This is a genomic window from Geobacillus sp. BK01, assembly GCF_052220245.1.
Taxonomy (GTDB): domain Bacteria; phylum Bacillota; class Bacilli; order Bacillales; family Anoxybacillaceae; genus Geobacillus.
This window is the reverse complement of sequence record NZ_JBQPTH010000016.1, coordinates 1-57,262: the sequence shown is the minus strand read 5'-3', so window position 1 is coordinate 57,262 and position 57,262 is coordinate 1. Positions and strand designations below refer to the sequence as shown.

Here is a 57,262-nt window from a genome sequence, read left to right as displayed (position 1 = left end):
GTCATATGGAACGACTAGCGATGGTAAAAAAAGGATTGCCATCGCTAGTCGTGTTGGTCGAAACGTTATTCTGAAAAACGAAATAAAAAATCCTTTCTTTCTACCCTGCTAGGGTGCGAAATGTGAGGATTTACGTATCGATGGGGGCGATGGCAGCATCAGGCGGCTATTACATCGCAACAGCCGGCGATAAAATTTTTGCCAGCCCGGAGACGATCACTGGCTCGATCGGCGTCATTATGCAAAGCTTGAACTACGAACAGCTGGCCAAAAAATACGGCGTCGAGCTCGTCACGATCAAAAGCGGCCCGTACAAAGACATCATGAATCCGGCGCGCAAAATGACCGATGCGGAGCGGGACATTTTGCAGCGGCTGATCAACCAGTCGTACGAGGCGTTTGTCGATGTCATTGCCGAAGGGAGAAAGCTGCCGGAAGAGACGGTGCGCAAGCTGGCGGACGGCCGCATTTACGACGGCCGGCAGGCGAAAGCGCTCCGGTTGATTGATGAGCTTGGCTATTTGGACGATGCGATTGCCGCGCTGAAAAAAGAGCATCGGCTCGCAGACGCCCAAGTGGTGAAATATGTAAGCGGTGCCCCATGGAGTTCGTTGTTTGCGCTCGCTTCCAGCAAGGCCAAGCCGGACAGCGAAGCGGCCGAACTGCTCCGGTTGTTGTCGCAGCCGTCCTCGCCGCGGCTTATGTATTTATACGCCGAGTAAGGGGGATGAAAACATGGAGGACATGCAAACGGCGGCGTCGACGGCGTCCATCCCCGATGCGGCGGTGGACTCCGCCCCCCGCTACGGCGGATTTTGGCTCCGCTTTTGGGCGTATTTGCTTGACGTCGTCGTCGTTTCAAGTGTAAACCGGCTCATTGTTTGGCCGTTGTTTCGTTGGCTCGATCTGCCGCTTGAGCGGGAAGACATGTTCGCCCCAGCCTCAGTGGCGGCGGCAGTCGTCTTTTACGCCTACTTTGTATTGATGACAAAAGCGTTCGGACAGACGCTTGGCAAAATGGTGTTCGGCTTAAAAGTTGTCGACGAGCGGGGCGTGCCGCTCACGTGGCTGACCGTGCTGTTTCGGGAAGTGATCGGAAAGTTCATCAGCAAAACATTGCTGTTTGTCGGTTTTTTATTTGTCGCTTTTTCGGAAAAGAAAAAAGGGATGCACGACCAGTTTGCCGATACGATCGTCATTCGCGATTGACTCGCTTTTGTTCGGATCGGCCTCTCATCCATCATATCCACCTGCCGCAATGGCAGGTTTATTTTTTTTCCATATGGTGACAATATGATATGGTGAAAGGAAGTGCGGACATTGAGAGTCGTGATCATAGCTGTCGTGGCGGGTATCCTGTTTCTCCTTCTGATCGCATGGATGAAAATCTCGGTGACGATTGTGTTTCGCCATGCCCGAGATGATGATGAGTATAAAATCGTTGTGCGCACGCTATTTGGCCTCATTCGTTATACGGTTCGCGTGCCGCTCATCAAGCTCGAAACCGAACCGGAGTCGCCCGGTGTGGCATTCGTTCATAAAGAAGGAGTCGGGGGGACGCGGGCCAAAAAGGAAAAGAAACGCAAATGGACGCCGGGAGACATAGTGGATTTCTTTCGACAAGTAAAACGATTTCTAAAACAAGTCGTTGACTTGCATGAAATTATGAAACGATTTTACCGCCATATCACGATTACAACATGGGAATGGAAAACGAACATCGGCACCGGTGATGCGGCGTCGACCGGGCTGGTCGCCGGGCTTGGCTGGTCGCTGAAATATACGATCACCGGCGCGGTGAGCCGCTACACGAAGATGAACACGATCCCGGTGATCGTGATCGTTCCCGCGTATGACCGGATTGTCTCGGAAACGTCGTTTTTATGTATGTTTCATTTCCGAATCGGGCATGCTATGGTAGCAGGATTGCGGATCATCAAACATTGGCGCGGACGGCGGCGCCTGCCGAAGCGAAAATCGCTTGCGGCAAGGCAGGCAAATGAAGGCTATTAGGAGGAATGATGATGACGAACCATCCGATCCAAGGGCTAATGACAACCGCGATGGAAAACTTAAAACAAATGATTGACGTCAACACGATTATTGGCGACCCGGTCGAGACGCCGGATGGCAGCGTCATTTTAACGGTGTCGAAGGTCGGGTTCGGGTTTGCAGCCGGCGGCAGCGAGTTTACGCTTGACAGCCAGCAAAACGGCCAAGGGGCGCAAACCGGCGGCAATGGGCAAAACGGGCAAGCCCAGGCAAACGGACATCCGTTTGGCGGCGGCAGCGGCGGCGGTGTGTCGATCACCCCGATCGCGTTTCTCGTCGTCAACTCATCGGGCGTCAAACTTCTCCATCTGGATGAAAGCACGCATTTATACGAAAAAATTCTTGATGTCGCCCCGCAGGCGTTTGAGAAAATTCAAGCAATGCTGAAGAAAAACAAGCAAGACGGTGCAGCTTCTGCCACGGCAAACGACTTTGACATTTAACATCTTTCCGAAAGAAGTCTCCCACTTCGAAGCGAAGGGAAAGTGGGAGATGAATTTCGGTTGGCGTTAACCAACGAATATGATAGAATATGGCTAGAACGGACACCTTTGGAACGAAGGGAAGCGTAAACGGTTCTTGTGTGTGGCTTACCGTTCGGCGAACACACACAAGTCGCTTGAAGCCCCCACCTCTAAGCGAAGTGTAGGGGGTGGGTAGTTCACTATGGAAATAGTACATATTTTTTCTTAAGGGGGAGAGAGAGCCCATGGCCAATGTGACGTTTAAAGGCAATCCGGTCACGCTCGTCGGCAATGAAGTGAAAGTCGGCGACAAGGCGCCGGACTTTACCGTGTTGAACCAAAATTTGCAAGAAGTGACGCTCGCCGATACGAAAGGGCATGTCCGTTTAATCAGCGTCGTGCCGTCGCTTGACACCGGCGTTTGCGACGCACAGACCCGCCGGTTTAACGAAGAAGCGGCGAAGCTTGACAATGTGAAAGTGCTGACAATCAGCGTCGATTTGCCGTTTGCCCAAAAACGGTGGTGCGGCGCCGCCGGCATCGAAAACGTCGAAGTGTTGTCCGACCATCGCGATGTGTCATTCGGACAAGCGTATGGCGTCTTGATCAAAGAATTGCGCCTGCTTGCCCGCGCGGTGTTTGTCATCGACAGCAACGACACGGTCACATACGTCGAATACGTGCCGGAAGTGACGAACCATCCGAACTACGAAGCGGCCATTGAAGCGGCAAAAGCGGCGAAATAAGGAAAAGACCCCGGCTTGTTCGGGGTCTTTTCTTGCTGCACGGGGCCGGATCGGCGTACAATGGCAGAAGAGACATGGGCCGAAAGGGGGATATACGGAATGATGACGCCCGTTGAGCGGCTGTTCACCGTATTGGATGAAACAGCTTCTATTTTGCAGGAAGAACTGCAATGCACGTACTTGGAAGCGGTCGCTGAAACAGGAGAAAATTTGTTTCATGGCGATGTGTTGCAAGACGAAGTGAGCGAGCTGAACACGAAACGGCTGAAAAAACAGTATTGCGAACTAGTGCTGAGCCGGTTTCAAAACGAGGACATCCGCAAGGCGTTTCAGCTTGCCGTTTTAAAAGGGATGCGCCAGCACGTTCAGCCGAACCATCAAATGACGCCGGATGCGGTCAGTTTGTTTTTGGCGTATTTAGTCCGGCGGTTTACGCGCCCGCATTTGGCGCTCACCGTCCTCGATCCAGCTGTCGGCACGGCGAACTTATTGACAGCGGTGCTAAACGGTCTTGCCGGCAAACAGGCGAAAAGTTATGGCGTCGATGTCGACGACCTGCTCGTCAAACTGGCGTATGTAAACGCCAACTTGCAACAACACGCGGTGCAGCTGTTTAACCAAGACAGCTTGCGTCCGCTCTTTGTCGAACCGGCCGATGTCATCGTCTGCGATTTGCCGGTCGGCTATTATCCGGACGATGACAATGCCGCCCGCTTTGCGTTAAAAGCGAAGGAAGGGCGGTCGTATGCGCACCATTTGCTGATCGAGCAAAGCTTGCGGTATACAAAAGACGGCGGCTATTTGTTTTTCTTGATCCCGAACACGCTGTTTTCAAGCCCGCAGGCCGGCCAGCTGAATGAATTTTTAAAAGAGGCGGCCATCGTTCAAGGAGTGCTGCAGCTGCCGCTGTCGATGTTTAAGCACGAACAGGCGGCGAAAAGCATATTCATTTTGCAAAAGAAAGGATCGACAGCGAAAGCGCCGAAACACGTGCTGCTCGCCGAACTGCCGCGCTTTTCCAACAAGACGGCGATGCAGGCGATGATGGCGAAAATCGATGCGTGGATTGCCGATGAAAAAGGGAGTTGACAGCCTCCAACACGCTTGGGGGCTGTTTTTATTTTCGCAACATAAAAACATTTCCTTGCAACCGATTACCAAAAGGGCAAGCGCTTGAAAGGAAGAAAGGGAAGGCATACAATGAAAAAGGCATGGTGAAACGGCGCCCAATCGCGCACAATAACGGTAGGTGCGATTGGATTTCGGAAAAAGGAGCTGTGAACTATATGGCGAAAGTGCTAGCCATTAATGCGGGAAGTTCGTCGTTGAAATTCCAATTGTTTGACATGCCGGCGGAAACGGTGTTGACGAAAGGGGTCGTCGAACGCATCGGCTTTGATGACGCCATTTTTACGATGGTTGTGAACGGGGAGAAGCAGCAGGAAGTGACTTCCATACCCAACCATGCGGTTGCGGTGAAAATGTTGCTTGACAAACTGATTCGCTACGGCATCATCCGGTCGTTTGACGAAATTGACGGCATCGGCCACCGCGTCGTCCACGGCGGGGAGAAATTCAGCGATTCGGTGTTGATCACGGATGAAGTGATGGAACAAATCGAAGAAGTGTCCGAGCTCGCCCCGCTTCATAACCCGGCCAACCTTGTCGGCATCCGGGCGTTTCAGGAAGTGCTGCCGAACGTGCCGGCCGTCGCCGTTTTTGATACGGCGTTCCACCAAACGATGCCCGAGCAGTCGTTTTTGTACAGCTTGCCATACGAGTATTACACGAAATTCGGCATTCGCAAATACGGCTTTCACGGCACGTCGCACAAATACGTCACCTTGCGCGCTGCCGAGCTGCTTGGACGGCCGATCGAGCAGCTGCGCCTCATCTCGTGCCATTTAGGAAACGGCGCGAGCATCGCGGCGGTTGAAGGCGGCAAATCGATCGACACGTCGATGGGCTTTACGCCATTAGCCGGCGTGGCGATGGGGACGCGCTCTGGCAACATCGATCCGGCGCTCATTCCGTACATTATGGAAAAAACGGGAATGACGGCGGACGAAGTCATTAACGTCTTGAATAAGAAAAGCGGCATGCTCGGCCTGTCCGGTATTTCCAGTGATTTGCGCGACTTGGAAAAAGCGGCGGCGGAAGGAAACGAACGGGCCGAGCTGGCGCTTGAAGTGTTTGCGAACCGCATTCATAAATACATCGGTTCGTATGCGGCGCGCATGTGCGGCGTCGACGCCATCATCTTCACCGCCGGCATCGGCGAAAACAGCGACGTCGTGCGCGCCAAAGTGCTGCGCGGCCTTGAATTCATGGGCGTTTACTGGGACCCGGCGTTAAACAAAGTGCGCGGCAAAGAAGCGTTCATCAGCTACCCGCACTCGCCGGTCAAAGTGCTCGTCATCCCGACGAACGAAGAGGTCATGATCGCCCGCGACGTCATGCGGCTGGCGCATTTGTAAACCATTCGCCAAGCAAAATGGATGTTGTCCCAAAACGGCAGCCCGAACGGAAAAGGGCGGCCGTTTTTTTCTGCTTTTCGGCGCCGGCCCCGGCCGGCCTTGCTTTTGGCTGTTTGTGAAGAAGCGCGCCGCCTCATGCCGGTTTTTTTCACGGCGTCCGGTGCTTTGTTTCGTGATGACGCGCGTCCCATGCCGGTTTTTTCGCGGCGTCCGGTGCGTTTCTTCCGCAATTGTGCGCCGCTCTTTGCGCCGGCCATGCCCCCTTCCCCCCCCGGTAATTGTCGGAATTGCCGCCGGCGCTGTTTCGCGCCAAAATGGGAGTAGCGAACCGGCAAAGGGGGGATGATCTGTGGGGCTGTTTCGCGATGACAGGCACGTATACCGGGTGATCGGCGAATTCATGCAAATCCCGGCGCGGCCGCGGACGGCGGAGGAGCTGCGGGCATGGTGGGGGCATCATCCGGCGTATCGCGAATACGGCGGGGAAGTGGAGCAAATCAACCGCATCGGCGAGCAAATCCGGCGGTCGCGCGCTGCGTTCGCCTTTTGTTTGACCGATCCGGAGGCGGTCATCGGCATCGATGCGAGGCGGCTGAACGAAGGCGAAAACTACGCCGTGTTTTTCGGGAGGTCGCCCACTGCCCCGGATGTCGCCATCCGGACGACCGGGGATGTCGCCCATCAGTTTTGGGGCGGCAACGTCAACGTTCCGCTGGCGCTCATGACCGGGAAAATGAAGGCGAAAGGGTCAAGGGCGAAAGCGCTGCAGCTCCTGCCGCGCATCGTGCCGGCGTTTCCGCTGTATCGCCGCTATTTGGAGCTGATCGACGAGCGCGCGCTGCTTGCGGCTTTGCGAGCGTAAAAACATCGGGGAGCGGCACGCCGGCGGGAAGAAAGTTCCGACGATTTTCGGGATAGGACAGGAACGGAAAACGCGTTATAGTAAAAGCACAAACAAAAATTTCAGATAGTTCAAAATTTTAAGGAGGCTGTGAAGATGACGACGGTAAGAGACATTTTCCAACTGATCGATTCACAATTGAGGGAGGATCCATCCCGCGCCGACGGAATCGTCGCGGTGTACCAATTCAACTTAAGCGGGGCCGATGCCGGAGTGTACCAAGTCGTTCTTCGCCCCGACGCCGGCTTTGTCATTGAAGGGGAGCAAGAAACGCCGGACTGCACGCTCAGCATGGACGGCGACGATTTTAAACAAATGGTCGACGGCGAGCTCAACGGAACGGAAGCGTTTATGAGCGGGCGTCTTCGCATCGACGGGGACATGGGATTGGCGCTCCGCCTTCAGGAAGTGTTGTCCGCCTACAACAGCGCCAAGCAAAACCAATAAGCGCGCTGACCGAACGGCGGCGCCGTCCGCCGGAAGGAAAGAAACGAAAGGCGGCGGGCCCGGCCTGCCTCGCCGGTCGGCCGCCTTTTCGGGTAAAGGAGACGGGGGAATGGACTTACGAACGGTATGGGCGAAAAATATCGAGCAGTTCGGTCCGTATCCGGCGCTCATTTTTGAAGGAAACGAATATACGAACGTGGAGTGCGACGCCCGTTCGTCCCAGCTGGCTCACGTGTTGATCGGGCTCGGAGTCAAGCCCGGCGACCGCGTCGTCGTCACGATGCCGAACAGCCCGGAAGTGATCATCGCTTTCAGCGCCGTCGCCAAAGCCGGGGCGGTTGTCGTGCCGGTGCTGCCGCTGTTGCAGGCGCAGGAGCTTCGTTACATTTTCCAAGATTGCGAACCGAACATCGTGCTGACCGCCGAGATGTTATGGGCGAAAGTGAACGAAGCGGCCCAAGGGCTGCCGTCGCCGCCGGCCATTTTTACGCTCGACAGCTCCGGCTCGCCGCGTTCGTTGCGAACGGCGATGGAGCAGGCTCCGTCCCATCTGCCGCCATTGGCGGTCGCCGATGGCGATGCGGCGGCCTTGCTTTATACGTCAGGAACGACCGGCCGGCCGAAAGGGGTCGTATTGACGCACCGCAACTTGTACACAAACGCCGAGGCGGCGGCCGAGATGGCGAAGCGGCTGCCCGTTGAATACGAACGCACGGGGCTCGGCGTGCTGCCGATCTCCCATGCATTCGGTTTCACGATGATGAATGTGGCGCTCCTTTTGGGCGACAAAATCGTCCTGCTGCCGTATTTCGAGCCAAAAAAAGTGCTCGAGGCGATCGAACGGCATCGGGTGACGCATACGGCGATGGTGCCGGCGATGTTTCACGCTTTATGCCATTACGCGGACGCCGACCGATACGACACCTCAAGCCTCGCCGCCTGCGTGTCCGGTTCGGCTTCGCTGCCGCCGTTGCTCGCCTGGCAGTTCCAGCGCAAGTTCAACTGCCTCATTTTAGAAGGATACGGATTGTCGGAAGCCGCCCCGATCGTGACGGCGACCGATCCGACGAAGCCGATCAAGCCGGGGTCGGTCGGACTTCCGCTGCCTGGCGTGCAAGTGGCGGTCGTCGACGAAAACGGCAACCGCCTGCCGCCGAATGAAGTCGGAGAGCTGATCGTCTCCGGGCCGAACGTGTTTCAAGGCTACTACAGAAAGGATGAAGAAACCCGCCAGGCGCTGCGCGACGGGTGGCTGTATACAGGCGACATGGCGCGCATCGATGAAGACGGGTATGTGTTTATCGTCGACCGGAAAAAAGACGTGATCATTCGCGGCGGATTCAACATTTATCCGCGCGATTTGGAAGAGCTGCTTCTCTCCCATCCCGCGGTCGTCGACGCCGGGGTGGTCGGCGTCCCATCGCCGAAAATGGGCGAGGAAGTCGCCGCTTATGTCGTCGTCCGGCGGGGAGCGAATGTGACGGAAGAGGAGCTCATCCGTTTTTGCCAGGAAAAGGTGGCGAAATACAAAAGCCCACGATTTGTCAAAATCGTCGGCTACTTGCCGAAAAACTTGCTTGGGAAGACGGACAAGAAAAAGCTGCGCGAATGGGCGGGCGAGTTTGTGGCGTCCGCCGAACGGTGACAGGCGCGCCGGGAAGGCTGGTGCGGAAGCAAAAACGGCTTTCTGGGCGGATGCAGGGAACGGTTGAACAGCGGCTTCCTTGCAGCGCAAAAACGGCCGGGGCAGATCAGGCGGCTGTTTTCACCGCGCCGTAGGCGGTGCGTCAAGGCGCCGCCATAGGAAAAGGGGGGAAGAAAACGATGATTTCATTTCGTCCGACGGAGGAGGAACAGGCGTTTTGCGAAGTGGCGAAAACGATCGCCTGCGACGAGCTGCGCCCACTTGCCCGCGAATGCGAACAGCGCCGCTCTGTAAGCGCATCCATAGCGAAGCGCCTTCACGAGCTGGGATTTTTGGCGCTTGAACTGCCGGAACAGTGGGGCGGACTCGAACTTCCGCTCATTTCGCAGGCGCAAATTTGGCAGGCGCTCAGCTTCGGGGATTTGGGCATCGTCCAAGGGCTTCCCGGGCCCGGGGAAGCGGCTTCGTTCATGCGCCTGACGCCGGGCCATCCGGTTTGGCGGCGGTATCGCGAAGCCGGGCAGGGGAGGATATGGTCGACGGCGGCGTTCGTTGACGGCGAGGAAACGATCGAGGTCCGCCGCCAAGGCGACGGGTATGTGCTGAATGGAACGTCGGCGCCGGTCCGATTGGCCGCGTCGGCCGAATGGGCGGTCATTGCCGCCAAAGACAGCGAAGGAGAACCGGTCATCGTCGTCCTTGATGATCAAGGATGGGAAACAGTGGAAGGTGATTTCCGGCTTGGATTGCTTGCGGCAAGGCTCGGCCGGCTCCGGTTTTCCGACCGGGTTGTCCGCGCTGATGGCGTGCTCGCCCGCGGCAGCGAGGCGGCGGCGTTATGGGCGCACGCCCGCGCCCGGCAGTGCGTGCTTGAGGCGGCCAAGGAAGTCGGCCTGATGGAGGCGGCGCTTGAGTATGCGATTCAATATACGGCCGGACGAAAAGCGTTCGGCCAGGAAATCGCCAAGTTTCAAGGCGTGTCGTTTACGATCGCCGAAATGGCGTTTGCATGCCGCGGGGCGAGAAACATCGTCTGGGCGGCGGCCTGCCGCGTCGACGAGCAAGGCGGGGCGGCGGAAGGCCATGCATGGCGGGCGCTCGCCCGCGCCCACCGGTCGGTGCGCTTCGTCACCGATCAAGCGGTGCAACTGCTCGGCGGGCACGGATATGTGCAAGAATACCCGGCCGAAAAATGGATGCGCGACGCTCAAGCGCAAGTGATGCTGTATGCGCGGGAAACGGATTGGCTCATCCGCCGCGGCGAACAGCTGCTGCGAGAACGGAAAGAGAGGGTGGCACGATGATTTCATTTGCCTTGTCGCCGCAGCAAAAGCAAATCAAAGAGCTCGTCCACTGGTTCGCCAAACATGAAGTGCGGCCGATCGCGCTCGAAGCCGACCGGCTCGGGCGGGTGCCGGACGAATGGCTCAAGAAAGTGAACAAAATGGGCATCCAGCTCAATGCGTCCTCATTCGGCGGCGGACGCGCGGCGGCCGATTCGGAGAAGAAACAGGAAAAAAGGGAGCGTGAAGGGAACCGCGTGGCCGTCATCGCTGCCGAAGAGCTCGCGTGGGGATGCCCGGCCGTCGCCTTGTCCCTTCCCGGCCCCGGCTTGGGCGGGCCGCCGGTTCAATCGAGCGGCACCCCGGAACAAAAGCAGCGGTTTTTGTCGATTTTCACGAAAGAGGAGCCGCGCTGGGGAGCCTATGCGTTGACCGAGCCGGAAGCCGGTTCGGACGTGTCCGGCATCCGCACGGCGGCAAGAAAAGTCGACGGCGGCTATATTTTAAACGGCCAAAAAATTTTCATCACAAACGGCGCCCGCGCTTCGTGGGTCGTCGTGTTCGCCACGGTCGACCCGACGCTCGGGCGCGCCGGGCACCGGGCGTTTGTCGTCGAAAAAGGGACGCCGGGCTTTACGGCCACCCGCACGGTCCACAAGATGGGGCTGCGCGCCAACGAAACGGCGGAACTCTTGTTTGAAGACTGTTTCGTCCCCGATGACAACCTGCTGGGCGGCGAAGCGTTGTACAGCGCGAGCGCCAACCGACCGTCCGGCTTCCAGGTGGCGATGAAAACGTTTGACAGCACGCGGCCGATCGTCGCCGCCATGGCGGTCGGCATCGCCCGCGCCGCCTATGAGTATACGCTTGACATCGTCCGGAGCGGCTATCCGAAACAAGGGCGGCTGTATTACGAAGCGGCCGAGCGGCTCGCCGAAGCCGAACAAGAGATCGAGGCGGCGCGCCTGCTTACGTGGGAGGCGGCGTGGAAGGCGGACATCGGCGAACCGAACGCCATGGAAGCAGCCATCTGCAAGGCCGTCGCCGGGAAAATGGCGCTTCATGTGTGCGCCATGTGCCTGGAACTGCTCGGTCCCGTCGGCCTTGACGGGCATTTGGTGGAGAAGTTGTACCGCGACGTGAAAGTGTTTGATATTTTCGAAGGCACGCAGCAAATCCAGCGCCTCGTCACCGCAAGGCGGCTGTATGCGCCATACGGCGTGCACGTCTAGAGGACCGTCCGCCCCAAACGCCCTTTTCGCAAGTGGAACACCAGCTCTTCTCTCACAATAGAAAACACCAATTGAGCGAAAACCGTGGTTGTTCACCAACTTTCCGGACGGACGGTGAACCGGAACGAATGAAAGGGGGAATTCCGATGGCTTACGAAACGCTTCGCCTGGAGCGGCGGGCGAAAGGAGTGGCATGGATCGTCATCGACCATCCGCCGGCGAACGCCATTAGCGAACGGCTGATGCACGAGCTGGAACAAGCGGCCGATGAGCTCGAAGCCGACCGCGGCGTGCGCGTCGTCGTCATCGCGTCGGCGCACCCGAAAACGTTTCTCGCCGGCGCCGACCTGAAAGACATGATCCAGCGCGGGAGCCAGTTTGCCGGCAATGAAGCCGGCATCGCCGAGCAAAGCGCCCGCATGCAGCGCTGCTTTGACCGGTTCGCGACGATGCCGAAGCCGGTCATTGCGGCCATCAACGGCTATGCGCTCGGCGGCGGCTGCGAGCTCGCCTTGGCGTGCGATTTCCGCATCATGGGCGGCGGCAAAATCGGCCTGACGGAAGTGTCGCTCGGCCTCATCCCGGGGGCGGGCGGCACGCAGCGGCTGACGCGACTTGTTGGGCGGGCGAAGGCGACGGAGCTCATTTTTCTCGCCAGACGGCTCGACCCGCAAGAGGCGCTCGAACTCGGCCTCGTTCATCGCATCGCGCCCCCGGAGCGGCTCGAAGAAGAAGCGGCGGCGTTTGCCGAGCAGCTGTCAGAAGGCGCGGTGCGGGCGATGGGGCTCGCCAAGCGGGCCATCCACGCCGCCGACGCGCTTTCGGAGGACGGATTTGGCATCGAAGCGGCGTCATTTGCGGCCACGTTTAAAACCGGGGAGCCGGCGATCGGGCTGGCGGCGTTTTTCCAAAAGAAACAACCGCAATTTTTGCGATAAACGGAGGGATCGGGATGTCATCATGGGCGGAGTTGTTGAAAGGGAAAGTGGCGGTCGTCACCGGCGCTTCACGGGGGCTTGGGCGCGCCGACGCTCTGGCGCTCGCCGAGGCGGGGGCGGATGTCGTCATCACCGATATTTTGCTTGAATCGGATGAAGAAAGCAAACAGACGGCGCAAAAGTATGGGCCGCTCTCGCAAGTCATGCAAAGCACGAAAGTCATCTATGCCGAAAAAACGGCGGACGAAATCCGCGCCATGGGGCGGCGGGCGATGGCCATCAAAATGGACGTCACCGACCGCGAGCAGGTGAAGGAGGTGTTCGCCCGCGTCAAAGAAGAGTTCGGCTCGATCGACATTTTGGTCAACAACGCCGGCACGCTCGACCACGTGTCGCAAATCGAAAAGCAAAACGACGAGTTTTGGGAGCGCGATTTGCGGGTGAACTTGACCGGCACGTACAACTGCACGAAAGCGGTGTGGCCGTACATGAAAGAGCAAGGGTGGGGGCGGATCATCAACATGTCGTCCGTCGCCGGCACGCTCGGCGGCTTTGGCCAGGCGAGCTATTCGGCGACGAAAGGAGCGGTGTTGAGCTTTACGAAAAGCATGGCGCTCGAAGGGGCGCGCTACGGCATTACGGTGAACGCCATCGTGCCGGGCATCATCAACACGGAAGCGTTTCGCATGGGCAACCCGAAAATGAACGAGCGCATGATCCAGCGCACCGCGTTCCGCCGTCCGGGCGAGCCGGAAGATGTGGCCAACGCCATTGTGTTTCTTTGCTCCGATAAGGCGAAATACATTACAGGCATCGGGTTGAATGTGTCCGGCGGCATCGAACTGTTTACGTTTTGAAGAATCCGGAGAAGAAGGCTGCCGCGGCTTTGGCCGCGCAAGGAATCCATACGGAACAGGGGGAGCGGCATGAGGGAAGTGGTGATCGTCGACGCCGTGCGCACGGCGATCGGCAAGAAAAAAGGGGCGCTCTCAAGCGTCCACCCGGTCGATTTGCTCGCTCCGGTGCTGCGGGCGCTTGTTGACCGGAACGGGCTGGACGCCAGCCTAGTCGACGATGTTGTTGTCGGCTGCGTGACGATGACCGGGGAGCAAGGCGGCAATATCGGCCGCCAGGCGGTGCTCGCCGCCGGGTTCCCGGTCAGCGTGCCGGCGTTTTCCTTAAACCGGATGTGCGGCTCGAGCCAGCAGGCGATCCATAACGCCGCGCAAGCCATTTTGGCCGGCGACATCGACATTGCCATCGCCGCCGGGGTTGAAAGCATGACGCGCGTGCCGATGGGAAGCGACATGGGGCGGTTCAGCCGCCGGCTGACGAGCCGGCACAACATCGTGCCGCAAGGGATTTCCGCGGAGATGATCGCCAAAAAATGGGGATTGTCGCGGGAAGAGCTGGATGAATTTTCGCTCGCCAGCCATGAAAAAGCGGCGGCCGCCGCCGATCATGGGATGTTTGAGCGGGAAATCCTTCCGCTTGATGTCCCGGGCGAGGAAGGGCCGGTTGTATTCGCCCGCGATGAAGGCATTCGCCGCGACACGTCGAAGGAAAAGCTGGCGGCGCTCATGCCATCGTTCCAACCGAAAGGCGGCGTCATCACAGCGGGCAACTCGAGCCAAGTGAGCGACGGGGCGGCCGGCGTGCTGCTTATGTCGGCGGAGAAAGCCCGGCAGCTTGGCCTGCGTCCTAGAGCGCGCATCATCGCCCGCACCGTGGTCGGTGAAGATCCGGTCATAATGCTCACCGGCATTATTCCCGCCACGAGGAGCGTCCTGCAAAAAGCGGGGCTGCGCCTTGACGAGATCGATGTGATCGAAGTGAACGAAGCGTTCGCTTCCGTCGTAAAAGCGTGGGAGCGGGAACTCGAGCCGGATATGGCGAAAGTGAACCCGCGCGGCGGCGCGATCGCCCTCGGCCACCCGCTCGGTGCGAGCGGGGCCCGGTTGATGACGACGCTTCTTCATGAGCTCGAGGACATGGGCGGGACATACGGGCTGCAAGTGATGTGCATCGGCTTTGGCATGGCGACCGCCACCATTATTGAACGGCTGTAAAGCGGAGAGGAGGGAAGCCGTTTGCACGCGTCGATCGAAACGGCCAAACCAAAACCGGCCCGCGACTGGGCGGCGATGGGCGCGGCCATCGAAGAGGAACTGGCCGCCATTACGGCGGGAAAACGGCGGCGGAAAATCATGGCCGTGCTCGTTAAAAACGGGCTCGGCATGGTGCTGGGCGACGCCATTGCCCACAGGATGCGGGGAAAGGGAGGGGACAATGACTATTGGCGCCACATCGGCCGCCGGCTGCGCCTGGCGTTTGAGGAGCTTGGCCCGACGTTCATCAAGCTCGGGCAAGTGCTCGTCACAAGGCAAGATTTATTGCCGGAGCCGGTGACGGTCGAACTTGAGAAGCTGCTCGACCGGGTGCCGCCGATCGAGTTTGCCAAAATTCAATACATTCTCGAACGCGAGCTGCCTGACGGTCTTGAGACGTTTGAGTGGATCGACGAAACGCCGCTCGGTTCAGCGTCGCTCGCGCAAGTATACAAGGCGAAGCTGAAAGACGGGCCCGTTGTGGCTGTGAAAGTCGTGCGCCCGACGGTCGAAAAGCTGTTTCAAACCGATATCGCCATCATCAAAAAAATGGCCGCCCGCCTGCAGAAGCGGCTGCCGCCTGAACTGCAGGCCGCCCTTGATCTCGGGGGGCTTGTGCAAGATTACTACAGCAGCGCGATGGATGAACTGGACATGACGGAAGAAGCGCGAAAAATGAAAGAAATGAAGCAAAAGTATGAGAGGAGGGCCGAACATGTCACGGTTCCGCACGTGTACGACGCGACGAAAAGCGTTTTGATCATGGAGTACGTTGACGGCTGGCTTATGAAAGATTTCCCCGTTGATTTTCTCACCTTCGAAGAGCGGGTCAGCATCATGATCGACCTCGTCCACCATTACGTGCAGACGATGCTCGACGGCCATTACCACGCCGATGCCCATGGCTCCAACATTATGATCGACAAACGGACGAAAAAGGCGGTCATCATCGACTGGGGAATGACGGGCAGGATGGACAGCGTGATGGCGCAAATTTTAATGCGCGTCATTTTGCACATCCAGCTCAATCAGGCGGAAGACGCCGCCGAAGTGTTTATGGAGCTCATGTCGCCGACCGTCTACACCGACGTCGTCAAGCTGAAAGATGAACTGCGGACGTTGACGCTGAATTACGTCAACGCCCACCAGGGAAGCAGCCGCTACAACTACGGCCGCCTCGTGCTCGAAGCGACGGCGATCGGGCTTCGCAACTACTGCAAAGTGCCAAGCGGCCTGGCGCTATGGGCGAAAGGGTTTTCCGCCACCGAAGGGACGGCGCGCTGGATTTGCCCGGAGATTTCGTACGGCGAAGTCGTCGAAGCGTATGAAATTCCGATTTTGAAAAGCATTCTTGGAAAGCGCTTTAATTTCCGCGCCAACGCGAGTCTTGTCGCGGAAGCCGCGGAGATGATCGCCACCTTCCCGCGCCGGTTCAACAAAGTGCTCGAGACGATGGCCGAAAACAAATGGCGCATGACCGTGCAAGTGCAAACCGATCCGGTGACGCGCAACACGCTCAACCAAATCGCCAACCGGCTGGCGCTTTCCTTGATCGCGTTTGCCATCATGATGGCGACCGGATTCATCATTGCCAGCATCCCGGGCGGAACGTTTCTCGGCATGGACAAAACGACCGTCGCCAACATCGGCCTGGCTGCGTCCATCGTGTTGATCGCGTTTCTTGGCTGGCGGCTGTTCCGCACGCGCAAGCAAAGGCCGCGGTTTTAACGGGGGGTGAGAACTGTGTGCGATGAACAAGAACAGCTGACGATGTCCAAACGCATCGAAGCGTTTTACCGGCAAAGCGGCGGACCGGGAAGCCCGATAATCCGCCGCCTGCTTGACCGGCATTTGCTGTATGGCAAAGACCACGGCCTTCCCGGAAAGCGGGAGGAGTTCGAAGATGCGTTTCGCGAAGTGTTTTTGCAAGACCATTCGACCCGCTCGCTCGTTCTCGGCCTCTTCAAGCTGAAATCAACGCTCAAGCACGAATGGGACGCCTATTTGGAGGCGCTAAAGGGCCGCTCGGCTTCCGCCGGGGAAGCGGACCTCGCGCGCAAACGGGGGTAAGCGGGCGGGCGCGCAGCGTGAAAGACTCCACCCGGGCTTGTCCCCTTGGGCATTGGCGGGTGTTGTCAGAGCGGGCTTCGCCTTTGAACAACGGGAGGGAACAAGGAGGGAACGGTATATGGCGAAAGCTGCCATTTTGCACCGCTACGGGGAGCCGCTGGCGGTTGAAGACGTGGAAGTGGCGGGCCCTAAGCGCGGAGAAGTGAAGGTGAAACTGAAAGCGGCGGGCCTTTGCCATAGCGACTGGCATGTCATTCAAGGGCAACTGCCTCTTCCGCTGCCGATCGTGCTTGGGCACGAAGGAGCGGGCATTGTGGAAGAAGTCGGGGAAGGAGTCACGAGCGTGCAAGTCGGCGACCATGTCGTCTTGAACTGGGTGCCGTCATGCGGCCGCTGCCGCTGGTGCCGCACCGGGCGGCCCGACCTTTGCGAAGAGGCGGCGCGGCTGACGGCGACCGGCACGCTTCTTGACGGGACGACGCGTTTTTGGTGGAAAGGAAAGACGGTGTACCAATTTTTAACCGCCGGGGCGTTCAGCGAATATACCGTCGTGCCGGAACAGGCGGCCATCCCGATCCGCCGCGACGTGCCGTTTGAGGTGGCCGCCTTGGTCGGCTGCAGCGTCATCACCGGCGTGGGCGCTGCCATCCACACCGCGCAAGTGCGCCCCGGCAGCACGGTGGCGGTCGTTGGCGCCGGCGGCGTCGGGTTCAACATTATTCAAGGCGCCGCCTTGGCCGGGGCGAAACAAGTGATTGCCGTTGATGTCGTCGACGAGAAACTGGCGGCGACGAAAACGTTCGGGGCGACGCACACCGTCAACGCCCGCGAGGAGGACGCCGTCAGCGCCGTGCTCGACTTGACCGACGGCCTCGGCGTCGACTACGCGTTTGAAGCGATCGGCCGTCCGGAAACGATGGCCGATGCGTACAACATGGCGAGAAAAGGGGGAATGACGGTCATCGTCGGCATCGCCGCCCCGCATGAGACGGTGGGGATCAACGCGTTTTCCTTGCCGTCGCAGGCGAAAACGCTGACCGGCTCCTGGCTCGGCCAAGGCAACCCGCCGGTGGACTACCCGAAGCTGCTTGACTTGTATGCGGCCGGCAAGCTGAAGCTTGAGCCGCTCATCAGCGCGGTCTATTCCCTCGAGCAAATCAACGACGGGTTTGCCGCCCTAAAAAGCGGGCAAAACATTCGCGGCATCATCCGTTTTGCGGAATGAACGATTCGGTTGGCGCGGATGGCGCCATCGCCGTGGACGAAGCGCCCGGCAGCCGCCGTCCGCCGGCTGAATGGAAGAACGAACGGAAAAAAAGGAGGATCGATATGCCCGTCTTTCAAAGCGAACAAGAATTGTACGATGTGCTCGGCCGCTTTTTTGAGCGGGTGGCCGAAACGGAAGAGTCGAAAGAACTGATCGCCTCGACGGAGCTCGGGCTCGGTTATGACGCGTTTGTCCAATACGTTTTCCATAAGCCGGAAGCGAAAATAACATGGACCGTCGAAAACGGGGCGTTGAAAATCGTCTGTGGCGAAACAGGCTTGCGTCCGGAGCTCGTGTTTGAGCAGACGGCCGATGTCGGGCATAAGTTTTGGCTCGGCAAGCTCGACTTGCAGCAGGCGCTCGCCCGCCAGCAGATCAAAGTGCAAGGGCCGCTTGTCAACGCCTTGAAAGTATTGCCGCAGCTGGACGCCATTTACCCGGCGTACCGCGAATATTTGCAAGAAATCGGGCGGGACGATTTGCTGCAGCGGTGAACAAACGGGAAACGGAAATGAGAACATCGGCCGCCGCATTGCCCGGCCGCTATGGCCGCCGAGCGGACGAAACGGTGCGCTGCATGGCGTCTTCGGGCATGGCGCCGGGTTCATCGGACGAAGGACACGCGGGTTCCTCCTTGCCAGCAGGAAGGAGGGGCATTGGAAAGGAGAGATAATGGTGATTTCTGCCAAAACAACCGAAGCGTATTTATGGATCGGCGGCGAGTGGCAGCCGGCGGCGGACGGGGCGATGTTTGACGTCATCGATCCGGCGGCAGGGCGGGTGACGGCCCGCGTCGCCAACGCCGGGGAAGCGGATGTCGACAAAGCGGTCGCCATCGCTCAAGAGGCGTTTGACGATCAGCGCTGGCTGTCGATGCCGCCGCTTGAGCGCGGGCGCATCTTGCGGCGCATCGCCGAGCTGATCCGCCAGCACCACCATGAACTCGCACAGCTCATGACGCGGGAAAACGGCATGCCGGTCAATCAGGCGCTGTTTATTGAAATTCCGCTCGCCGCCGACTGCTTCGACTTTTTCGCCTCGCTCGTTGTCAAGCCGCACGGGGAGGTGCTGCCGTTTTCCGTCGCCGGCGCGGCCTCTGATTACATGACGTGGACGGTCAAAGAGCCGATCGGGGTGGCGGGGCTCATCACCCCGTGGAATTTCCCGCTTTTGATGCCGACATGGAAAATCGCCCCGGCGCTCGCCGCCGGCTGCACGATCGTGTTGAAACCGGCGCCGGAAACGCCGCTGACCGCGCTCAAACTCGCCGAACTTTGCCATGAGGCCGGCGTGCCGGAAGGGGTTGTCAACGTCCTGCCCGGGCTCGATGAAGCCGGCAAAGCGCTCGTCCGCCATCCGGGCGTGCCGAAAATCGCCTTCACCGGCGAGACGGCGACCGGCCGCCATATTTTGCAGGCTGCCGCGCCCTACATCAAGCGGGTGACGCTTGAACTCGGCGGGAAGTCGCCGAACATCATCTTCGCCGACGCCGATCTTGAACAGGCGGCGAAAAGCGCCCTGTTTGGCGTATTTTACAACTCCGGGCAAGTGTGCCAGGCCGGAAGCCGCATTTTGGTTGAACGTGCGGTGTACGAACCGTTTGTCGAGCGGCTGGCCGAGCGGGCGAAAAAGCTGAAAGTCGGTCCCGGTGCGGATGCGCGCAACGACTTGGGCCCTGTCATCAGCCGGGAGCAATACGAAAAAGTATTGCGCTACATCGACATCGGCAAGCGGGAAGGAGCGAGGCTCGCCGCCGGCGGGAGCGCTTTGGATGAGCGGGGCGGCTATTTCATCGAACCGACCGTTTTTGCTGACGTCACGCCGTCGATGCGCATCGCCTGTGAAGAAATTTTCGGACCGGTGGCGGCGGTCATTCCGTTTGAAGGGGAGGAGGAAGCGGTCCGCATCGCCAACGGGACGATGTACGGCTTGGCCGCCGCGGTGTGGACGAACGACATCAAGCGGGCGCTCCGCCTCTCGCGGCGGGTGAAAAGCGGAACCGTTTGGATCAACACGTACCAAGTGCTGTCGCCGACCGCGCCGTTTGGCGGCTGCAAGCAAAGCGGACTCGGCCGCGAGCTCGGGATGCAGGCGCTTGACGCGTATCTCGAGACGAAAACGGTCATTTGCGACCTCAATGAACGGCCGATGACGTTGTTTTAAAAGGACGAACAGCGGCGCATCACGATCGATTTTTCATAAGGGGAGGGAGATCACGATGGTCCATCATGACGGCTTTCAAACGGTGAAAGGAACGATCGATTGGGAGCATCCAATGTACAAACTGTATGAAAAAGCGAAGCGAAACGGGAAGTGGAATCCGGCGGACATCGATTTCAGCCAAGACCAGAAGGATTTTGCCAGTTTGACGAGCGAAGAAAAAATTTCCGCGCTGCCGCTTATCGCCGGCTTCTCGGCCGGGGAAGAGGCGGTGACGCTCGACATTTTGCCGATGGCCCACGCCCTCGCGCGCCAAGGGCGGCTTGAAGATGTGTTGTTTTTGACGACATTTATGCACGATGAAGCGAAGCATGTCGAGATGTTTTCCCGCTGGCAGCAGGCGGTCGGCATCGGGCAAATGGATTTATCCGTCTTCCATAACGACGATTACAAGCGCATCTTTTACGAGGCGCTGCCGGACGCGATGAACCGGCTGTACACCGACGACTCGCCGGAAGCGGTCATCCGCGCCGCCACCGTCTACAACATGATCGTCGAAGGGACGCTGGCCGAGTCAGGCTATTACACGTTCCGGCAAATTTACAAAAAAGCCGGGCTGTTCCCGGGCCTTCTGCAAGGGATCGATTACTTGAACATGGACGAAGGCCGCCATATTCAGTTCGGCCTGTACACGATCCAGCGGCTTGTCAACGAAGACGAGCGGTATTACGAGTTGTTCATCAAGTATATGGATGAATTATGGCCGCATGTCACCGGCTATGTCGCCTATTTGACCGAGCTCGGCAAGCGCCAGCAGCAGCTCGCCCGCACGTATGCGTTGGAAATCGACTATGACCTGCTCAACCGCTATGTCGTCAAGCAGTTCAACATCCGTAAACAGCAAATCAGCCGGGCGAAGCGGGTTGACAGCGTCGAGGAGCTCGAAAAAACGCTGAGCGAGGCGGAACGGTGAAAACCGGCGCAGGGCGGCTGACAGGAGGATGAAGATGGCAAAACGATTGCAGCGAATCGCGGTCCTTTCCGTGCTGGCCGTTTTGGCGGCGGCGGCCGGCTGGCTGTTGGGCGCCGGCCGGGCGGCGGCGGAAGGGCAGGAGCCTTCGGGCTTTGTCATTCATGCCGATAAAGTAGTGGGAACGCTTGATTTGGGCGGAATCGTGCTAAAAATGCCGGTCCTGTTCACGGGAGACATGCCGATCGCCTTTATGCAAGCGAAAATATACGGGATGACGTTGACAAAACAGCAAACGATGGCCGGGCATACGGTGTCGTTTACGTTTCATACCGATCAAGCGGCGCAGACGAAATGGTTGAAAATGAGAGTGAAAAAACTGAAAATCGGCGGGCTGTGCACAGACGGCGTGCCGCTTGTCGAGCAATGTTTGAAAGATGTAACGGTCGTGGCGACGGAACTGACAGCCGACGAACTGGCGATCCCGCAGCTGTCAGCTTCCGTTGCCTTCGGCGCTGCTCCGGCGGACAGCGGTGGCTCGCCTGAGACGGCCAGCGGGCAGCAGCCGGAAGCGCCATCGGGAGCAGATGAACCGCCTGTGAAGGAGCCGGACGAGCCGGCGCTGCAGGGAGAGAAACCGCCCGCTTCGGCGCCTGATGACCAGTCGGGGTCTGCACCGCCCGCTTCGGCGCCTGATGACCAATCGGGATCCGCACCGCCCGCTTCCGCGCCTGACGGCCAGTCGGGGTCCGGGCCGGGCAGCCAGCCGGGGGCGGCACCGCCCCTTCCAACGTCGGACGGTGAATCAGCAGGCGGCGGCAACGGCAGCGGTTCTTCTCCGGAAGAAGGGGACTCTCCGGCAGCTGAGCCAGAACCGCCGCCGTCATCCTCCCCTGGAACGAATCCCGTTGGCGGGCTGATTGAGAGCATAACCGAGAAACAGGAAGAAACGAGCCGGCTCATCGAGGAGATCAAAGAAGCTGTGCAGGACGGCTTGAACGGGGAGGCGGCAGAAGGGGTGGAGAAAGCCGTCAACGATGGACAGGAGCTGCTGGATGAGCAGCTGAAACAAATCAACGCCGCCCTCGAGCAAACAAAAGCGCAGCTCGAAAACGCGCAGCGGGAGCTGGCCGATAAGAAGGAGGCGGCTGAGGAACGGATGGGTCCGCTGCCGTTTTTGGACGCCAATGAAGCGAAAAAGGCGATCGAACAGACGGCTGAGAGCATCCGGCAGCACGAAGCGCAGCTTGAACAGCTGCAAAAACTCAAGCAGCAGCTCGAGAAACAAGCAAAAGAGCTGAGCGGCTGGCTGGGGGCGCTGCCATAGGCCGGAGGGCGCCGCCGGCGGAAAGAGAAAAAGGGGCGTGCCGCCCCTTTTTTCTCGGTGCCCTGTGAACTACCCACCACCTATACTTCGCTTAGAGGTGGAGGCTTCAAGCGACTTGTGTGTGTTCGCCGAACGGTAAGCCGCACACAAGAACCCTTTACGCTTCCCTTCGTTCCGAAGGTGTCCGTTCTAGACATATTCGATCCTATTCGTTGGCTGACGCCAACCGAAATTCATCTCCCACTTTCGCTTCGCTTAGAAGTGGGAGACTTCTTTCGGGAAGATGTTAAATGATTCCGTCGCGAATCGCTTTCACAATCGCCTCGGTCCGGTTTTTGGCGTTCATTTTTTGCAAGATGGCCGATACATAGTCGCGCACCGTGTATTCGCTTAAATGGAGACGCTTTGCCGCCTCATACGTCGAGGCTCCTTCGGCGACGAGCTTCAACACTTCCATTTCCCGCGGCGACAAGTGCGGGGCGGGATGGGACCATTCGGGGCGGCCGCCGCTGAATTTCGCCAGCATTTCCCCGGCGCTTTGGCCGAATTTCATGACGGCGGTGAAAATATCGCTCGAGAGCGTAAACGGCCGGCCAGGCCCTTGATCCAAAATGGCTGCGCCGATGAGCCGGCTTTCCGACGGGGCATACACTGGGGCGATGACGATCGACTCGAGCTGAAACTGCTTGACATATTTCACCGGCAGCCCTTCCGCCGCATCTGCCATGTAGATAGGCGGCACGTTCGCCATATGGCTGCCGAGCAGCTCGAGCTGTTGCATGTACTGTTTAATGAGCGGCAAGCCGTTCAGGCTTTCGTGAATGCTTTTGATTTTGTCATTGTCGAGCTTATAGCCGTAAAGGCCGAATCCGCTTTCATTGGCGCTCGAGTAGGCGAACAGCGCGCACCGTTCAAACGGCAAATAGGTGACAAAACCGGAGGCGATGTATTCGACCGCCTGCTGCAGCGATTTGGCACGCATAATCCAACGGTCGAACAAAATGACGGCATCTTTCCAAAGCTGGTCCTGCTTTGTTTGTTCGAGCGCCATGCCCCCGGCGTGGAACAGCTCGAGCGCATGCAGGAGAAACGGAAGCACTTGCTGCTCCGTTTCACCGGTGCAAAACAGGAAAACGGTTTCTTCCCACGGAAGCGGAATGACGCGCCGCTTCTTTCCCGTCTTTGGCATGCGGGAAAGCAGCTGCTCGGACAGAGAAAAAATCGTGTCCGCTTCGAGCGTCGGAACGTCGTCCGGAAGCCAGTCCGTTTCTCCGTATAGTTTTTGAATCGAAAAACGGCCGTCCGTCTTGTCCAGTTGGGCGATCCACTCAATCGGAAGCTGCCTGGAAGCGGCGAGCTGCTCCAAAAAACGGCCGATGTCCGGCTCGCCGTCGGTCGTTTGGGAAAAGGCGGCTTCATACATTTTGGAAAACAAATATTGGACCGCCTGCCGGTCGTAAAACGTGCTGCCAGGCGCGGACTGCACCACCTCATGAACAGCGTTTTCCAGCAGCGTGAACACAAACGTCACTTTGTTTGAAGGCGCAAAATGAGGATCGGTCCGCCAAGCTTCGCCGACAGCTTTCAGCCATTCGCGGACTTCGCCGCCCGTTTTGGAAAAATAGCAGGAAAGCAGGCGAATGGCTGTTTCCACTAAAGGAGCCGCTAAATGCCCTTTTTCTTGCAAGTCGCGCCATTTTTCATGCCAGCGGGCGACGATGGGCCCGTGATGCTGCCCGATGACCGTCATCCCATCTTGCAAAACGGACTGCAGCTTTTCGTTTAACGTGCGATGCAACGCTCTTCCCTCCTTCCCCTACACCGATCCCCTCCGCATAAATGGATAGACGCGTTTCCCCTATGTGTTAATATTATAACAATTCTGTCTATTATATAACAAATATTTTTGTCCAAAAGTGTACAAGATTTGCGCTCATGGGCGTTCCGCTTCGCGCCGGCGGGAAGGATGTTTTTGCTATACTATAGGTAACCGAATGCAAAGGAGATGAAACCGATGAGCACAAGCGAACATAAACAAGAAGCCCCCAAAACCGTCCGCTGCAAAGTCATCACCGTCAGCGACACAAGAACCGAGGAAACCGACCGGAGCGGCCGGCTGATGATCGAGCTGCTCACGGAATCCGGACATGAGGTCGCCGGCTATGAAATCGTGAAAGATGAAGCGGACGCCATTCGCGCGGCGGTGCTCGACGGCTGCCGCCGCCTTGACGTCGACGTCGTGCTCACGAACGGCGGCACCGGCATCGCCAAGCGCGACGTCACGATCGAAACGGTCGGCGCGCTGCTCGAGAAAGAGCTCGTCGGCTTTGGCGAGCTGTTCCGTTTCTTAAGCTATACGGAAGACATCGGCCCGGCCGCCATGCTGTCGCGCGCCGTCGCCGGCGTGGCGATGGACACCGCCGTCTTTTGCACCCCCGGCTCGACCGGCGCCGTGCGCCTCGCGATGACGAAGCTTATTTTGCCTGAGCTTGGGCATGTCGTGCGGGAGATTCGGAAGGATAGGGCGCCGCGTTGACGAAAAGAGAACATAAGCGAAAAAGAGGATGCCCGCTGCGGGCATCCTCTTTCATTCATCAAGCCTTGATGCATTTTTCCCGTTCTTGATTGCGCAGGATGAAGCGCTTAGCATCAACGTCTCCGACAAGCCATAATGGTCGTGGATCGTGACGCCCACATGTTCTTGGAAAAAAGCGGATGACTTCCGGATTGAGCGGTTCGCCGGCCGAGCTCATGGCGTGCACGTTCAGCTGATAGCGGCGAATGACGTCCGCGCCGGCTGCCGCCATCGCCCGGTACGCGGTCGGGGCGTACGCGAAGTTGGTCATCCCGTCCCTTCCTTTTCAAAGGAAACATGGGGACTGACCCGATACCAAATCCATAAATCATTGATGATGGAAGCGAGTTCCGCTACTTCCGCATTCAGTTGGCACGAGCGTTCGAAGTCGGTTTCGCGGCCGAGTTCGTCTTGCTTTTCATCGATTTTTCGCTCCAGGGCGGCGATGCGGTCGGGGATCAAGCCGCGGATCGCCTCCCACTCAAGCAAAATCGCCTCTTGCTCATCTGCGCTGTAGTCGTCCCAAGGCTTGTCCAAATGCGGCAGGCGGATGCCGAGCCGCTTGTCGTCGATGAAGATGCCGTTCATTTTCTTTGCCTCCTTTTCTTTTATTATACAAAACGTCCCCTTAGAGCGCGGTGGAATTTTTATGCTTTTTTATGAATATGTATTGAAAAATGATCCGAAAGCTGATAAAGTGATAATGTGCTCAATTTGAATATTTATTTATGATTAAGTATATTTATGTGACAGGAGAGGGGAACGACCATGGCAAATCCAAAATTGGTGTTGGCCTATTCTGGCGGTTTAGATACATCGGTGGCAATCAAATGGCTCCAGGAGCGCGGCTATGATGTGATCGCGTGCTGCTTGGACCTTGGGGAAGGAAAAGACCTTGATTTCGTGAAAGAAAAAGCGCTCAAAGTCGGCGCGATCAAATCGTACGTGATCGACGTCAAAGACGAGTTTGCGAACGAGTATGCGCTCATCGCTCTGCAGGCAAACGCCTTGTATGAAGGGAAATATCCGCTCGTCTCGGCGCTGTCGCGTCCGCTCATCGCGAAAAAACTCGTTGAAATCGCCGAGCTCGAAGGCGCGGTGGCGGTCGCTCACGGCTGCACGGGGAAAGGGAACGACCAAGTGCGCTTTGAAGTGTCGATCAAAGCGCTCAATCCGGATTTGGACGTCATCGCCCCGGTGCGCGAATGGAGCTGGTCGCGCGAGGAAGAAATCGAATATGCGAAACAGCACGGCATTCCGATTCCGGTCGATCTGGACAGCCCGTTTTCGATTGACCAAAACTTATGGGGCCGCAGCAACGAGTGCGGCATTTTGGAAGATCCGTGGGCCGCGCCGCCGGAAGAAGCGTACGAGCTCACCGCTTCGCTTGAAAATGCCCCGGATGTGCCGGATGTGATTGAAATCGGCTTTGAACAAGGTGTGCCGGTGACGTTAAACGGGAAGGCATACCCGCTCGCGCAGCTCATTTTGGAGTTGAACGCGTTGGCCGGCAAGCACGGCGTCGGGCGCATCGACCATGTCGAAAACCGCCTTGTCGGCATCAAATCGCGCGAAGTGTACGAATGCCCGGGCGCCATGACCTTGATCAAAGCGCATAAAGAGCTCGAAGATTTGACATTGGTGCGGGAAGTCGCCCATTTCAAACCGCTCATCGAGCAAAAAATCGCCGAAGTCATCTACAACGGCCTTTGGTTTTCGCCGCTTAAAGACGCGCTCGTCGCGTTTTTGAAGGAAACGCAGAAAAACGTCACCGGCGTCGTGCGCGTGAAGTTGTTTAAAGGCCATGCGATCGTCGAAGGGCGCAAATCGCCGTTCTCGCTCTATGATGAAAAATTGGCGACATATACGTCAGAAGACGAGTTTGACCATCAAGCAGCCGTCGGGTTCATCACGCTGTACGGCTTGCCGACGAAAGTCAACAGCATCGTGAACAAGCCAAACAAAGCGTCGGTGCCGACCGGCCAATAAACCATCGGGAACAGGAAGGAGGAAGTCGCATTCCTCTGCGGCGAGATTCGTGAAAAAACTTTGGGGCGGACGGTTTACGAAAACAGCGGAAGAATGGGTCGACGAGTTCGGCGCGTCGATCCCGTTCGACCAGGAGCTGGTGGAAGAAGACATCGAGGGCAGCCTCGCCCATGTGACGATGCTCGGCGAGTGCGGCATTTTGCCGGCGGAAGACGTCGAGAAGATCAAAGGCGGGCTGAACCGCCTGTTGGAAAAAGCCAAGCGAGGGGAACTCGAGTTTTCCGTGGCGTATGAAGACATCCATTTAAACATTGAAAAAATGTTGATCGACGACATCGGTCCGGTCGGCGGCAAGCTGCACACCGGACGGAGCCGGAACGACCAAGTGGCGACCGACATGCATTTATACTTGCGCAAGCGCGTTGCGGAGATTCTTGGCCTCATCCGCGGGCTGCAGCGGGCGCTTGTCGCGCAGGCGGAAACGCACGTCGAGACGATCATGCCCGGGTATACGCATTTGCAGCGGGCGCAGCCGATTTCGTTTGCCCACCATCTGCTCGCATATGTGTGGATGCTCGAGCGCGACTATGAACGGTTTTCCGAGTCGCAAACGCGCATCAACCGCTCGCCGCTCGGCGCCGGGGCGCTCGCCGGGACGACGTTTCCGATCGACCGCGGGCGGACGGCGGAGCTGTTGGGCTTTGCCGGCATTTACGAAAACAGCTTGGACGCTGTGAGCGACCGCGATTTCATCATCGAATTTTTGAGCAACAGCTCGATGCTCATGATGCACCTGTCGCGGCTCGCCGAAGAGCTCATTCTTTGGTCAAGCCAAGAGTTTCAGTTCATTGAGCTCGATGATGCGTTTGCGACCGGCAGCAGCATCATGCCGCAAAAGAAAAACCCGGACATGGCCGAGCTCATCCGCGGCAAAACCGGCCGCGTGTACGGCCACTTGATGGCGCTCCTCACGGTGATGAAAGGGCTGCCGCTCGCCTACAACAAAGACATGCAAGAAGATAAGGAAGGCATGTTCGATACGGTGAAGACGGTCGTCGGGTCGTTGAAAATTTTCACCGGCATGATCGAGACGATGAACGTGCGCGTTGATGTCATGGAGCGGGCGACGAAGCAAGACTTTTCGAACGCGACCGAGCTCGCCGATTACTTGGCCGCCAAAGGCGTCCCGTTCCGCGAGGCGCATGAAATCGTCGGCAAGCTCGTGCTGCTTTGCATTGAGAAAGGCGTCTTTTTGGCCGACTTGCCGCTTGAGGTGTATCGGGAGGCGTCGCCGCTCTTTGACGAAGACATTTATGACGCCTTGAACCCGCGCACGGCCGTCAACCGCCGCAACAGCGCCGGCGGCACCGGTTTTGCCGAAGTGCGGGCGGCGATTGAAAAAGCGAAAGAAAAGCTAAACACCCCGTAACGGCGGGGTGTTTTTTTGGCATTCACCGGCGGCGCAGAGAATGGATGCGTTCGTTGGGCGCGGAAGGCTATTCTTTCGGCGTCCGCACAACAAGCACATCGCATTTCGCATGGCGGACGATGTTTTCCGAGACGCTGCCAATGAGCAGCCGTTCGACGGCGTTTAATCCGGTTGCGCCGCAAATGATCAAATCGGCTTTATATTTCGGCGCCACTTCTTTGGCGATTTTCACTTTCGGCGAGCCGAACTCGATATCGGTCTCGACGTCATTGAGCCCGGCGGCGACGGCTTCGTTTTTATACCGCTCGAGCAGTTCGTTTGCATACTGTTCCGACCGTTCGGCAAGGGCATAATCGTGCGCCTCGACCGTCGTAAAGCCGCGCAAGTCGATGATATGGGACAAAATGAGCTTCGCCCCGTTTCGCTTGGCGATTTGGATCGCTTTTTTCAACGCCCATTCCGCTTCCTTCGAGCCATCGACGGCGACGACGATCGTTTTGTATATTGTGGTCATATTCTCCCACTCCCTTTGGATAAAAATGTTATCTCTATATATAGTATACCCTCGTTTGACTGGCGGGAAACTAGACCATATATTGAGATTTTGTGAAAAAAGGGAGGAAGGGCGATGGAAAAGCGGTATGACGGCTGGAAGTATGAGGAAGAAGAAGTGCAGACGATCACCGAACAAATTACCGAATCGTACGAGAGTGGCATTATTGAGGATGATGAATCGTATTACGACCCGCGCCGCGAAGTCGGCGAATAACCATGGCGCCTATGCGCTATGGTTATTTTTTTGTATTCCTCCTTGTTTGTAGTAAAGTAAAAATGAGACAGCAAATCGTGATGAGGAGGGAGAATGGTGCGGCATGCGTTGATCACGGCCGGAGCGAAAGGATTGGGGAGAAAGGTGACCGAGCTGCTGCTTGAGAAAGGCTATTCGGTGACGGTGAACTACCGGAGCGACGAACAGGCGGTGCACTCGCTTGCTGAGAAACACCGTAGTGACGCCGACCGCCTTCAGTTTGTGAAAGGGGATGTAACAAGAAAAGAGGATTTGACGCGGTTGGTGGATGCGGCCATGGAGCGGTACGGCCGCATTGATTGCCTCATTAACAACGCAGGTCCTTACATTTTTGAGCGGAAAAAGCTGGCCGATTATACGGACGATGAATGGTACACGATGATCGAAGGAAACTTAAGCGCGGTGTTTCATTTAGTGAAGCGGACGGTCCCGATTATGCGCCGCCAACGGTTTGGCCGCATCATTACGTACGGATTTCAAGGAGCGGCCGATGCGCCGGGATGGTTGTACCGTTCGGCGTTCGGGGCGGCGAAAGTCGGGCTCGTGTCGCTGACGAAAACGATCGCCTTGGAGGAAGCGGGATACGGCATCACCGCCAATATGGTATGCCCAGGCAACATTGTCGGCGCTATGAAGGAAGCCGGGATCGCCGCTGCTCGCGCCAAGCCGGATGCCGAAGCGCCGGTCGGGCGCCCGGGCACGGGTGAAGACATCGCCCGCGTCATCGCTTTTTTGTGTGACGATGATTCGGATTTCATCACCGGGGCGGTCATTGACGTCACGGGCGGAGAGAACGTCATTTATCGTCACGTTTTCCAATAAGTGCGCCTGACCGCGTTCTGTTTGCTTTCTGGCCGAAAGGGAAACAATAAGGGAGTGAACGGAACGGAAAAAGGAGGAAAAACGATGAAAATCGGCATTCCGAAGGAAATCAAAAACAACGAAAACCGCGTCGCCATCACCCCGGCCGGCGTGATGACGCTCGTCAAAGCCGGGCATGACGTGTATGTCGAAACGAATGCCGGCGCCGAATCCGGCTTCACCGACAGCGAGTATGAAAAAGCCGGCGCGGTGATCGTGCCGAACGCGGAAGACGCCTGGGCGGCGGAGATGGTGTTGAAAGTGAAAGAGCCGCTGCCGGAAGAGTTTCGCTACTTCCGTCCAGGGCTCATTTTGTTTACGTATTTGCATTTGGCGGCGGCCGAAGCGCTCACGAAAGCGCTTGTCGAGCAAAAGGTGGTCGGCATCGCTTACGAGACGGTGCAGCTGGCGAACGGCTCGCTGCCGCTGTTGACGCCGATGAGCGAAGTCGCCGGCCGCATGTCGGTGCAAGTCGGCGCCCAATTTCTTGAAAAGCCGCACGGCGGGAAAGGCATTTTGCTTGGCGGAGTCCCTGGGGTGCGGCGCGGCAAAGTGACGATCATCGGCGGCGGAACGGCGGGGACGAACGCGGCAAAAATCGCGGTCGGGCTCGGGGCGGACGTGACGATTTTGGACATTAACGCCGAGCGGCTCCGCGAGTTGGATGACTTGTTCGGCGACCACGTGACGACCTTGATGTCCAACTCGTACCATATCGGCGAGTGCGTGCGCGAATCGGACTTGGTCGTCGGCGCTGTCTTGATCCCGGGGGCGAAAGCGCCGAAGCTGGTGACGGAAGAGATGGTGCGCTCGATGATGCCAGGGTCGGTGTTGGTCGACATTGCCATCGACCAAGGCGGCATTTTCGAAACGACCGACCGCGTCACGACGCACGATGACCCGACATATGTCAAGCACGGCGTCGTCCATTACGCCGTCGCCAACATGCCGGGCGCGGTGCCGCGCACATCGACGTTCGCCTTAACGAACGTCACGATCCCGTACGCCTTGCAAATCGCCAACAAAGGCTACCGCACCGCCTGTCTCGACAACCCGGCGCTGTTAAAAGGGATCAACACGCTTGACGGGCACATCGTGTACGAAGCCGTGGCGGCGGCGCACAACATGCCGTATACGGATGTTCATTCCGTGCTTACAGGATGAAGAGGGAAAAAGCTGTCCGACCGGTCTGCAGACAGAGCCGGCGGACAGCTTTTTTGCTGCGCTCATGCGCCGACAACGTTCCCCGTTATACCATAAGCAGCTCCTTCGAAAACGACGTCAACACCTCAACGCCGCCGTTTGTGACGGCGACGTCGTCTTCAATGCGCACGCCGCCGATGGACGGAATGTAAATGCCCGGTTCGATCGTAAACACCATGCCGGGGGCGAGCGGCTCGCTATTTGCGCCATGAAGCGACGGGTATTCGTGGATTTCGATTCCTAAGCCGTGGCCGACGCGGTGAGTGAAATAGTTCCCGTAGCCGGCTTCGGTGATGACGGTTCGGGCGGCGCCATCGACCGCTTTCATGGCTGTTCCCGGCCGGCAGACGTCGATGGCGGCTTGTTGGGCGCGCCGGACGGTGTCGTACATGAGCCGCTGTTCGTCGCTTGCCGTTTGACAAATGACGGTGCGGGTGATGTCCGAACAATACCCGTCCACGATGACGCCTAAATCGAACAAGACGAAATCGCCCGGTGCGACCGCCGCTGTCCCCGGCGCGCCGTGCGGGTCGGCCGTTTTCGCGCCGGTGAGCACGGTCGTCGGAAACGACATCGCTTCGACGCCGAGTTTTTTCAGCTCATATTCAATGACGGCGACAAGTTCAAGCTCTGTCACGCCCGGGCGGATGGCCGAAACGCCGATTTCGACCGCCTTGTCGGCGAGCTCCGCCGCCTGGCGCAGCGCTTTCATTTCTTGTTCGTCTTTGATCAGGCGAAGCTGGCGCAGCTTATCTTCGGCATCGAGCCATTGGCTGTTCGGAAACAGCGCCGAGAGCCGCTCGAAGCGGGCGAACGACAAATCGTTTTTCTCAACGGCAATCGAGACGGCCTTGATGCCGCGCGCTTTGAGGTGGCGGTGGATCTCATCCCACGGGTCGGCGCTGTCGTCATAGCCGATCACCGTATACCGAAAGCCGCTCCGGCGGGCGCGCGGCGCTTCCATTTGCGGACAGACGAGCGCCGGTTCGCCGTCAGGAAAGACCAAAAGCGCCAGCAGCCGTTCGTGCGGGTCGCAAAAAAAGCCGCTCAAATAAAACACGTTCGCACTTGACGTGATGAAGGCGAATGAACTATGTTGTTGTTGAAGCCAAGAGGAAAATGCTTGCAGCCGTTTGTTCATCGTTCCCTTCCTTCCTTTTTTCACTGTTGTCCATTTTGAGCGTACCAAGAAACGGGCCGTTTGTAAATGGACAGGCGCGAAAAGAAGGAAATGGACGGATGGCGGCGAATCATGGGAATGGAAAGGAGAGATGTGGCGATGAAAATCAGCTACCATGGCCATTCGGTCGTCCGCGTGGAAACGAACGGAAAAACGATTTTGATCGACCCGTTCATCACCGGCAATGCGACGACCGATTTGAACGCAGCAGATGTGAAAGCGGATGTCATTTTGTTGACGCACGGGCACGGGGATCATGTCGGCGACACGGTGGAGATCGCCAAGCGGAACAACGCCCTCGTCGTGGCGACGTTTGAATTGGCGACGTATTTAAGCTGGCAAGGGGTCGAAACGTTCGGCATGAACATTGGCGGGGCGCGCCAATTTGATTTTGGCACGGTCAAGTTTACGCAGGCGTTCCATAGCTCCGGGTTTGTGACCGATGACAAGCAAATCATTTATTTAGGCATGCCGACCGGCATTTTGTTCACGGCCGAAGGCAAAACGATTTACCATGCCGGCGACACCGGGCTGTTTTCCGACATGAAGCTGATCGGCGAGCGCCATAACATCGATGTCGCATTCCTGCCGATCGGCGACAGCTTCACGATGGGGCCGGAAGACGCGGCGGTGGCGGCTGAATGGCTTGGAGCGAACCTCGTCGTACCGATCCATTACAACACGTTCCCGCCGATCGCCCAAGACCCGGAACGGTTCGTCTCGCTTCTGCCGCCGGGTGTCGGCCGCGCGCTGAAACCAGGCGAAAGCATCGAACTGTAACAGAGGCGCCCTCCCTAAAGCGGGAAGGGCGCTTTCTAATGGCCGGCGCGATCGTTGAATCCCCGCCGCTGCGCCCTGTATAATGAAAGTAACAACACGTAAAGGGTGAAGATCGTTGGCAACCAAACATGAACAAATTTTGGAATACATCCACCGGCTGCCGATCGGCGAAAAAATTTCCGTCCGGCAGATCGCGAAGGAAATGGGTGTGAGCGAAGGGACGGCGTACCGGGCGATCAAAGATGCGGAGAACAAAGGATACGTAAGCACCATCGAGCGCGTCGGCACGATTCGGATCGAGAAAAAGCGGAAAGAAAACATCGAAAAGCTCACGTACGCCGAAGTCGTCAACATTGTCGACGGACAAGTGCTCGGCGGCCGCGAGGGGCTGCACAAAACGCTCAATCGCTTCGTCATCGGAGCGATGCAGCTTGAAGCGATGATGCGCTACACGGGTGCGGGCGACTTGCTGATTGTTGGCAACCGGACGAAGGCGCATGAACTGGCGCTTGAAGCCGGGGCGGCCGTGCTCATCACCGGCGGGTTTGACACGGCCGACCACGTCAAAAAGCTCGCCGATGAGCGGCAGCTGCCGATCATTTCGACGAGCTACGATACGTTTACGGTTGCGACGATGATCAACCGGGCGATCTATGACCAGCTGATCAAAAAGGAGATTGTGCTCGTTGAGGACATTGTCACCCCTGTCGAGAAAACGGCCTATTTATATACAGACGATCCCGTCGAGCGCTGGTATACGTTAAATCGCGAGACGCGCCATAGCCGCTTTCCGGTCGTCGACGGACAGCTCAAAGTGCAAGGGATTGTGACGGCAAAAGACGTGCTCGATATGGACCGGCAGCTGCCGATTGAAAAAGTGATGACGAAGCAGCCGATTACGGTGAACGGAAAAACGTCGGTCGCGTTTGCTTCCCACATTATGGTATGGGAAGGCATCGAGCTCCTTCCGGTCGTCGATGACCATAACCGGCTGCAAGGGATCATCAGCCGCCAAGACGTATTAAAAGCGTTGCAAATGGCGCAGCGCCAGCCGCAAGTCGGCGAGACGATCGATGATCTCGTCACCGCCCAGTTCCGCGAGTCAGGCGACAAAGAGACGCTGTTTCGCTGCACGATCACCCCGCAAATGACGAACTACTTGGGGACGCTTTCTTATGGGGTGTTTACAACGATTGTCACCGAGGCGGCGGCGCGGATGCTGCGGGCGTACAAACGAGGGGATTTGGTGATGGAAAGCATCACGATTTATTTCATCAAGCCGGTGCAAATCGACAGCACAGTCGATGTGCAGGCGAAGCTTTTAGAGCTCGGACGCAAGTTCGGGAAAGTGGATGTCGAGGTGTATAACGAAGGGGCGATCGTCGGCAAGGCGATGATGATGTGCCAGCTGATCGATCGGTAAGCGGCAACGAAAAAAGGATGTCCATCCTTTGCGCCGGACATCCTCCTTTTTGTTGCGAACCCCGTGGTCAGCTTTGTTTCGCCGCTTTTTCCGCCTCTTCGACCGCCTGCGGCAAATAGTGACGGTAGGCACGGAAGCCGGCCCAAGCGCTGCCGAAGCCTAAGGCGATAAAGATGGCGGAGATGAGATACGTGACCGTCGTCTGGTATAAAAACAGCTGGTTGATGCCGAACAAGGCGACAAACAGTCCGAGCGCCGTGCTCGATTTTGCCGAGTAAAACTGGCGCTCCATCGGGCGTTGGGCGCGGACGTAGCGGATTTTATAATAGACGTAAAACGAAAAGAAAAATATAATGAAAATAACCAATACGGGCATGCTGGTTCCCTCCGTCGTCGATTTCTTTTTCCATTGTACATAGAAGCACGGAAAAATGCCAGCGGTTGAAAATGACAGGCAAGAAAAAGGGGACGAAGTGATGAAAGACATCTGTCGGAACATTCTCGAAACGATTCGTCAATTTGACACGATCATCATCCACCGCCACGTGCGCCCGGACCCGGACGCGTACGGTTCGCAAGGCGGACTCGCAGCGCTGCTAAGGGCGTCATTTCCGGAAAAACAAGTGTATGCGGTCGGAACGGATGACCCGTCTTTATCGTTTTTGCGGAACATGGATGTCATTGACGATGACGTCTATGAACAGGCGCTCGTCATCGTCTGCGACACGGCGAACGAGGAGCGGATTTGCGACAGCCGCTACCGGCTCGGGCGGAAGCTCATTAAAATCGATCACCACCCGAACGATACGCCGTACGGTGACATCATGTGGGTCGACACCGATGCCAGCTCGACGAGCGAAATGATTTACGAACTGTATTTGGCCGGCAAAGACGACGGGTTGACGATGACCGCCGAGGCGGCGCGGTTAATTTATGCCGGCATCGTCGGCGACACGGGCCGTTTTTTGTTTCCGCGCACGAGCGAAAAAACGTTCCGCTATGCCGGGGAGCTCATTTCGCACGGTTTTTCGCTGACGGAACTGTACGACGGGTTGTATCGGACGAGCCTGCCACTCGCCCGTTTGAGTGGGTATGTGTTGGCGAATTTCACGATCGATGAAGGAGTGGCGGCGGTGAAAATGCCGCGGGCGCTGCTTGAGGAATACGGCGTCACGCCGCTTGAAGCGTCACAGCTTGTCGGGTTGCTCGGCAACATTGATGGCATCATCGCCTGGGTGTTTTTCGTTGAGGAGGAGAAGGAAATTCGCGTTCGCTTCCGTTCGAAAGGGCCGATCATCAATGTTGTCGCCAAACGGTACGGCGGCGGCGGCCATCCGTTGGCGGCCGGCGCGTCCATCGCTTCATGGGAAGAAGTCGACCGCATTGTGGACGATGTGAAAGCCGTTTGCCGGGCGGAACGGTAGCGGAAGGGGGCAAGGAGGTGCTGTGCGCTGTTTCCCCCTCTTTTGCCGCCTGATGAGGGGGCAGACGCTTTTTTCGGAGACGGGACGCCGTTTTGCCCCTCCTTTTTTGCGGGCTGCATGACGTATTAAAGGAGGGGCTTCAATTTCACTTCCACAGCCAAAAGGGTAAAAATGGTGAGTGTATGAATTTCCAACCGGTACGCTTTTTCGTGGATCGTATACGTTTTGTTTTCAATCGTCCGTTTGATCAGCTCGCGGCTGTTGTACACCGTTTCAATGTCTTTGGTGATCAAATGGGACAAATCTTCTTTCACGCTGTCTTCGATGCGGAACGCCGTGTATGAGTCAAGCTTATACTGCTCGGCATTGGCGAGGTGGACGGATACGTCTTGCACGGTCAGCTTTTTTTTCATTTCTTTGTTGTAATGGATATAGTCTTCCTGCCAAATGCGAATTTCGTTTTGCAAGTCGGCAATCTGCTCGTTGAGCTCATTGACGTGCCGCACTTGTTTTTCTTGCAGGACGCCGAAAATGTACAAAAACACAAACCAGCTGATGAGCGCCCCGATCGCTGCGCCGGCGAAAAAGCGCTGCCATGACGGGGATTGGTAATACGGAGGAATTCTCATGGCGAAATGTGCTCCTGCGTCAGCCACGTAATGATCGCGACCCCTGTTTGCGCGCCGCCCATGGCGGACAAAATAAGCAAAAATTGCCGCACAATATCTTTCGTTTCCCCAAGAAACAGCCCCCGCTCGACGACGTAAAACGTATCAAACGTCCCGCCGATGGCGGCGACGACCGCCCAAATGCGCAAATCGCCGGCGAACCGGTACATGGCGGTCAGCGGCTGGCCGCCGCTTAAAAAAGCGCCGAGCGCCCCGATGATGGCGCCGCCGAGCAACACGCCGACCGCGATGAAATAACTTTGAATAAACGCCGGCAAAAAGGCCACTTTTTCGTTCATTTGTTTTCCGCCCCTTTCTTTATCTTTTACTATGTATATCAACGAATGGGACGAAGTATGTAGCCAAAGGAAAAGTTTTCGGCCACAAACGGACGAATAAGGGAGGGCTGTTCATGACGTTTGTTCACTTGCACGTGTCAAGCGGCTACAGTTTGTTTCAAAGCACGGCCACCGTGGACGCGCTGGCGGCCAAGGCGAAACAGTCCGGGTGCCCCGCCTTGGCGTTGACCGACCGCAATGTGCTGTATGGTGCTCTGTCCTTTTATCGGGAATGCCGGCGCCACGGCATCCGGCCCATCATCGGCATGACGGCCGATGTGGCCCTCAGCGGCGATGACGGCGCCTATCCGCTTGTGCTGCTGGCTGCCAATGAGGAAGGGTACCGCCATGTAATCGAGATCAGCACGATGATTCAAATGGGGGAAGAAAAACAGGTGGATGAAGACGCCCTCCGCCGGTTGAGCGATGGAATCGTCGCCATCACCCCGGGGGCGGAAGGCCGGGTCGAGTCGCTGTTGGCCGCCGGGGAATGGCGGGGGGCGCAAACGGTGCTCGCCCGCTACCAGCAGCTGTTTCCTGGCCGTTTGTATACAGCCATCGAGCGAGGTGAGCGGACGCGCGCCCCGTATGAAGGGGAGCTGTTGCGGCTGGCGAAAGAAGCCGGAGTGCCGGTCGTGGCGACGAACGATGTCCGCTATGTTGAGCGCGGCGACGCCGCGGCGTGGCGCTGTTTGCAGGCGATCGGGCGCGGCGTGCCGTTGGCCGACATCCCGGAGGATCCCGGCCGTTATTTGGCGGTGCCGGACGAGATGGCGCGCCGGTTTGCCGACTTGCCGGAGGCGCTCGCGAACAGTGTGGTCATCGCCGATCAATGCGAGCTGCACATCCCGTTTGGCGGCTGGCAGCTGCCGAAGTTTCCGGTTCCGGACGGGGAAACGGCGGACCGTTATTTGCGCCGTCTGTGCGAACAAGGGCTCGCCCGCCGCGTGCCGGCAGCCGATGAGCGTTATAGGGAGCGGCTTTGGCATGAACTTGACGTCATTCAAGCGATGCGCTTTAGCGATTATTTTTTGATTGTCGCCGATGTGGTCGCCTACGCCCGCCAACGCGGCATTCTCACCGGTCCGGGCCGCGGTTCGGCGGCCGGATCGCTCGTCGCCTACGCTTTGGCCATCACTGATGTTGATCCAATCCGATACGGCCTGTTGTTTGAGCGGTTTTTGAATCCGGAGCGGGTGTCGGTGCCGGATATTGATCTGGACTTTCCCGATGACCGGCGCGAGGAAATGATCCGCTATGTGGCGGACAAATACGGGCGCGACCGCGTCGCGCAAATTATTACGTTTGGGACGTTCGGCGCCAAAGCGGCGCTGCGCGAGACGGCAAAAGCGCTCGGCATTCCCGGGCGCGAGGCGGAGCGGGTCGTGGCGCTTTTGCCGGACAAACAAGGGGTGACGATCCGCCAATGGCGCGGCGAGTCGACCGCGTTTCGCCGCGCCGCCGACATGGTGCCGGACGGCAAGCAATGGCTTGATATCGCGCAAACGCTCGAAGGGCTGCCGCGCCATACGTCGATTCACGCCGCCGGCGTCATCATCAGTCCCGAACCGCTTATACGCCAAGTGCCGTTGCAGCCAAGCCATGGCGAATGGCCGCTCACCCAATACGCCATGGGGTCGCTCGAAGCGCTCGGCCTTCTCAAAATGGACTTTCTCGGCTTGCGCACGTTGACGCTGCTCGGGCAAATGGTGCGCCTCATCGAGCGGCAGACAGGAAAGCCGTTTGATGTGCGGCGCGTGCCGCTTGACGACGAAAAAACGTATGCGCTCCTAGGCGCCGGGGAGACGAACGGCATTTTTCAGCTTGAATCAAACGGCATGAAACGCGTGCTGGCGGAACTGCGGCCATCCGAATTGGAAGATTTGGTCGCCGTCAACGCCTTGTACCGTCCGGGGCCGATGAATATGATTCCGGTCTACATCCGGCGCAAGCGCGGCGACGAAGCGGTTTCCTTCCCCCACCCCGACCTGGCGCCGATTTTGGCGCCGACTTACGGGGTGTTGATCTACCAGGAGCAAATTATGCAAATCGCCGCCCGCATGGCCGGATTCTCGCTTGGACAGGCGGATGTGTTGCGGCGGGCGGTGGCGAAAAAAGAGAAATCGCGGCTTGCTGAGCAGCGGGAAGCGTTTGTCGCCGGCTGTGCGGCGAACGGCTATCCGAAAGAAGCCGCCGAAGAATTGTACCGGCATATCGTCCGCTTTGCCGATTATGGCTTCAACCGGAGCCATGCGGTCAGCTACGCGCTGTTGTCGTATGCGATGGCGTATATTAAAGCCCATTACCCGCTTTGCTTTTATGCCGTCATGCTCTCAGGCGCTGCGGGTGACCGGGAAAAAACGGCGCTTTACGCTCTTGAAGCGGCGCGAAAAGGGATTGCGCTGCTGCCGCCATCGGTCAACCGGAGCGGCTATCGGTTTGCGATCGAAGGCAAGGCGATCCGCACCGGGCTGGCGGTGATGAAACACGTCGGCGCGGCGGCGAAGCTCATCATCGAGGAGCGCCGGAAACATGGACCATTCGCCGACTTTTTTGATTTCGCCATCCGCCTGTTGCCGAAAGGATTGCCGCGTCCGGCGCTTGAGGCGCTCGTTTGGGCCGGCGCGTTTGATGAATTGGGCGGAGAGCGGGCTTCGCTTTTGGCGAGCATCGACGTGGCGGTCGAACACGTGCAGTTGATCGGGCCGTATTTAGGAACGAGCGGCTTGTCGCTGAAGCCGAAATACATGGATGCCCCCCCGCTGTCGCCGGTTGAGCGGCGAAAACGGGAAAAAGAGCTGCTCGGGTTTTCCGTCACCCCGCACCCGGCTGCCGTCTGCCGCCCGCTGTTTCAGGCGGCCCGGGCGGTGCCGATTGCCGAGATGCACGGTTCGGCCGCCGTTATTGGCGGCTATGTGACCGAACAACGGAAAACGAGGACAAAACGGGGAGAGGAAATGGCGTTTGTGACAATCAGCGATGAAAGCGGGGAAGTGGAAGCGGTCGCCTTTCCGTCCGTCTATGCCCGCGCCGCCGCCGAGCTGGCGGAAGGAAACTTTGTGCTGCTTTTTGGAACAGTCGACCGGCGCGCGGGCAGACGCCAGCTCGTCATCCGCCGCGCCGGCTGTTTGCCGGTGTCGGCGCTATATATTAACGCGAGCTGGGGCGATGAGGCCAAACTGTCCAAGCTGAAACGGCTGCTTGAGCAGCAGCGCGGCGTTACGCCGGTTTATTTGTATGACGAAGCGAAGCGGGCGCTCCTTCGCCTGCCGGAGCAATATGCCGTCACGCCCACGGCGCCGCTTGTCGACGGGCTGCTCGCTTTATTCGGCCCCGGGCGCATTGCCGTCAAATAGCTGCCCCTTTACTATTTCACTATTTTATTATATCGTATAACCATTAGGTGGTCAGACCAGTGTGTCCGGCTGCGGTTGGACGGCATGCCGCCCACGTGGGGAATATGGCATAAACGGAAAAGGAGGGGTCTCCGTTCAACGATGAAAAAGTGTACGCCGAGACGTTGAGGCATATCCATCGTCTCGTTGTCGAGGATGGCCTTGTCCCGGGCGACAGGCTGCCGTCAGAACGCGAGCTGGCCGAGCGGCTCGGCGTCGGCCGCTCGTCGGTGCGCGAGGCGCTGCGGGCGCTTGAGTTTCTCGGCCTGATTGAGACGAGGCGCGGCGAAGGGACCTACTTATGCGAAGTCGGCGGTCATCAGCTGATTGAGTTGTTGGCGATGTTTTTGCTTGAAAATGAACGGGCGAAAGCGGATGTGGCGGAAGCGACATGGCTGATCGAACGGCTGTTGCTTGAGCTTGCCTGCCTGCGCTGCAGTGAAGAAGCGTTGGAAAGACTAGAAAAAACCGTTCATCAAAAACCGACTGATTTCGCGTCATTTTTTCAGGCGGTCGCCGAGGGGGCCGGCAACTATTTGCTCACCCGCATTTGGCGGGCGCTGTTCGGGTTTGCCTCCGCCTTTGCGTCCGACCGGCCGCTTGCCGATTCGTTTTATGACCAGCTGTTAGCAGCGGTGAGAAAGCGCGATCCGGCGCAGGCGGTCGCCGTTTGGGAGGCGCATCGGCCTTCGCCGTTGTCGAAACAGAACTGACACCGTTTGACAAACAACCGCTTTCATTTTCGATAAAGTAGTAGAGAGGCGAAAACGCAAAGGAGGGGATCCCTCGTGTGGAAAGACTTATTTGCCAAAAAGAAGAAGTATGCGTCGCTCCCTTCCGAGCAAGTGAGGCCTGAAGTGCCGGAAGGTGTCATGACGAAATGCCCGCAATGCAAAAAAATTATGTATACAAAAGAGTTGGTCAAAAATTTGCGCGTTTGCCTAAGCTGCGGCTACCACCATCCAATGCCGGCGCGCGAACGGATTGAAAGCGTACTTGATGAAGGCAGCTTTCGCGAGTATGACGCCGACATGACATCGGTCAACCCGCTCGGATTCCCCGGTTACATAGAGAAACTGGAAGCAGACCGGCGCAAATCCGGATTGAACGAGGCGGTCGTCACCGGCGAAGGGGCGCTTGACGGCCATCCGCTCGTCATCGCAGTCATGGATTCCTCGTTCCGTATGGGCAGCATGGGATCGGTCGTCGGTGAAAAAATCACCCGCGCGGTCGAACAAGCGCATGATAAAGGCGTGCCGTTTCTCATCTTTACCGCTTCCGGCGGCGCCCGCATGCAAGAAGGGGTGTTAAGCTTGATGCAAATGGCGAAAACGAGCGCGGCGCTCAAACGGTTCAGCAGCGACGGTGGCTTGTTCATTTCGGTTATGACCCATCCGACAACGGGCGGCGTATCGGCGAGTTTCGCCTCGCTTGGCGACTACAACTTCGCCGAACCGGGGGCGTTGATCGGTTTTGCCGGCCGCCGCGTCATCGAGCAGACGGTGCGCGAAGAGCTGCCGGAAGATTTCCAGACGGCGGAGTTTTTGTTAAAGCACGGGCAGTTGGATGCCGTCATTCACCGCCATGAGCTGAAAGAGACGCTGACGGTCGTGCTTCGCATCCATGCAGGAGGAGGGGAATCGGGATGGTGGCGGAATTAGAATTTGAAAAGCCGCTTGTCGAGCTGCGCCGCAAAATTCAAGAGCTGAAAGAGTTTATGAAGACGGCCGATGTCGATTTGTCGGCCGAAATCGAAAAGTTGGAGGCGCGCCTCGCCAAGCTGGAAAACGACGTGTATGCCAATTTGACGCCGTGGGATCGCGTGCAAATTGCCCGCCATCCGCAGCGGCCGACGACGCTCGATTACATCGACCGGCTGTTTACAAACTTTCTTGAATGCCATGGCGACCGCTGCTTTGGCGACGATGAGGCGATCGTCGGCGGCATCGCGGAATATGATGGGCTGCCGGTGACCGTCATCGGCCACCAGCGCGGCAAAGATACGAAAGAGAACTTGCGCCGCAACTTCGGCATGCCGCATCCGGAAGGCTACCGGAAAGCGCTCCGCTTGATGAAGCAGGCGGAAAAGTTTTCCCGACCGGTCATTTGCTTCATTGATACAAAAGGGGCGTATCCGGGCAAAGCGGCCGAAGAGCGCGGGCAAAGTGAAGCGATCGCCCGCAACTTGTTTGAAATGGCCGGGCTCACCGTGCCGGTCGTCTGCATCGTCATCGGCGAAGGTGGGAGCGGCGGGGCGTTGGCGCTCGGCGTCGGCAACCATATTCATATGCTCGAAAACTCCACATACTCGGTCATCTCACCAGAAGGAGCGGCGGCTATTTTATGGAAGGATGCGTCATTGGCGCAGCGGGCGGCGGAAACGATGAAAATTACCGCCCATGATTTAAAAGCGCTCGGTGTCATTGATGAAATTATTCCGGAAGTGAAAGGAGGCGCCCACCGCAACGCCGACGAGCAGGCGAACGAAATTGACCGCGTGCTGCGCGCCTCGCTTAAGCAGCTGTTGGCGCTTGATGGCGAGGCACTCGTTCGGCAGCGCTACGAAAAATTTAAACAAATGGGCCAAGTATCGTGTTTACAAGAAACGATTCGGGCAAGATAAGGAAAAAGCTGTCTCGACTTTCGGGGCAGCTTTGTTCTGTCCATGAAAAAATTGTGTTCATGTAAACCGTTTCAACAGGGCATCGCTGTTGTGTTCCTTAGTTGTTCATGGTACATTAGGAATGTTCAAGAGCGACAGACGTATGAGGTCGGACGTGTTGAATTTGACGTGAATGAGGTGGAAACAATGAAACGGATTGGTGTCTTGACAAGCGGCGGCGACTCGCCGGGGATGAACGCGGCCATTCGCGCTGTCGTCCGCAAGGCGATTTACCACGGCGTAGAAGTGTATGGCGTCTACCACGGCTATGCCGGGCTGATCGCCGGCAACATTAAAAAACTGGAAGTCGGCGATGTCGGCGATATTATTCACCGCGGCGGTACGATGCTATATACAGCCCGCTGTCCGGAGTTTAAAACAGAAGAAGGGCAGAAAAAAGGGATTGAACAATTAAAAAAGCACGGCATTGAAGGGCTCGTCGTCATCGGCGGCGACGGGTCGTATCAAGGAGCGAAAAAATTGACGGAGCACGGTTTTCCATGCGTCGGCGTACCGGGCACGATCGACAACGACATTCCGGGCACTGATTTTACGATCGGGTTTGACACCGCGCTCAATACAGTCATTGATGCCATCGACAAAATCCGCGATACAGCAACGTCGCATGAACGGACGTACGTCATTGAAGTCATGGGCCGCCATGCCGGCGACATCGCCTTATGGTCCGGGCTGGCCGGCGGGGCGGAAACGATTTTAATTCCGGAAGCCGATTACGACATGAACGACGTCATCGCCCGCCTGAAGCGCGGCCATGAGCGCGGCAAAAAACATAGCATCATCATCGTGGCGGAAGGGGTCGGCAGCGGCGTCGACTTCGGCCGGCAAATCCAAGAAGCGACCGGCTTTGAGACGCGCGTGACGGTGCTGGGCCACGTGCAGCGCGGCGGGTCGCCGACGGCGTTTGACCGCGTGCTGGCGAGCCGCCTCGGCGCCCGTGCGGTGGAGTTGCTTTTAGAAGGAAAAGGAGGCCGCTGTGTCGGCATTCAAAACAACCAGCTCGTCGACCATGACATTGCCGAAGCGTTAGCGAAACAACATACGATCGATCAGCGGATGTACTTATTGTCGAAAGAACTGTCCATCTAATTCCCGAGGGGAAAGGAAGAAGAAACGATGAAGCGGAAAACGAAAATCGTCTGTACAATTGGGCCGGCAAGCGAAAGCACGGACAAGCTCGTGCAACTGATCGAAGCAGGAATGAACGTGGCGCGCCTGAACTTTTCGCACGGCGATCATGAGGAACACGGACGGCGCATCGCCAACATTCGTGAGGCGGCACGCCAGACGGGCAAAACGGTCGCCATTTTGCTCGATACGAAAGGTCCGGAAATCCGGACGCACAACATGGAAAACGGCGCCATCGAACTGAAGGAAGGAACGAAGCTCGTCATTTCGATGAGCGAAGTGCTTGGCACGCCGGAAAAAATTTCCGTCACCTACCCAGGATTGGTCGACGACGTGTCCGTCGGCGCGAAAATTTTGCTCGATGACGGGCTCATCGGTCTCGAGGTCAATGCGGTCGACAAGCAAGCGGGAGAAATCGTTACAACCGTTTTAAACGGCGGCGTGCTGAAAAACAAAAAAGGGGTCAACGTCCCGGGCGTGCGCGTCAACTTGCCGGGCATCACCGAGAAAGACCGCGCTGATATTTTGTTTGGCATTCGCCAAGGGATCGACTTTATCGCCGCTTCGTTCGTGCGCCGGGCGTCCGATGTGCTGGAAATCCGTGAGCTGCTTGAGACGCACGATGCCCTTCATATCCAAATTATCGCCAAAATTGAAAACGAAGAGGGCGTCGCCAACATTGACGAAATTTTAGAAGCCGCCGACGGCCTCATGGTGGCGCGCGGTGATTTGGGGGTTGAAATTCCGGCTGAGGAAGTGCCGCTCATCCAAAAGCTGTTGATCAAAAAGTGCAATATGCTCGGCAAACCGGTTATTACGGCGACGCAAATGCTCGACTCGATGCAGCGCAATCCGCGGCCGACACGGGCGGAAGCAAGCGACGTTGCCAACGCCATTTTTGACGGCACCGATGCCGTCATGCTTTCCGGGGAAACGGCGGCTGGCCACTATCCGGTCGAAGCGGTGAAAACGATGCACCAATCGCGCTCCGCACCGAACAGGCGCTTGAGCACCATGATATTTTAGCCCAACGCACAAAAGAAAGTGCGACGACCATCACCGATGCCATCGGGCAGTCGGTCGCCCATACGGCGCTCAACTTGGATGTGGCGGCGATCGTCACGCCGACCGTAAGCGGAAAAACGCCGCAAATGGTGGCGAAATATCGCCCGCAAGCGCCGATTATTGCCGTCACCTCAAATGAAGCGGTATCGCGCCGGCTGGCGCTTGTGTGGGGCGTGTATACGAAAGAGGCGCCGCATGTGAACACGACGGATGAAATGCTCGATGTCGCCGTCGATGCAGCGGTGCGTTCCGGTTTGGTGAAGCACGGCGATTTGGTCGTCATCACCGCCGGCGTGCCGGTCGGCGAAACCGGTTCGACGAACTTAATGAAAGTACACGTCATCAGCGACCTTCTCGCCAAAGGGCAAGGCATCGGCCGCAAGTCGGCGTTCGGCAAGGCCGTCATCGCGAAAACAGCGGAAGAAGCGCGGCAAAAAATGATAGACGGCGGCATTTTAGTCACCGTCAGCACCGATGCGGACATGATGCCGGCGATTGAAAAAGCGGCGGCGATCATTACGGAGGAAGGCGGGCTGACAAGTCATGCCGCTGTGGTCGGCCTAAGCCTTGGGATTCCGGTCGTCGTCGGGGTCGGACAGGCGACAAGTTTGTTTAAAGACGGGCAAGAAATTACAGTCGATGGCGGGTTTGGCGCCGTCTACCGCGGCCATGCGAGCGTGTTGTAATACAGTTGTTGGTCGACAAAAACAGCCTTGGACATGAAGCCAAGGCTGTTTTTATGAGGTGGGCTTGCCGATGATAAAGCGCCACATGTCGCGGAAGACGTTGGCGCTGTGGAGCGTGCGGATGATGACGAGCGCGACCGGACCGGCGATGAGGCCGAGAAAACCGAGCAGCTTGAAGCCGACAAACAAGGCGATCAGCGTCGCGAGCGGATCGAGGCCGATCGACGAGGAGAGCACCTTCGGCTCCATAATTTGCCGCTGGACGAGAACGACGATATACAAAACGCCAAGCCCGATCGCAAACGGGATATCCCCGCTGATGGCGGCGTAAATAATCCAAGGCACGAAGACGATGCCGGTCCCCAAGTAGGGCAAAATATCGACAAACCCGATGATCAATGCGATCGTAATCGCGTAATCGACGCGCAAAATGAGCAAGCCGATCAACACGATGACGGTCGTAATCGAAATGAGTGTCGCCTGCGCCTTAATAAAGCCAAACAGCGCCCGCTTTAAATCCAAAAACACCGTTTTTCCGCTTGTGCGGGCTTTTGCCGGCAGCCATTGCTGTGCCATCCGCATGAGGCGATGCCAGTCTTTGCTGATGAAAAACGTCGCGAGCAGCGAAAAAATAAAAACCGTTGCCGCGTTCGGCAACCACGCGAGAAGTTGCGGAATGTTTTGCAGCACGCGCTGGATAAATTCGCCGACCGTTGTCGCGATTTGCGTCCCGACCGCCTGGATGTTTTGCATGATCGTATCTTGTTGGTCGGCGTTTAAGTTTTTAAACAAGACAGCCCACTCTTGATAAAGCGGGATGAGCTGATTGGCGGCAAACGATTCCATGTATGCGATGAGCGCCTGAAATTTTTCCGGCACGACGTTCGCCAAGTATTGTGTTCCGGACACGATCTCGGCAATTAGCAGCGTCACGATCCCGGCAACGGCGGCAAACAGGACGATCAGCGTCACGCTGACGGCGAGCCAACGCGGCATTTTCGCCTTCCGCTCTAAAAAATCAACGAGCGGATTGATGAAAAGAGCGATAAAAAAGGCAATAATAAACGGGTACGTCACCGTCGAGACATAGTAGACGGCGATGGCACCGAGCACAACGGCCGCGATGACAGTGAGAAAGCGCAAAAAACGGTCGACATATATTCGGGACAATGTTTCACCCCCAACGGTTCTCCATACTGATATATTACATGTTTCTTTACGAAGAAGCAAAAAGACAAGTTTCAGAGGAAAGGGCGGACGATTGTGAACGAACCGGTGTTATTTTTGCTTGTGTTGCTGGCAATCGGGGCGTTGGCGAAAAATCAGTCGCTCATCGTCGCGATTGCCGTTCTGCTCGTCATCAAACTCATCGGCCTTGATCAACGGCTGCTGCCGCTTATTCATTCCAAAGGCATCAACTGGGGGATTACGGTGATTACGATTGCCGTATTGGCGCCGATCGCCGCCGGAGAGATTGGCTTTAAGCAGCTCATCGGGTCACTGCAATCGTTGTCGGCTTGGATCGCGCTTTTATCCGGCATTCTTGTTGCGTTGATTGCAAAAGGAGGCGTGACGCTTTTGGCCAATGACCCACATATGACGGCGGCGCTCGTATTCGGCACCGTCATTGCCGTATCGCTGTTTCATGGGGTGGCAGTCGGGCCATTAATTGGCGCAGGCATTGCCTATACGGTCATAAAAATGGTAGAATATTTTTGAAGCTGGGGCGAGGATCGTTATTCCTGTGTAATAATCTTTTGCCAAATGGATGCATTCCCATTCACAAAAGTCTGATAATTGTTTATAATAATAGGCGTAAGCTAGTTTTCGGGCCAAGCAATACGCGGCGCTGCCGCCCCGTTGTGGCAGCCGGTACGGCAATGTAAGCACTTTCGTGTGCGTGTTTGTTTTTGCATCCATTTCGAGCAAGCGCTCACCAGCCGTCTGGCGGCAAGGCAGGAATTATGAAGAAAAGGGGAGATTCGTATGACAGTAACCCGCGGTTTAGAAGGGGTTGTGGCGACAACCTCCAGCATCAGCTCGATCATCGACGATACATTGACGTACGTCGGCTATGATATTGATGATTTAGCCGAAAACGCTTCCTTTGAAGAGGTCATCTATTTGCTTTGGCATCGGGTGCTGCCGACAAAAGAGCAGTTGGCGGAACTGAAGCGGCAACTCGCTGAGAATGCGGCGATTCCGAACGAGATCGTGGAGCATTTTAAATTATACCCGGTCGATAAAGTGCATCCGATGGCGGCGTTGCGCACAGCGGTTTCGCTTCTCGGCCTGTACGATAAAGAAGCGGATGTGATGACAAAAGAAGCCAATTATCGAAAGGCGATCCGCCTGCAGGCGAAAATCCCGACGATCGTCACCGCGTTTGCCCGCGTACGCAAAGGATTGGAACCGGTTGCGCCGCGCCAAGATTTAAACTTTGCCGCGAATTTCCTGTATATGCTGACCGGCGAAGAGCCGAACGACATTGCCGTTGAAGCGTTCAACAAGGCGCTCGTTTTGCATGCCGACCATGAATTGAACGCCTCAACGTTCACGGCGCGCGTCTGCGTGGCGACGCTCTCAGATATTTATTCCGGCATTACAGCCGCAATCGGCGCCTTGAAAGGGCCGCTTCACGGCGGGGCGAACGAAGCGGTCATGAAAATGCTGACCGAGATCGGCACGGTCGACAACGTCGAGCCGTATATCCGCGGAAAACTGGCCAACAAAGAAAAAATTATGGGCTTTGGCCACCGCGTCTACCGGAAAGGCGACCCGCGCGCCAAGCACTTAAAGAAAATGTCGGAAAAACTGACGAAACTTGTCGGCGAGCCGCACTGGTATGAAATGTCGACGAAAATTGAAGACATCGTCACATCGGAAAAAGCGTTGCCGCCAAACGTTGACTTTTATTCCGCCTCGGTTTACCATTGTTTAGGAATCGATCATGATTTGTTTACGCCAATTTTTGCGGTCAGCCGGACGTCGGGATGGTTAGCCCATATTTTAGAACAATACGACAACAACCGTCTCATCCGTCCGCGCGCGGAATACACCGGCCCGGGCAAGCGGGCGTACGTGCCGATTGACGAGCGCGGCTAAACAAGTGGACAAGGCGGTGAAGGCAAGCCTTCACGCCTTTTCAATAAAACATGGCATTGGGGGTTTTACTCGTGACGCAAGGGGAAAAAATTACTGTCACCAATGGTGTGCTCAACGTTCCAAACCATCCGATCATTCCGTTCATTGAAGGGGACGGAACCGGCCCGGACATTTGGGCGGCCGCTTCGCGCGTGTTGGAAGCAGCGGTGGAAAAAGCGTATAAAGGCGAGAAAAAAATCGTCTGGAAGGAAGTGCTTGCCGGCGAAAAAGCGTACAAACTGACGGGAAGCTGGCTTCCGGATGAAACGCTCGAGACGATCCGTGAATACATAATTGCCATTAAAGGCCCGTTGACGACGCCGGTCGGCGGGGGGATCCGTTCGCTCAACGTCGCGCTCCGTCAAGAGCTTGATTTGTTCGTCTGCCTGCGCCCGGTCCGCTATTTTGAGGGCGTTCCGTCGCCGGTGAAACGGCCGCAAGACACCGACATGGTCATTTTCCGCGAAAACACGGAAGATATTTACGCCGGCATCGAGTATGCGAAAGGGACGCCGGAAGTGAAAAAAGTGATCGACTTTTTGCAAAACGAAATGGGCGTGCGCAAAATCCGCTTCCCGGAAACGTCCGGCATCGGCATCAAACCAGTTTCCGAAGAAGGAACAAAACGGCTCGTGCGCGCAGCGATCAACTATGCGATCGAACACGGCCGCAAGTCGGTCACACTCGTCCATAAAGGGAACATCATGAAGTTCACAGAAGGCGCATTTAAAAACTGGGGTTATGAGCTGGCTGAACAAGAGTTCGGCGACAAAGTGTTTACATGGGCGCAATATGACCGGATCGTCGAAGCCGAAGGAAAAGAAGCGGCAAACAAAGCGATGGCGGACGCGGAAGCGGCCGGCAAAATCATCGTCAAAGACGTCATTGCTGACATCTTCCTGCAGCAAATTTTGACGCGTCCGCGCGAATTTGACGTCATCGCGACGATGAACTTAAACGGCGACTACATTTCCGATGCGCTCGCGGCTCAAGTCGGCGGCATCGGCATCGCGCCGGGGGCGAACATTAACTATGAAACCGGCCATGCCATTTTCGAAGCGACGCACGGCACAGCGCCGAAATACGCCGGACTTGACAAAGTCAATCCGTCGTCCGTTATTTTATCGGGCGTCATGATGTTTGAGCATCTCGGCTGGAACGAAGCAGCGAAACTCATCATCCAAGCGATGGAAAAAACGATCGCTTCCAAAGTCGTGACGTACGACTTCGCCCGCCTGATGGAAGGGGCAACCGAAGTGAAATGTTCGGAATTTGCTGATGCGCTCATCCGCAATATGGACTAACCTTGAACGAAAGGGATGGCAAACGATGGCGATGAAACGGAAAAAAATCTCGGTGATTGGCGCCGGATTTACAGGGGCGACGACGGCGTTCCTGTTGGCGCAAAAAGAGCTTGGCGACGTCGTATTGGTCGATATTCCGCAGCTCGAGAACCCGACGAAAGGGAAGGCGCTCGATATGCTTGAGTCAAGCCCGGTGCTCGGCTTTGACGCCAACATTATCGGCACGTCGGATTATGCCGACACGGCCGATTCCGACATCGTCGTCATTACGGCCGGCATCGCCCGCAAGCCGGGGATGAGCCGCGACGATTTGGTGACGACGAACCAAAAAATTATGAAGCAAGTGACGAAAGAAGTCGTCAAATACTCGCCGAACTGCTACATCATCGTCTTGACCAACCCGGTCGATGCGATGACGTATACGGTCTTTAAGGAGTCCGGATTCCCGAAAAACCGCGTCATCGGTCAGTCGGGCGTCCTCGATACGGCGCGCTTTCGCACGTTCGTCGCCCAAGAGCTGAACGTTTCGGTGAAAGATGTCACCGGGTTTGTTTTGGGCGGCCATGGCGACGATATGGTGCCGCTCGTCCGCTACTCGTACGCCGGCGGCATTCCGCTCGAGAAGCTCATTCCGAAAGACCGTTTGGACGCCATCGTTGAGCGGACGCGCAAAGGCGGCGGCGAGATCGTCAACTTGCTCGGCAACGGCAGCGCCTACTACGCGCCGGCCGCCTCGCTCGCCGAAATGGTCGAAGCGATTTTGAAAGACCAGCGCCGCATTTTGCCGGCGATCGCCTACCTTGAAGGCGAGTACGGCTATGAAGGCATTTACTTGGGCGTGCCGACGATCTTAGGCGGCAACGGCATCGAGAAAGTGATCGAGCTTGAGCTGACCGAAGACGAAAAAGCGGCGCTCGCCAAATCGGTCGAATCGGTCAAAAACGTCATGCGCGTGTTAGAATAACGACAACGCAAAAATTCGGGCCGATGCCCGAATTTTTGCCGTGGTGATTGAAAGCGTTTTCCGAACAAAGGGGTGGGAATGTGTTAAAAAAACGGAGACTAGGGAGAACGATCAAAGAAATCCAATCCGGAGAAAAGCTTGTCTTCCAGGCGGCTATCGAAGATAAAGACTTGCTTCTTTATCTCGGGCTGACCGATGATGCCAATCCGCTTTACATTCAACATGACTACGCCTCGCAGACGCCGCTCGGAAAGCCGGTCGTCCCGCCGATTATGTTGACGGGGATGATCACATCGGCGGTCTCGAAATATTTGCCGGGTCCGGGAAGTTACATTACGCGGCACGATATTCAGTTTCTCCGCCCAGTTTATCATTATGAGACGCTTGAATTTTTGCTTGAAGTGACCGAAGTGGACGAAGAAGGCCATTGCGTCACACTGGCCGTGACCGCGACGCGCGGGACGGAGACAGTGCTTGACGGAACGCTGTCCGTTTGTCCGCCGCACGCTTTGCCTCGCTTTGACGGCCGCGTCTTAGAAAATTTTTAAGCGAAAAAGAAAACGAAGCCGCCACCGCATGTTGTTCCAAGCAGTCCCGTTACGGTTGGCAAAAGATGCTTGCCATCCGCCAAAATAGTGAACAAAACGCCAGAAGCTGCTCTTCACAGGCGAATCGGCCGCCGAAAGAGCGGCTTCATTGATTTTTTGACGAGTAAACGTGCGGATTATGGTATGATAAAAACGGGAGACATTGGACGGGATGGAGGCGTAGTATGGGAAAAAAGGTGTTAGTTGTCGATGATGAGCAGCCCATTGTGACGTTGTTGTCTTACAATTTGGAGAAAGCCGGTTTCCAGGCCGTGGTCGCCCACGACGGCGAAGAGGCGCTCGCCAAAACGGCGTCAGAGCAGCCAGCGCTCATTATTTTGGACTTGATGCTGCCAAAGCTTGACGGTGTCGAAGTGTGCAAACGGCTCCGCCAACAGCAAATTATGACGCCGATTTTAATGCTGACGGCCCGCGATGATGAATTTGACAAAGTGCTCGGCCTTGAGCTTGGCGCGGATGATTACATGACGAAACCGTTCAGCCCGCGCGAAGTCGTCGCGCGCGTGAAGGCGATTTTGCGCCGCACGGAGCTCGTTCAGCCGGTGGCGGAATCAGGCGAGCGGCTCGTCATCGGCCAGCTCGAAATTTTCCCGGAGCGCTATGAAGCGGCCGTTGGCGGCAAGCCGCTTGAACTGACACCGAAAGAATTTGAGTTGCTTCTTCACTTGGCGCGGCATAAAGGGAGGGTGTTGACGCGCGATCAACTGCTCAGCGCGGTATGGAACTACGATTTTGCCGGCGATACACGCATTGTTGACGTCCATATTAGCCATTTGCGCGAGAAAATCGAGGAAGATACGAAAAAACCGGCGTACATTAAAACGGTGCGCGGCCTCGGTTACAAATTGGAGGAACCAAAGCGGCATGAATAGCTTCCGCACCCGGTTGCTGTTTTGGCTCGTCACGCTCATTGTCACCGTCTTGATCGCTCTTGGCTTTTTGCTCGGGCAATTGTTGAAAGATTTTTATGTCGAGACGATGAACAAGCGGATGGAAAAGGAGGCAAAAGCGCTCGCCATTTTGCTTGAGAACGAGCCGCTTGAGCGGATTCGCCCCGATTTGCAGGAAATGGGGAATGAGCTGTCGTCACGCATCACGGTGCTCGACCGGCAGGAGCGGCTGCGGTTTGACAGCGGGCGCATCGCGGCGGTCAGCGACGAAGACCACGAACGCATCATTCGCACCATTTTGCACAAAAAGCAGTTTCCCCGCTTTTCGGTGTTCGAAAAAGCGAACGATGTGTACTACTATATTGTCCCGTACGGGCACGATGGCGAGCGGGGCGGATATGTCATTTTAAGCACGCCGACGAGTTCGCTGAAAAAAGTGAACCAACAAATTTGGGGTGTGCTCGTCAGCAGCCTTGGCATGGCGCTTGTCGTCATCGTCGCTCTTGGCTGGAAAATCGCCAACCAATATATGCGGCCGATTGAGGCGGCGACAAAAGTGGCATTTGAACTCGAAAAAGGCAATTACGCCGCCCGGGTGCCTGATGGCGAGTATAAAGAGGCAGGCATGCTTGTCCGTTCGATCAACCGGCTTGCCCGCAACTTGCAGGAAATGAGCCGGGCGCGGGAAATTCAAACCGACCGGCTCCATACGCTTATTGAAAACGTCGGCAGCGGCCTGCTGTTTATCGACCACCGTGGCCATATCCATTTGATCAACCGCGCGTTCCAAACGCATTTCCACCTTGATCCGTCCGCCTGCTTGTATCGTCCGTATGCTGATGTGCTGCCGCACCGTGATATCGTCAAATTGATCGACGATATTTTTATCACCGAAACGGCGGTGCGCCGGCACATGCGGCTGACGATCGGCATTGAGCGGAAGCATTTCGATGTGTACGGCGCCCCGATTATCGGCACGAACGCCGAGTGGAAAGGGATCGTCGTGGTGTTCCATGATATTACAGAGTTGAAGCGGCTTGAGCAAGTTCGCAAAGACTTTGTCGCGAATGTTTCACACGAGTTGAAGACGCCGGTGACGTCGATCCGCGGATTTGCCGAGACGCTGCTCGATGGGGCGATGAAAGACGAAGAGGCGCTTGAGCACTTTTTGACGATTATTTTAAAGGAAAGCGAGCGGCTGCAAACGCTCGTCGAAGAACTGCTGGATTTGTCGAAAATCGAGCAGCATGGATTTCAGCTGCAGCTCGATGACGTCGACGTCGCCGAGGTGGTTGCCGGGGCGGTGGCTGTGTTTCGCCAAAAGGCGGAGGAAAAACAAATCGATCTGCGCGCCGAGGTGTCAACTCGTCCGGTGATCCGCGGCGATGCGAACCGGCTGAAGCAAATTTTGCTCAACTTGCTTGCCAACGCTATCGCCTATACGCCAGAACACGGGCGGGTTACCGTCGAAGTGGAAGAAACCGGGCAGGAGGTGCTCATTCGTGTGAGGGATACCGGCATTGGCATCGAAGAAAATGAAATCCCTCGCATTTTTGAGCGTTTTTACCGCATCGACAAAGCACGCAGCCGCGATTCCGGCGGAACGGGGCTAGGTCTTTCGATCGTCAAACATTTGGTTGAGGCTCATCACGGCCATATTACAGTGGCAAGCAAAGTCGGGCGCGGCACGGTGTTTACGATCCATTTTCCAAAGCCGGAGCAGTAGCCGGCTTCTTTTTTTCGATGCGCTATTTGCATGGTACAATAAAAGAAGGAGCCTTCGAGGAGGGATGAGATTGAAGAACAAGCTTGTCTTAATTGACGGCAACAGCGTGGCGTACCGCGCCTTTTTTGCCTTGCCGCTTTTGCATAACGACAAAGGCATTCATACGAATGCGGTTTATGGATTTACGATGATGTTGAATAAAATTTTGACGGAAGAACAGCCGACCCACCTGCTTGTCGCGTTTGACGCCGGAAAAACGACGTTCCGGCATGAAACGTTTCAAGAGTATAAAGGCGGACGGCAACAAACCCCTCCGGAACTGTCCGAACAGTTTCCGCTTTTGCGCGAGCTGTTAAAAGCGTACCGCATCCCCGTCTATGAACTGGACCGTTACGAAGCGGACGATATTATCGGTACGCTCGCCTCCCGCGCCGAGCAGGAAGGGTTTGAAGTGAAAGTGATTTCCGGCGACCGCGATTTAACCCAGCTCGCTTCCCCTCATGTGACGGTCGATATTACGAAAAAAGGGATCACCGATATCGAGCCGTACACGCCGGAAACCGTTAGGGAAAAATATGGCTTGACCCCGGAACAAATAGTTGATTTAAAAGGGCTGATGGGCGATAAGTCCGACAACATCCCCGGCGTGCCCGGCATCGGGGAAAAAACAGCGGTCAAGCTGCTCAAACAATTCGGCACGGTGGAAAACGTACTGGCCTCGATCGATGAGATCAAAGGAGAAAAACTGAAAGAAAACTTGCGCCAATACGGGGAATTGGCGCTCTTAAGCAAACGGCTGGCGGCCATTCGCCGCGACGCCCCGGTCGAACTGACGCTCGATGACATTATCTACGAAGGCCAAGACCGGGAAAAAGTGATCGCGTTATTTAAAGAGCTTGGGTTTCAGTCGTTCCTGGAAAAAATGGCTGCGCCGGCAGCGGAACATGAGGAGCTGCTCGTGGAAATGGAGTTTGTCATGGCAGATGACATCACGGAAGAAATGTTGACGGACAAGGCTGCGCTTGTCGTTGAGGTGATGGAAGAAAACTACCATGATGCCCCGATTGTCGGAATCGCCCTAGTAAACGAGCACGGACGATTTTTCTTGCGCCCGGAGAAGGCGCTGGCCGATCCGGCGTTTCTCGCCTGGCTTGGCGATGCGACAAAGAAAAAAACGATGTTTGATTCAAAGCGGGCTGTCGTCTCCTTAAAATGGAAAGGAATCGAACTGCGCGGCGTCGCATTTGATTTGTTGCTCGCCGCCTATTTGCTCGACCCGGCGCAGGCGGCCGGCGATGTCGCCGCGGTGGCGAACATGAAACAATACGGAGCCGTGCGTCCGGATGAAGCGGTCTATGGCAAAGGCGCCAAGCGGTCTTTGCCGGACGAACCGGTGCTTGCCGAGCATCTCGTCCGCAAGGCGGCCGCCATTTGGGCGCTTGAAAAGCCATTGATGGACGACCTGCGCCATAACGAACAAGACGAGCTGCTGACGAAGCTCGAGCAGCCGCTGGCGGCCATTTTGGCTGACATGGAGTTCACTGGGGTGAAAGTGGATACAAAGCGTCTTAGGCAGATGGGGGCAGAGCTCACGGAGCAGCTGCGTGCCGTCGAACAGCATATTTACGAGCTCGCCGGCCAGGAGTTCAACATTAACTCGCCGAAACAACTCGGGGTCATTTTATTTGACAAGCTGCAGCTGCCGGTGCTGAAAAAGACCAAAACCGGCTATTCGACTTCAGCGGATGTGCTTGAGAAGCTCGCGCCTCATCATGAAATCGTTGAAAACATTTTGCATTACCGCCAACTTGGCAAGTTGCAATCGACGTATATTGAAGGATTGCTCAAAGTGGTGCATCCGGATACGAACAAAGTGCATACGATGTTCAACCAGGCGCTGACACAAACCGGGCGGCTCAGCTCGGCCGAGCCGAACTTGCAAAACATTCCGATCCGGTTGGAGGAGGGGCGGAAAATCCGTCAGGCGTTCGTCCCATCGGAACCGGATTGGCTGATATTCGCTGCTGACTATTCGCAAATCGAGCTGCGCGTTCTCGCCCATATTGCGGATGACGATAATTTAATTGAAGCGTTTCGCCGTGATTTGGATATTCATACGAAAACGGCCATGGACATTTTCCATGTGAACGAAGAAGACGTGACAGCCAATATGCGCCGCCAGGCCAAGGCCGTCAACTTTGGCATTGTGTATGGGATCAGCGATTACGGACTGGCGCAAAACTTAAATATTACCCGCAAAGAAGCGGCTGAATTTATTGAACGTTACTTCGCCAGCTTCCCGGGGGTGAAGCGGTATATGGAAAACATTGTGCAAGAAGCGAAACAGAAAGGATATGTGACAACGCTGCTGCACCGGCGCCGTTATTTGCCCGATATCACAAGCCGCAATTTCAACGTCCGCAGCTTTGCCGAGCGGACGGCGATGAACACGCCGATCCAAGGGAGCGCCGCCGACATTATTAAAAAAGCGATGATTGATCTGAACGCGAGGCTGAAGGAAGAACAGCTGCGGGCGCGTCTGTTGCTGCAAGTGCATGACGAACTCATTTTGGAAGCGCCGAAAGAGGAAGTGGAGCGGCTATGCCGGCTCGTTCCGGAAGTGATGGAGCAGGCCGTCACGCTGAACGTGCCGCTGAAAGTCGATTATCATTACGGCCCGACGTGGTATGACGCCAAATGAGGTGCACGCGCCCAAGCGAACGGCAGGGAGGAAAACGGCTCTTGGCCCGACCGGTCTGCATGATCGCAGGGAGCAAGACAAAGGAGCATTCCCGTTAGGAGCTTTTCCGGGGACTTGATCAAAAAAAGCCCTCTTGGTATGATGCAGGGGTGTCAAACAATACCTACCATCATGCCAAGGAGGACTTCAGATGAATTGTACACAAA

At 56.9% G+C, this 57,262-nt stretch carries 51 protein-coding genes and 3 pseudogenes; 45 read left to right on the top strand and 9 right to left on the bottom strand.

Going from position 1 to position 57,262, the window contains the following annotated elements; genetic code table 11:
* Positions 1-119 precede the first annotated feature (119 nt).
* The 22 genes and pseudogenes from sppA to ACTVDO_RS13660 all read left to right on the top strand — a co-directional run.
* Positions 120-722 (top strand): annotated as a pseudogene (gene sppA / locus ACTVDO_RS13765) (signal peptide peptidase SppA); the annotation flags it as partial.
* 13 nt (positions 723-735) lie between these two features.
* Entirely contained in the window at positions 736-1,209 is a 474-nt protein-coding gene (locus tag ACTVDO_RS13760) for an RDD family protein (protein ID WP_020960912.1), read from the top strand.
* 171 nt (positions 1,210-1,380) lie between these two features.
* On the top strand, positions 1,381-2,013 hold the full coding sequence (locus tag ACTVDO_RS13755) for a DUF2953 domain-containing protein (RefSeq protein ID WP_128754865.1): 633 nt from the start codon (positions 1,381-1,383) through the stop codon (positions 2,011-2,013).
* Positions 2,014-2,024: 11 nt separating this feature from the next.
* Entirely contained in the window at positions 2,025-2,495 is a 471-nt protein-coding gene (gene ytfJ / locus ACTVDO_RS13750; RefSeq protein ID WP_020960910.1) for a GerW family sporulation protein, read from the top strand.
* Positions 2,496-2,761: 266 nt separating this feature from the next.
* Entirely contained in the window at positions 2,762-3,262 is a 501-nt protein-coding gene (gene tpx / locus ACTVDO_RS13745) for a thiol peroxidase (protein WP_020960909.1), read from the top strand.
* A 99-nt stretch (positions 3,263-3,361) separates the two neighbouring features.
* On the top strand, positions 3,362-4,351 hold the full coding sequence (locus ACTVDO_RS13740) for a class I SAM-dependent methyltransferase (RefSeq protein WP_442901711.1): 990 nt from the start codon (positions 3,362-3,364) through the stop codon (positions 4,349-4,351).
* A 197-nt stretch (positions 4,352-4,548) separates the two neighbouring features.
* Positions 4,549-5,739 carry an acetate kinase gene (locus ACTVDO_RS13735; RefSeq protein ID WP_041267985.1) on the top strand — a complete coding sequence of 397 codons (1,191 nt, stop codon included), beginning with the start codon at positions 4,549-4,551 and terminating at the stop codon, positions 5,737-5,739.
* A gap of 349 nt (positions 5,740-6,088) precedes the next feature.
* Positions 6,089-6,601, top strand: coding sequence for a hypothetical protein (locus ACTVDO_RS13730; RefSeq protein ID WP_023817704.1), 513 nt, complete (start codon positions 6,089-6,091; stop codon positions 6,599-6,601).
* A 135-nt stretch (positions 6,602-6,736) separates the two neighbouring features.
* Positions 6,737-7,087 carry an SCP2 sterol-binding domain-containing protein gene (locus ACTVDO_RS13725; RefSeq protein WP_020960904.1) on the top strand — a complete coding sequence of 117 codons (351 nt, stop codon included), beginning with the start codon at positions 6,737-6,739 and terminating at the stop codon, positions 7,085-7,087.
* A 109-nt stretch (positions 7,088-7,196) separates the two neighbouring features.
* Entirely contained in the window at positions 7,197-8,732 is a 1,536-nt protein-coding gene (locus ACTVDO_RS13720) for a long-chain-fatty-acid--CoA ligase (protein WP_442901710.1), read from the top strand.
* Between the two features lie 179 nt (positions 8,733-8,911).
* The gene (locus ACTVDO_RS13715; RefSeq protein WP_442901709.1) at positions 8,912-10,036 is read left to right on the top strand and encodes an acyl-CoA dehydrogenase family protein; all 1,125 of its coding nucleotides are present in this window, start codon (positions 8,912-8,914) and stop codon (positions 10,034-10,036) included.
* Positions 10,033-11,247: an acyl-CoA dehydrogenase family protein gene (locus ACTVDO_RS13710; protein ID WP_442901708.1), complete on the top strand. Its 1,215-nt coding sequence runs from the start codon at positions 10,033-10,035 to the stop codon at positions 11,245-11,247. The genes ACTVDO_RS13715 and ACTVDO_RS13710 overlap by 4 nt, the downstream gene beginning before the upstream one ends.
* A 146-nt stretch (positions 11,248-11,393) precedes the next feature.
* A complete protein-coding gene (locus ACTVDO_RS13705; protein ID WP_020960900.1) occupies positions 11,394-12,185 on the top strand; it encodes an enoyl-CoA hydratase/isomerase family protein in 792 nt (263 codons plus the stop codon).
* 14 nt (positions 12,186-12,199) lie between these two features.
* Complete coding sequence (locus tag ACTVDO_RS13700; protein WP_442901707.1) at positions 12,200-13,042, top strand: SDR family NAD(P)-dependent oxidoreductase; 843 nt, start codon at positions 12,200-12,202, stop codon at positions 13,040-13,042.
* Between the two features lie 69 nt (positions 13,043-13,111).
* Positions 13,112-14,254, top strand: a complete 1,143-nt coding sequence (locus ACTVDO_RS13695) for a thiolase family protein (RefSeq protein ID WP_442901706.1) — start codon at positions 13,112-13,114, stop codon at positions 14,252-14,254.
* A gap of 21 nt (positions 14,255-14,275) precedes the next feature.
* Entirely contained in the window at positions 14,276-16,021 is a 1,746-nt protein-coding gene (locus ACTVDO_RS13690) for an ABC1 kinase family protein (RefSeq protein WP_442901705.1), read from the top strand.
* 15 nt (positions 16,022-16,036) lie between these two features.
* Complete coding sequence (locus tag ACTVDO_RS13685; RefSeq protein ID WP_020960896.1) at positions 16,037-16,363, top strand: hypothetical protein; 327 nt, start codon at positions 16,037-16,039, stop codon at positions 16,361-16,363.
* Positions 16,364-16,481: 118 nt separating this feature from the next.
* Entirely contained in the window at positions 16,482-17,588 is a 1,107-nt protein-coding gene (locus ACTVDO_RS13680) for a Zn-dependent alcohol dehydrogenase (RefSeq protein ID WP_442901704.1), read from the top strand.
* Positions 17,585-18,124, top strand: coding sequence for a hypothetical protein (locus ACTVDO_RS13675; protein WP_442901703.1), 540 nt, complete (start codon positions 17,585-17,587; stop codon positions 18,122-18,124). Before ACTVDO_RS13680 ends, ACTVDO_RS13675 begins: the two co-directional genes overlap by 4 nt.
* Positions 18,125-18,305: 181 nt before the next feature.
* Positions 18,306-19,793 (top strand): aldehyde dehydrogenase family protein, encoded by a 1,488-nt coding sequence (locus ACTVDO_RS13670; protein ID WP_442901713.1) that lies wholly within the window; start codon positions 18,306-18,308, stop codon positions 19,791-19,793.
* A gap of 55 nt (positions 19,794-19,848) precedes the next feature.
* A complete protein-coding gene (locus ACTVDO_RS13665) occupies positions 19,849-20,763 on the top strand; it encodes a R2-like ligand-binding oxidase (RefSeq protein ID WP_442901702.1) in 915 nt (304 codons plus the stop codon).
* A gap of 34 nt (positions 20,764-20,797) precedes the next feature.
* Positions 20,798-22,087 (top strand): hypothetical protein, encoded by a 1,290-nt coding sequence (locus ACTVDO_RS13660; RefSeq protein WP_442901701.1) that lies wholly within the window; start codon positions 20,798-20,800, stop codon positions 22,085-22,087.
* Positions 22,088-22,373: 286 nt separating this feature from the next.
* Here the strand turns inward: ACTVDO_RS13660 and ACTVDO_RS13655 are convergent, their stop codons facing one another.
* Positions 22,374-23,885, bottom strand: coding sequence for a response regulator transcription factor (locus ACTVDO_RS13655; protein ID WP_442901700.1), 1,512 nt, complete (start codon positions 23,883-23,885; stop codon positions 22,374-22,376).
* 216 nt (positions 23,886-24,101) lie between these two features.
* On the opposite strand from ACTVDO_RS13655, the gene ACTVDO_RS13650 reads away from it, so the two are divergent.
* Positions 24,102-24,623 (top strand): MogA/MoaB family molybdenum cofactor biosynthesis protein, encoded by a 522-nt coding sequence (locus ACTVDO_RS13650; RefSeq protein WP_020960889.1) that lies wholly within the window; start codon positions 24,102-24,104, stop codon positions 24,621-24,623.
* A gap of 108 nt (positions 24,624-24,731) precedes the next feature.
* On the opposite strand, the pseudogene ACTVDO_RS13645 reads toward ACTVDO_RS13650, so the two are convergent.
* Both ACTVDO_RS13645 and ACTVDO_RS13640 read right to left on the bottom strand, forming a co-directional pair.
* Positions 24,732-24,933, bottom strand: a pseudogene (locus ACTVDO_RS13645) (AMP-binding protein); the annotation flags it as partial.
* Positions 24,930-25,250, bottom strand: coding sequence for a hypothetical protein (locus ACTVDO_RS13640; RefSeq protein ID WP_020960888.1), 321 nt, complete (start codon positions 25,248-25,250; stop codon positions 24,930-24,932). The pseudogene ACTVDO_RS13645 and the gene ACTVDO_RS13640, both read right to left, overlap by 4 nt.
* 180 nt (positions 25,251-25,430) lie before the next feature.
* Between ACTVDO_RS13640 and ACTVDO_RS13635 the strand changes: the two genes are divergently transcribed.
* The gene (locus tag ACTVDO_RS13635) at positions 25,431-26,651 is read left to right on the top strand and encodes an argininosuccinate synthase (protein WP_442901699.1); all 1,221 of its coding nucleotides are present in this window, start codon (positions 25,431-25,433) and stop codon (positions 26,649-26,651) included.
* A 49-nt stretch (positions 26,652-26,700) separates the two neighbouring features.
* A complete protein-coding gene (gene argH, locus ACTVDO_RS13630) occupies positions 26,701-28,080 on the top strand; it encodes an argininosuccinate lyase (protein ID WP_442901698.1) in 1,380 nt (459 codons plus the stop codon).
* 67 nt (positions 28,081-28,147) lie between these two features.
* Here the strand turns inward: argH and ACTVDO_RS13625 are convergent, their stop codons facing one another.
* Positions 28,148-28,594, bottom strand: coding sequence for a universal stress protein (locus ACTVDO_RS13625; protein WP_442901697.1), 447 nt, complete (start codon positions 28,592-28,594; stop codon positions 28,148-28,150).
* A gap of 114 nt (positions 28,595-28,708) precedes the next feature.
* Between ACTVDO_RS13625 and ACTVDO_RS13620 the strand changes: the two genes are divergently transcribed.
* The 3 genes from ACTVDO_RS13620 (at position 28,709) to ald (ending at position 30,913) form a co-directional block, all read left to right on the top strand.
* A complete protein-coding gene (locus ACTVDO_RS13620) occupies positions 28,709-28,849 on the top strand; it encodes a hypothetical protein (RefSeq protein WP_020960884.1) in 141 nt (46 codons plus the stop codon).
* A 96-nt stretch (positions 28,850-28,945) separates the two neighbouring features.
* A complete protein-coding gene (locus ACTVDO_RS13615) occupies positions 28,946-29,710 on the top strand; it encodes an SDR family oxidoreductase (RefSeq protein WP_442901712.1) in 765 nt (254 codons plus the stop codon).
* 84 nt (positions 29,711-29,794) lie between these two features.
* The gene (gene ald, locus ACTVDO_RS13610) at positions 29,795-30,913 is read left to right on the top strand and encodes an alanine dehydrogenase (protein WP_023817702.1); all 1,119 of its coding nucleotides are present in this window, start codon (positions 29,795-29,797) and stop codon (positions 30,911-30,913) included.
* 85 nt (positions 30,914-30,998) lie between these two features.
* On the opposite strand, the gene ACTVDO_RS13605 is transcribed toward ald, so the two are convergent.
* Positions 30,999-32,093: a M24 family metallopeptidase gene (locus ACTVDO_RS13605; RefSeq protein WP_442901696.1), complete on the bottom strand. Its 1,095-nt coding sequence runs from the start codon at positions 32,091-32,093 to the stop codon at positions 30,999-31,001.
* A 138-nt stretch (positions 32,094-32,231) separates the two neighbouring features.
* On the opposite strand from ACTVDO_RS13605, the gene ACTVDO_RS13600 reads away from it, so the two are divergent.
* Entirely contained in the window at positions 32,232-32,912 is a 681-nt protein-coding gene (locus ACTVDO_RS13600; RefSeq protein ID WP_020960880.1) for a metal-dependent hydrolase, read from the top strand.
* A 115-nt stretch (positions 32,913-33,027) separates the two neighbouring features.
* Complete coding sequence (locus ACTVDO_RS13595) at positions 33,028-34,335, top strand: CBS domain-containing protein (RefSeq protein WP_020960879.1); 1,308 nt, start codon at positions 33,028-33,030, stop codon at positions 34,333-34,335.
* 67 nt (positions 34,336-34,402) lie between these two features.
* Here ACTVDO_RS13595 and ACTVDO_RS13590 read toward each other — a convergent pair whose 3' ends face one another.
* Positions 34,403-34,711, bottom strand: coding sequence for a YtpI family protein (locus tag ACTVDO_RS13590; RefSeq protein WP_020960878.1), 309 nt, complete (start codon positions 34,709-34,711; stop codon positions 34,403-34,405).
* Between the two features lie 100 nt (positions 34,712-34,811).
* Between ACTVDO_RS13590 and ACTVDO_RS13585 the strand changes: the two genes are divergently transcribed.
* Complete coding sequence (locus tag ACTVDO_RS13585; protein ID WP_020960877.1) at positions 34,812-35,759, top strand: DHH family phosphoesterase; 948 nt, start codon at positions 34,812-34,814, stop codon at positions 35,757-35,759.
* Between the two features lie 125 nt (positions 35,760-35,884).
* Here ACTVDO_RS13585 and ytrI read toward each other — a convergent pair whose 3' ends face one another.
* On the bottom strand, positions 35,885-36,388 hold the full coding sequence (gene ytrI, locus ACTVDO_RS13580) for a sporulation membrane protein YtrI (RefSeq protein WP_020960876.1): 504 nt from the start codon (positions 36,386-36,388) through the stop codon (positions 35,885-35,887).
* Positions 36,385-36,726: a YtrH family sporulation protein gene (locus ACTVDO_RS13575; protein ID WP_008880866.1), complete on the bottom strand. Its 342-nt coding sequence runs from the start codon at positions 36,724-36,726 to the stop codon at positions 36,385-36,387. The genes ytrI and ACTVDO_RS13575 overlap by 4 nt, the downstream gene beginning before the upstream one ends.
* A 113-nt stretch (positions 36,727-36,839) precedes the next feature.
* Between ACTVDO_RS13575 and dnaE the strand changes: the two genes are divergently transcribed.
* The 6 genes and pseudogenes from dnaE (at position 36,840) to pyk (ending at position 45,719) form a co-directional block, all read left to right on the top strand.
* A complete protein-coding gene (dnaE, locus tag ACTVDO_RS13570) occupies positions 36,840-40,121 on the top strand; it encodes a DNA polymerase III subunit alpha (protein WP_442901695.1) in 3,282 nt (1,093 codons plus the stop codon).
* A gap of 149 nt (positions 40,122-40,270) precedes the next feature.
* The gene (locus tag ACTVDO_RS13565) at positions 40,271-40,873 is read left to right on the top strand and encodes a FadR/GntR family transcriptional regulator (RefSeq protein WP_020960874.1); all 603 of its coding nucleotides are present in this window, start codon (positions 40,271-40,273) and stop codon (positions 40,871-40,873) included.
* Positions 40,874-40,948: 75 nt separating this feature from the next.
* Positions 40,949-41,821, top strand: a complete 873-nt coding sequence (gene accD / locus ACTVDO_RS13560) for an acetyl-CoA carboxylase, carboxyltransferase subunit beta (protein WP_020960873.1) — start codon at positions 40,949-40,951, stop codon at positions 41,819-41,821.
* Positions 41,806-42,783 carry an acetyl-CoA carboxylase carboxyl transferase subunit alpha gene (gene accA / locus ACTVDO_RS13555; protein ID WP_020960872.1) on the top strand — a complete coding sequence of 326 codons (978 nt, stop codon included), beginning with the start codon at positions 41,806-41,808 and terminating at the stop codon, positions 42,781-42,783. Before accD ends, accA begins: the two co-directional genes overlap by 16 nt.
* Before the next feature lie 186 nt (positions 42,784-42,969).
* Positions 42,970-43,929 (top strand): 6-phosphofructokinase, encoded by a 960-nt coding sequence (gene pfkA / locus ACTVDO_RS13550; protein WP_020960871.1) that lies wholly within the window; start codon positions 42,970-42,972, stop codon positions 43,927-43,929.
* Positions 43,930-43,956: 27 nt separating this feature from the next.
* A pseudogene (gene pyk, locus ACTVDO_RS13545) lies at positions 43,957-45,719 on the top strand (pyruvate kinase).
* A 51-nt stretch (positions 45,720-45,770) separates the two neighbouring features.
* Here the strand turns inward: pyk and ytvI are convergent.
* The gene (gene ytvI, locus ACTVDO_RS13540; RefSeq protein WP_020960869.1) at positions 45,771-46,889 is read right to left on the bottom strand and encodes a sporulation integral membrane protein YtvI; all 1,119 of its coding nucleotides are present in this window, start codon (positions 46,887-46,889) and stop codon (positions 45,771-45,773) included.
* 93 nt (positions 46,890-46,982) lie between these two features.
* On the opposite strand from ytvI, the gene ACTVDO_RS13535 reads away from it, so the two are divergent.
* The 8 genes from ACTVDO_RS13535 to polA all read left to right on the top strand — a co-directional run bounded on the left by ACTVDO_RS13535 (position 46,983) and on the right by polA (position 57,056).
* Positions 46,983-47,438 (top strand): DUF441 domain-containing protein, encoded by a 456-nt coding sequence (locus ACTVDO_RS13535; protein WP_020960868.1) that lies wholly within the window; start codon positions 46,983-46,985, stop codon positions 47,436-47,438.
* 267 nt (positions 47,439-47,705) lie between these two features.
* Positions 47,706-48,824, top strand: a complete 1,119-nt coding sequence (gene citZ, locus ACTVDO_RS13530; RefSeq protein WP_020960867.1) for a citrate synthase — start codon at positions 47,706-47,708, stop codon at positions 48,822-48,824.
* Between the two features lie 71 nt (positions 48,825-48,895).
* Entirely contained in the window at positions 48,896-50,167 is a 1,272-nt protein-coding gene (gene icd / locus ACTVDO_RS13525) for an NADP-dependent isocitrate dehydrogenase (RefSeq protein ID WP_020960866.1), read from the top strand.
* 25 nt (positions 50,168-50,192) lie between these two features.
* Positions 50,193-51,131 (top strand): malate dehydrogenase, encoded by a 939-nt coding sequence (gene mdh, locus ACTVDO_RS13520; RefSeq protein ID WP_020960865.1) that lies wholly within the window; start codon positions 50,193-50,195, stop codon positions 51,129-51,131.
* A gap of 80 nt (positions 51,132-51,211) precedes the next feature.
* Entirely contained in the window at positions 51,212-51,679 is a 468-nt protein-coding gene (locus ACTVDO_RS13515; protein ID WP_020960864.1) for a MaoC family dehydratase, read from the top strand.
* Between the two features lie 224 nt (positions 51,680-51,903).
* Positions 51,904-52,611 carry a response regulator transcription factor gene (locus ACTVDO_RS13510; protein ID WP_020960863.1) on the top strand — a complete coding sequence of 236 codons (708 nt, stop codon included), beginning with the start codon at positions 51,904-51,906 and terminating at the stop codon, positions 52,609-52,611.
* Positions 52,604-54,355 (top strand): two-component system histidine kinase PnpS, encoded by a 1,752-nt coding sequence (gene pnpS / locus ACTVDO_RS13505; RefSeq protein ID WP_020960862.1) that lies wholly within the window; start codon positions 52,604-52,606, stop codon positions 54,353-54,355. Before ACTVDO_RS13510 ends, pnpS begins: the two co-directional genes overlap by 8 nt.
* Before the next feature lie 64 nt (positions 54,356-54,419).
* Positions 54,420-57,056 (top strand): DNA polymerase I, encoded by a 2,637-nt coding sequence (gene polA, locus ACTVDO_RS13500; protein ID WP_041267786.1) that lies wholly within the window; start codon positions 54,420-54,422, stop codon positions 57,054-57,056.
* Positions 57,057-57,262 lie beyond the last annotated feature (206 nt).

Coding starts and splice junctions, on each gene's coding strand:
- ACTVDO_RS13705 (WP_020960900.1), top strand. CDS start 11,394: ATGGCTTACGAAACGCTTCGCCTGGAGCGGCGGGCGAAAGGAGTGGCA.
- mdh (WP_020960865.1), top strand. CDS start 50,193: ATGGCGATGAAACGGAAAAAAATCTCGGTGATTGGCGCCGGATTTACA.
- ACTVDO_RS13575 (WP_008880866.1), bottom strand. CDS start 36,726: ATGAACGAAAAAGTGGCCTTTTTGCCGGCGTTTATTCAAAGTTATTTC.
- ACTVDO_RS13635 (WP_442901699.1), top strand. CDS start 25,431: ATGGCAAATCCAAAATTGGTGTTGGCCTATTCTGGCGGTTTAGATACA.
- pnpS (WP_020960862.1), top strand. CDS start 52,604: ATGAATAGCTTCCGCACCCGGTTGCTGTTTTGGCTCGTCACGCTCATT.
- ACTVDO_RS13675 (WP_442901703.1), top strand. CDS start 17,585: ATGAACGATTCGGTTGGCGCGGATGGCGCCATCGCCGTGGACGAAGCG.
- ACTVDO_RS13720 (WP_442901710.1), top strand. CDS start 7,197: ATGGACTTACGAACGGTATGGGCGAAAAATATCGAGCAGTTCGGTCCG.
- ACTVDO_RS13585 (WP_020960877.1), top strand. CDS start 34,812: ATGAAAGACATCTGTCGGAACATTCTCGAAACGATTCGTCAATTTGAC.
- ACTVDO_RS13680 (WP_442901704.1), top strand. CDS start 16,482: ATGGCGAAAGCTGCCATTTTGCACCGCTACGGGGAGCCGCTGGCGGTT.
- ACTVDO_RS13620 (WP_020960884.1), top strand. CDS start 28,709: ATGGAAAAGCGGTATGACGGCTGGAAGTATGAGGAAGAAGAAGTGCAG.
- ACTVDO_RS13740 (WP_442901711.1), top strand. CDS start 3,362: ATGATGACGCCCGTTGAGCGGCTGTTCACCGTATTGGATGAAACAGCT.
- ACTVDO_RS13725 (WP_020960904.1), top strand. CDS start 6,737: ATGACGACGGTAAGAGACATTTTCCAACTGATCGATTCACAATTGAGG.
- ald (WP_023817702.1), top strand. CDS start 29,795: ATGAAAATCGGCATTCCGAAGGAAATCAAAAACAACGAAAACCGCGTC.
- ytfJ (WP_020960910.1), top strand. CDS start 2,025: ATGACGAACCATCCGATCCAAGGGCTAATGACAACCGCGATGGAAAAC.
- dnaE (WP_442901695.1), top strand. CDS start 36,840: ATGACGTTTGTTCACTTGCACGTGTCAAGCGGCTACAGTTTGTTTCAA.
- ytrI (WP_020960876.1), bottom strand. CDS start 36,388: ATGAGAATTCCTCCGTATTACCAATCCCCGTCATGGCAGCGCTTTTTC.
- ACTVDO_RS13735 (WP_041267985.1), top strand. CDS start 4,549: ATGGCGAAAGTGCTAGCCATTAATGCGGGAAGTTCGTCGTTGAAATTC.
- ACTVDO_RS13590 (WP_020960878.1), bottom strand. CDS start 34,711: ATGCCCGTATTGGTTATTTTCATTATATTTTTCTTTTCGTTTTACGTC.
- ACTVDO_RS13710 (WP_442901708.1), top strand. CDS start 10,033: ATGATTTCATTTGCCTTGTCGCCGCAGCAAAAGCAAATCAAAGAGCTC.
- ACTVDO_RS13700 (WP_442901707.1), top strand. CDS start 12,200: ATGTCATCATGGGCGGAGTTGTTGAAAGGGAAAGTGGCGGTCGTCACC.
- ACTVDO_RS13755 (WP_128754865.1), top strand. CDS start 1,381: ATGAAAATCTCGGTGACGATTGTGTTTCGCCATGCCCGAGATGATGAT.
- ACTVDO_RS13715 (WP_442901709.1), top strand. CDS start 8,912: ATGATTTCATTTCGTCCGACGGAGGAGGAACAGGCGTTTTGCGAAGTG.
- pfkA (WP_020960871.1), top strand. CDS start 42,970: ATGAAACGGATTGGTGTCTTGACAAGCGGCGGCGACTCGCCGGGGATG.
- ACTVDO_RS13510 (WP_020960863.1), top strand. CDS start 51,904: ATGGGAAAAAAGGTGTTAGTTGTCGATGATGAGCAGCCCATTGTGACG.
- ACTVDO_RS13605 (WP_442901696.1), bottom strand. CDS start 32,093: ATGAACAAACGGCTGCAAGCATTTTCCTCTTGGCTTCAACAACAACAT.
- ACTVDO_RS13625 (WP_442901697.1), bottom strand. CDS start 28,594: ATGACCACAATATACAAAACGATCGTCGTCGCCGTCGATGGCTCGAAG.
- ACTVDO_RS13650 (WP_020960889.1), top strand. CDS start 24,102: ATGAGCACAAGCGAACATAAACAAGAAGCCCCCAAAACCGTCCGCTGC.
- polA (WP_041267786.1), top strand. CDS start 54,420: ATGAGATTGAAGAACAAGCTTGTCTTAATTGACGGCAACAGCGTGGCG.
- ACTVDO_RS13665 (WP_442901702.1), top strand. CDS start 19,849: ATGGTCCATCATGACGGCTTTCAAACGGTGAAAGGAACGATCGATTGG.
- tpx (WP_020960909.1), top strand. CDS start 2,762: ATGGCCAATGTGACGTTTAAAGGCAATCCGGTCACGCTCGTCGGCAAT.
- ACTVDO_RS13760 (WP_020960912.1), top strand. CDS start 736: ATGGAGGACATGCAAACGGCGGCGTCGACGGCGTCCATCCCCGATGCG.
- ACTVDO_RS13660 (WP_442901701.1), top strand. CDS start 20,798: ATGGCAAAACGATTGCAGCGAATCGCGGTCCTTTCCGTGCTGGCCGTT.
- citZ (WP_020960867.1), top strand. CDS start 47,706: ATGACAGTAACCCGCGGTTTAGAAGGGGTTGTGGCGACAACCTCCAGC.
- ACTVDO_RS13600 (WP_020960880.1), top strand. CDS start 32,232: ATGAAAATCAGCTACCATGGCCATTCGGTCGTCCGCGTGGAAACGAAC.
- ACTVDO_RS13640 (WP_020960888.1), bottom strand. CDS start 25,250: ATGAACGGCATCTTCATCGACGACAAGCGGCTCGGCATCCGCCTGCCG.
- ACTVDO_RS13695 (WP_442901706.1), top strand. CDS start 13,112: ATGAGGGAAGTGGTGATCGTCGACGCCGTGCGCACGGCGATCGGCAAG.
- accA (WP_020960872.1), top strand. CDS start 41,806: ATGGTGGCGGAATTAGAATTTGAAAAGCCGCTTGTCGAGCTGCGCCGC.